Source organism: Streptococcus sp. DD12, from assembly GCF_001578885.1.
GTDB lineage: Bacteria > Bacillota > Bacilli > Lactobacillales > Streptococcaceae > Streptococcus.
Genome location: NZ_KQ969495.1, coordinates 529539 through 586825, shown reverse-complemented (window position 1 = coordinate 586825; position 57287 = coordinate 529539). Strand labels below are relative to the sequence as shown.

Here is a 57287-nt window from a genome sequence, read left to right as displayed (position 1 = left end):
AAGCTTTAAGCAAAAGGAAATCTCCTTGGTGTGACCAAGGAGATTTTTTTGATGGGAGTGCTGTCTTAATCTTTATAGGGGCTTTTGGTTTGATTGAGCCAAGCGTAAGTCAGACCGATAAAAAGGCCACCGCCAATCCAGTTTCCAATAAAGACGACAGCCCATTGTCGAAGGACATTGGTGAGGCTAAGTCCTTGAATGTTTTCCACCTGGCTGAAGGCAGCTAACATGAATGAAGCAAAGTTTGCAATCAAATGTTCATTGACCAAAAAGACAAACATGAAGATAGCCGATAAAATCAATGGGATTTTAGCGCTTTGTTCTTTGATGAAAATAAAGCAAAGAATGGCAATGTTGACAAAAATATTGGCTGTAACCCCTTCAATCAGGTTCTGCCAATCAGACTTGGCTAGCTTGGTCTGGACGGCATTGACCAAAAAACTGTGGTCGGTCAACTGGCTAAAAGAGAAGGATTGGTTAAAGAGATAGGCTAGTAGCGTGGCCCCGACAAAATTGAAAAAGGTACAATAGAGCAAAATGGTCACTGTCTTTTTCCAGGAAATGACCTTGTAGTAGCTACCGACAGTTAAAAACATCATGTTGGAAGTTGCCAGCTCGCTGTTTAAAAAGACAACGTAAAGTAGGCCGAAGGCGAAGATGAACGCAAAGATAAAACGTGACAGAGCTGGTGATAGTGGCGCAATGATATCCGCTGCAATTGCCCCGCATGCCGTACTGGCAGTCAGATAGCCCCCTGCCAGCATGGAGCGTAGGGCATAGCGTGTAAGGCTTTCGTCGAATAATTGTTCTTTTTTCTGACAAGCGGCAGTGACAGCCGTCTGGAATTGGGACATATGTTTTTCTAACTCCTTAGCTTTTTGTTTTATTTTATCATAGCTGGGTGAAATTGAAACCCTTTTCACAAGTTTTTTTTAGATTTTTCCGCTAAAGCCAATGATTTGCCCCAAAAAAGCCCCTGCTGGGTGAACGCAGGGGGAGGTAGGCGGCAAAGGCCTTTATAGGCTTACAATTTTAATTCGTAGGGGAGGATAAGTGTCTCATCGCCAGCTTCATCGACGATGAGTAGCCTGCTAGGAGCATAGGGGTCAAAGGGGTAATCGTAATCAAAAGCAATGGCAGTCTTGCGACATTGCTGTGAAATGAGGAGTGTGAGCTTGTCCTCGCGGTTTTGAAAGTCAACCCGTAGCTGGTCATCCAAAGGAAATACCCCCTTGAGGTAATTATCAAGGATATCCCAGATGGTGTCGATAATCTTTGGGTCTACGCTTGAGACAACGCCAAAACTGGCATAGCGGCCTTTGGAATGTGAAAATGCCATGTGGACCTCCTTTGAAAGGCGAAAGACAGGGATTGGTTAGTAAGGGCAAGGCTTAAAAGAAAACTGTCTGATAGGTCTTGCGGTTTTCTTTTGACCTCGGCAACTGTTTTGGTTGCGTTTGAGGCTAGCGACAGGCTCTTTTGTAGGGGAGGTTAAGCCTTGTCAGCAAACAAGAAAAAGAGCCTTAGACGGTGTCTCAGACTCTTAAGATTGCCGTGGAGACAACTTTACCGATTCTTTAGTTCAAGATAACGTTTGTACCAAATAGTGACATAGGCTTGGGAGAAAGGTCCCTTGCCTTGGTTAATCCAATCGACAAGAATTTTGACATTTTCCTTGAGAATATGGTCAATATCAGCCGAGTAATGCATGGCTTGCTTGTGGGCTTCATATTCGTCAACATCAAGCAGGCGTTTTTCCCCATCTGCAAAAACCTTGACATCCAAATCATAGTCAATGTATTTGAGCGCTTCACCATCTAGGACAAAAGGGCTAGCAAGGTTGCAGTAGTAGGAAACCCCATTGTCTCGAATCATGGCAATAATGTTGAACCAAAACTTTTTGTGAAAGTAGACAATGGCAGGCTCGCGGGTTACCCAACGCCGTCCATCATTTTCAGTCACCAAGGTATGGTCATTGACGCCGATAATGGAATTTTCAGTTGTTTTTAGTACCATAGTGTCTCGCCATGTACGGTGGAGACTCCCATCATGCTTGTAACTTTGAATTGTAATAAAGTCGCCCTCTTTTGGTAACTTCATGGGACTCCAACTTTCTACAATTAAGTTTATCACTCACTATCTTAGCATATTTGCTTAAAAAATTCAGCTAAAAAATGTCAGATATCGTATTCCCTTAGAGCCTGGTGAATGGCATCGAAAGTGAAGCCTTTACGGGCTAGGTGGTTGGTTAGTTTTTGTTTTAAGGCATAGCCTTCATTTTTTCGCGCATAGCGGTCAAAGACCTTATCGATTTCACGAAAGAGAAGGTCGGTTTCCTGGTCTGGGTCAGACGTCAGGGGGAGTTTTGCAAGGGCGGTTTGAATATCTCTTGCGGCATATCCCCTTTGGCTGAGTTGCTGGTAGAGTTTGGTCTCAAGCGCTTTTTGGGGAAGCTTTTTTTCGTACTTTTTGCAGAGTTTTTCTGCCGTTGCAAGACAAGCCTCTGTAAAATCTGTCTGGTCCAAGACCTCGGCGATTATGGCCTTTGCAATGCCTTTTTGCCCTAGTTTTTGTTTGAGATAAAAAGGTCCCTTGTCGCCACCAGTCGCCTGCTGGTGAACGATGTCTTTAGCCAACTGTCGGTCGTTGAGCCATTCTTCTTGGATTAGGCTAGCAATGACGGCTTGGCTAGTAGCTTGGTCGATGTCGTGTTGCATCAAGTAGTCTTGGACTTGTTTTTGACTTCGACGGGCGAAGGACAGGTGGTAGAGGGCCAAATTTTTACCGTAAGAAAACTGAGAAAATTGACGGATTTCAGCTAACTCACTCTCGGTCAGGCTTTTGCCTTTAGATAAAAAGAAGCGGACCAATGTGTCTTCGGTGATGTAGAGGGTCTCTGAACTGTCCAGCTCAAGGAGGTAGAGGCGCTTTTTCTTTTCGAGTTTGGTGATTTTCATACATTCATTATAGTACAAATGAGACGAAAAAACTGGTGAAAGCCGCAGTGAAAGGAGAAAGAAAAGCCTTTGTTTGCTTTCTTGCTGATGAGGGTTGAAGCTAGGATTGACAGCTGTCATTTTTCAGAAAAAGAGTCGGCGAAAGCTCTTCCTAATCCCTTATTTCATGCTATAATAAGAGGGATATATGACAAAATGATGACAAAAGAAGAGGTCGGAGAGACAAAGGTGTTAAACAGCTTACGAAAAAGTTGGCGCATGGCTTTGATTGCGCCTAAATTGGTTTGGATGATGGGGATTCTGTGGATTTACCTCTTAGGTCGCCTCTTGCCCTTACCTTTTTACTCGCCTCGCAAGGAGAGAGCGCTTTTCAAGGAAATACTGCCGTTTTAGCCAATGCCCTGGCTGTGACGGGAGCCCATATCGGGCCTTTGACACTTTTTAGCTTGGGTTTGGGGCCTTGGATGGTCAGTGTTGTTCTCTGGCGTTTTTTAACGGCTTTTGGCGCCTTTAAACAGCTCAGTCAGAGCCAAGCAGAAGCTTATCGTTTGTTTTTAAGCTTAATAGTGGCAAGCCTGCAAGCTATCGCTTCTTTACGAGGCTTAGTCTTATCTCCGACCTACAGTGTCTTTGGTTTATTCTTTATGCAGGGCCTTACGGTGGTGACCCTGGTAGCGGGTAGCTTTGTTCTGACCTGGTTGAGTAACCTCAATAGTCAAAAGGGTCTTGGTGGCATGACCGTTATCATCCTGGCCAATATGCTCTTGTCCTTGGGCGATAGCATCTGGCAGTATTTTGCCAATCAAAATTTAACCTTGTCCCAACTGGTCTTTCAGGTTGCCTTAGGCTTGCTGGGGTGTTTGTGCCTGATTTATGTCGCTGGAATTTTATATCGGGCAGAGTATCGCATACCGATTTTACGCATCGGTGTCAATACCCCTTACCATGAGGCCTCTTATCTGCCCATACGGGTGACACCGGCAGGTGCTATGCCATTTATGTATGGGATGACACTTATGCTTTTCCCACTCTTTGTCATCCAAGCCTTGGCGCAACTTTTTCCCTATAGTGGGCTATTGGATTATTTGGCCCGACACCTGTCTTTGACAGAATGGAGTGGGGTCTTGTGCTATATAGTCTTGCTCTATGTGCTGTCCTTAGGTTTTGCTTACTATAATTATGACGCCAATGATCTGGCCAAAACCTTACGTAAAAATGGGGATTACATCGCAAGTGTAGCGCCTGGCCTAGCCACGCGTCAATTTATTCAAAGCAAAGTAACCGCTCTGGCCCAATTTGGTGCCCTGGTGGTTTTAATGGTGGGTGGTGTCCCTTTACTCTATGGGGTTTTGCAGGGGAACGACCCGCAGACCATTTTGCTGAGCATTTTAATCGGTGATGTTTTTATGTTAGCGGGCTTTTTTCTTGATGTAATCGAGCAGGTGACGACCTTGCGCAATTGGCGACGTTACCATAATCCAATATAGGAGGAAACATGTATTATTTTGTGCCGGCTTGGTATGCGACAAATCGTCCTTGGTATGCAGCGTCCCAAGAATGGACCCGGGTCTATGAAGAGATTGCTTTTGATGATACGATAAATCAGGTACAACTCTTTGCAGAGGCGGGTGAAGCTGTCCGTCTGATTTTTTTGACCTACCAACCTCAATTACGTTATGAACTGCATGAAAAGGGCTTGCTTGGTCAGGTCTACTGGTCTTTTTTTGATGATATTCAAAATATTTCACGGACCCACACACGTCCGATTGATTTTACAGCCTTAGCTTGGCCCAAGGGGACAGAATTTCTCTATACGCCTTTTGCGGTTTTTGCCAAAAAAGATGGTGTCCTACTGGCGAAAATTGCTTTTGCTAGTAGTGGCAATTTGCTGGAAATCCAATGGCAAAAAGAGGGGCAACCTCAGTATACCTATCTGTTTGATGACAGAGGTTTTTTGTCTAGTATTTTGTATTATGATGGGGCTGGGCAGGCCTTGTATCAGGACTACCTCAATGAAAATGGCGTTTGGCAGGTCAGAGAACACCTTCAAGCGACAGAAGAGCCAGCGATTGAAATCAATTGGTTTTCCGACCATGTTTTCGCCAAAAAACACTATGCTGACTGGGGGGAATTGGTTCAAGAACGCCTAGCACTTTTGGCCAAACAAGTGCTCACAGATCAAGACACGCTTGTCTTAGCCAGTCATGCCCTTCACAATCAGATGTTACTAGACAGTTTTCCTCAGCAAAAACGTGTGCTGTCTTTCTTTGGCCAGCGCTATTCTTTAGAAAATAAGGAAGCTCTCGTGGAACTGGTCAAGCAGGTTGATTTGTTGGTGACAGAGTCTAAGGACCATGGCAAGCTCCTAGAGGAAGCGCTAAAGGAAGCCGGCAGTCCATCTAGGGGGCTTCTGGTCATTTCCCCTTTTGATAGCCGTTTGCGCTTAGGGCAAAGCCAGTCTATGCGTTTTCAAGATTTGTATTTTAGGGTTGATGGCCTCTCAACAAAAGAGGTCAAAGAGCATCTGATCGGCTTGTTTCCGCTTTTGGCCAAGCGAGAGGACCTGCTCTTGACCTTGGTGACTTATGAGCGTTGGAAATCCTTTGAGGATCTGAAAGCTTGGATGGAGTCCTATTTATTGGCGCATTTTGATCGTGAGGATTTCTTTATGGAAAGTTTGGCGCCAGGCGAAAACCCTGTGGATGAGCCCTCTTGGGAATTGTCACGCATGCGTTTTATCAACTTGGTTCGTACGGATCAGATTATCCAAGAATTGGATCAGGCGCGTCTGGTTATTGACTTGGCTCCTCAGCCAGACCTCTACACGCAGATTGCCAGCCTTAGTGCGGGTCTGCCACAGATTCATCAATCACCGACAGATTATGTCAGGCATAAGGAAAATGGCTGGCTGCTAAGTGAAGAGGGGACTCTGGAAGAAGCGGTTGCTTATTATGTCAATAGTCTTAGCCATTGGAATAAGGCTTTGGTGCATACGGTAGAGCGCATGGCTGAAAATAGTAGTGGGCGTTTGTTGGCGCAATGGCGCGAGCTTTTAGAAAGGAACTTGTCTTAGATGCAGATTTTACAAATTGGCAAGCTGGATTGGCGAAGTCAAGTCCAAGAGTGGCCAGACCATCTGGACTGGCAATTTGTCTTGCCTGACAAGGCTTCCATCACAGCTTACATCAGCCAAAAAGAAAAGGAATTGCTTGAAGCGACTCAAATAAGGTCAACAGAAAAAGAGGCGCTGAAACCTGAGAAACTTCACTTTGCAGCGATTATTTTAACCTCGCCTCTGGCAGAAGACCTCTTAGAACCGCTGTCAGATACGGTAGAAGCTTACGCCCTTTTGCAGGTGTCAGGCTTGGGACTAAAAGCGCAAAGCAAGACAGGCATTTTTCATCGCAAGGTCTTGACAGAATTACCGGCTTTTGCGACTCCCTCAGAGACTGTCGATTATTTATCACAGGTCATTTTTGATGGGCAATACGGGGAAACGCTTCCCATTCATCATGGGCAGGTCAATCCAGAATTAGCGGTCACGAGTAACTACCATGGCCATGTCGGTCTGGAAATTTCAGGAAAATTTTCAGACGACTACCAGCAATTGCTGACCTATACTTACAATCTGACCAATCCGGGGCACCCGATTGAACTTTGGCAACAATATGTCAAGACCAATGGTGACCTGCGGTTGCGCTTGGAAGTGACCCCTATCAATCAGATGGGGCTCTTGGAACTGGACCAGACCTTTTACTTCGATGAAGTGGCAATGCAAGCGCCTTGTTTCTTACCAAAACGCGACAAGGAGATTCTGAGTTATGCGGTATCCCTGTCCGTCAAGGGCTTTGGAACGGTCATTCTTGGGGACTTGCACTGGCGTTTTTCACACAAGGAACTTGGGACCTTGGTTTTGGGTGGCAAACGCATCCGTGACAAGCAAAGACAGGACCTCTTTTATTATTTCAACCCAGGAAATCTAAAGCCCCCTTTGTGTGTTTACTTTGCGGGTTACCGGCCTGCCGAGGGCTTTGAAGGCTTTGGGATGATGAAGGCCATGGGGCATCCCTTTTTATTGGTGGCGGACCCAAGGCTAGAAGGTGGCGCCTTTTATATTGGCAGTACGGAAATTGAGGCCAAATTGCAGGGTGTCATTCAAGAGGCTCTGGACTATTTGTCCTTTGACTACCATGATGTGATTTTGTCAGGGATTTCTATGGGGACTTATGGTGCCTTGTATTATGCGGCGCAGGTGCGTCCTTATGCCGTTGTTATCGCTAAACCCTTTACAGACTTAGGCGATACGGTGACAAATCTCAAACTCACCCGACCTGACGAGTTTGAAACCATCAGCGATGTTCTGGTCAATGTCAGTCAGGGGCGGCAGACGCTCAGTCCTGCCCAACTCAATCAGCGTTTTTGGGACAATTTTAGTCAGTCGGATTTTACTCGGACGACTTTTGCCATTGCCTACATGCAGCAAGATGACTATGACAGGCATGCGACCGAGCGTTTATTGGAACATTTGGCACAAAAACAGGTCCATATTTATACCAAGGGCTTTGAAGGGCGACACAATGACCAAAATGGCCCTATCATCCAGTGGTTTTTAAAACAATACCAAACCTTACTAGCAGATGGTTATGAAAGGAGGCAGCAATGACAGGGCAAAGAGTTATGTACATGACAGGTAAAGCGATTGCCCCTGCTATGGTCTATCTCTATGGAACGCAGTTAAAGCAAGAGGGAGACACCTTATCTTTGACAAATGCTTATATGGCCTCTGGTCGGACCTTACTCACCTTACAATCACAGACCAACTACCAAGCGCATCGGCGCGTGCCCCAGTTACCACTTTTGGTACCAGGCTATCGTTATCGATTAAAAAGAGAAATCACCAGTCAGCCGGAAGGGCGTTGCTTGGTCGGTTTAGATTTTTACAATCGTCAGGGGGATGTCATCGAGCGCTTGGTTCTCAGGCCCGACGAAGAAAGCTTTCTATGCCCAGAGGCTGCCTATACCTATGAATTGATTCTTACCAATGCGGGCTGTCATCAGCTAACCATCTCTAGCATCGAACTGATCGAAGAGAGTCAACAGACAGCCATCCCCTTGACCCTGCCTGTTGAAAAATATTATACCGAGGCGGAACGGCCGCAGGAGCTTGCTTTTGTCTCTAGCTTGCTCAAACAAGCACCAGGAGGCTCCCAGTATGGTCGTTAAATCCTCTTTTTCCCTATCTAACCGACTGGTTCTCAGGCGCTTGGGGCGCTATTTAAAAAAGATAAATGCCCTTTCTGATCAAATGGCTAGCCTATCTGACCAGGCTTTGTCTGGCTTGACCCAAGAATTTAAAGCCCGTTTAGCGCAAGGCGAGAGTCTAGACGCCCTGTTGCCAGAGGCTTTTGCGGCTATTCGTGAAGCAGATAAGCGTGTTTTAGGTAAGTTCCCTTATGATGTTCAGGTCCTGGGTGGTTTGGCCTTGCATTTTGGTTATATTGCGGAAATGAAAACCGGTGAAGGAAAAACCCTGACAGCCACACTGCCTCTTTATGTCAATGCTTTGACAGGCAAGGGGGCTATACTAGTGACGACAAACGATTATCTGGCAGAACGCGACCAAAAGGAGATGGCTCCCGTTTATGAATTTATGGGGCTGACGGTTGGTTTAGCCGTTTTTCCAGAAGCAGTGGACCCGACACCAGCCATGAAAAGAGCGACCTATGGGAGCGATATTGTTTATGGGACCAGTGCTGGTTTAGGTTTTGACTACCTGTCAGATAACTTAGCGGCAAGCAAGGATGAAAAATTTTTGCCTGATTTTCATTATGTGATCGTTGATGAAGCGGATGCTATTTTTTTGGACAATGCGCAAACGCCTCTGATTATCTCTGGGATGCCCCGTGTTCAGTCCAATCTTTATGATATTTGCCATCAGTTCGTGTTGACCTTGAAGGCTGACCAAGAATATCATTTTAATTCAGATGACAAGCTGGTTTATCTGACTGGGCTTGGCGTGGCTTACGCCCAGGATTATTTTGAGGTGGAGGATCTCTATGCCCCTGACTACTTTGAGTTAAATCGTCATATCAACCTGGCCTTGCGGGCTCAGCTTCTCTATCAGCGTGATGTGGATTATGTGGTTCAAGATGATAAGGTTGAATTGCTAGACAACCGTAGCGGTCGGGTCCTGGATGGCACGCGCCTGCAGTCAGGTATTCACCAGGCCCTAGAAACCAAGGAGGGGGTTAAAAAGACGGCAGACTCGCGCTCCATGGCTTCCGTTACCTACCAGAGCCTTTTTAATCTTTTTCCAAAATTAGCCGGGATGACAGGGACGGGGAAAATGGCAGAAGCCGAATTGCTCAAAACCTATGGTCTAGCAGTTGTCCAGATTCCCACCCATCGGCCCATCCAGCGCAAGGATTACCCTGATGCCATCTATACCACCCTGCCTGAAAAATTACAGGCCACCCTATCTTTTGTTCAGGATTGTCATGCTAAGGGGCAACCGATTTTGCTGATTTCGGGAACTGTTGAAATCGCTGAAATATATTCTCGCATGCTTTTACGGGAGGGAATCGCCCATAATGTTTTGACCGCTAAAAATGTTGCCAAAGAAGCTGAAATTATTGCGGAGGCTGGTCAATACCAAGCTGTCACGGTCGCAACCTCCATGGCTGGTCGGGGAACTGATATCAAACTCGGTCCAGGTGTTGCTGAACGAGGTGGTTTAGCGGTCATTGGGACCGAACGCATGGCCAATAGTCGGATTGATTGGCAACTGCGTGGTCGGGCTGGCCGTCAAGGCGACCCTGGCCTCAGCCAGTTTTTTGTGAGCTTGGAGGATGAACTCTTGGTCAAACATGGGGGCGCCTACCTGGCGCGTTACCTTGACAAGCATCGTGACCAGCAGAGTATAGAGGAGCCGAAGGCTTTGACGAGGCCCATCTTTCGTCGGCGCTTGGCCTTAGCACAAGTCAAAAGCGAAGACCAGGCCCGTCAGGCCAGAGAAGCGACCATTCGTTTTGACGAAAGCTTAAGGGTCCAAAGACTTAAGGTCTATCGCCTGCGTAACCAATTGATTGCGGGGACCATTGACCTTCGCCATCGCATTCCCCAGTTGGTCCAAGAAGAGGTAGAGCATTACCAAGACAAGCGGGGACCACTGACCTTGACGGCTCTGAACCGTTATATTTTGGAAAATTTTTCTTATCAACTCCGTCAATGGCCTGCCGACTTTGACCCAGAAGATGCCCGAGCAGTCCTGGCCTATCTCATGGACCTGTTTGAAGCAGAAATGAAAACCAAGGCGCGTGATTTAGGGGAAGCTAGCCGTTTGGAGGAATTTTATCGCTTGGCTGTTTTACGAGCGATTGACCACTGCTGGATTGCACAAGTCGATAGTCTGCAACAACTGAAAAACTTTGTGACCTCACGCAGTTTTGCGCAACGTGATGCGGTGATGGAATACTATCGCGAATCCTTCATGTCTTATGAAGAGATGAGTCAGGACATCCGCAGTCAGATTGTTCGCCATGTGATGCTGAGTCAAGTTGAAAAAACAGCAGAGGGAGACTTGTCCATTTACTTTGTTTAAGGGAGGCTCTATGACTAAAAAAAATGACTTGTTGGATCAAGATATTACAAAGCGCGTGGCGGAAGTGCGTTACCATAAACCCCAAAAGAAAAAGACCGCCCCTCTATTTTTTACCTGCTTTTGATAGCTATCATCACTGCTGGTGTGCTTTATTCACTTTTGCGGAGTCTTGGGTAGAAAAGTCGCAGGAGTGGCTTGAAAGCACGAAAACATAAAAGAACTCAGAAAGAGAGAGCCAGATGGACAATGGCTTGCTCTTTTGGGTTTCTTTTTTGTGTTTGAAACCTCTTGGCTGTTTCATAAGGCCTAGCTCTAGGGAAGCTAGGCACCTGTTTGGTCAATTTTCAGTCTTTTGTTTGCTGTTAGAACCTTGGATTTTTGCGACGTTACCAAGAACTTTTTCTTGGATGGGAATGTTTTCGTGACAATTGTGACAAAAATGAAAAAACCAAGTGATATAGCTAGGTAAGACGGGCTTTCTATGTTAAAATAGTAATGATTGTAAATAAACTGATACAGTGGGAGAACTATGCCAAAACGACAAGAAACCCTCCATGAAAATTCACGTCAAACGCGTGTGAAAATGCATAAATCCGGAAAACACTGGGTCCGGACATTAATGTCAAAAATAGGCTTGATTCGTTTGTGCGGTGGAGAAGTCACTGCACCGCTTGTGACGGATGATTTGGCGGACAAATCAGTGTCGACAGCGACTATTTTAAAAGGGGCTGCTGCTTTAGGGGCTTTAACAACAGGCGCCTTAGGGGCGCAAACAGTCCTTGCAGATGATGCGGTGATGGCCTCTGAACTGGCTCAGGATACTCTGGCCACGACAGATCAGGTGGACCTGACTTCAACCTGTGCCTTGCCGTCTGAGAGCCTTTTAGGTCAAGAAGTCACACAGGCGTCCGAGCAAGACAGCGTGGTTGCCTCAGAATCCCTTTTGGTTTCTGGGTCTCTTAGCCTATCGCAGTCTGAGTCCTTATCTGAGAGTTTGTCGAGCAGCCAGTCTGCATCGGCTTCTTTAGCTGTGTCTCAATCTGCTAGTGCGCAGAAAGAGAGCCAATCGGTCTCATTATCATTATCGCAGTCAAGCAGTCAAAGCAGGCAATCCGCTTCTAGTCAAGCGCCAGCATCTCCAAGGGCAGCAACGGCGGCTGACAGGGGGCAAGCTAGCAGTCAAGCCCAAGATAAGCAAGAGCTTGCAAAGTTGGACAGTTTGTCCAAGGAGATTCAATCTTATCTTGATTTGACCGCCGACCTGTCATCGGCTTTGGAAGCTCGCCAAAAAGCGCAAATAGCCCTTGAAACCATTCAGCTCTCCTTAGCGGGGCAAGGCTTAGATTTAGCTGCAGCTGTTCAAGTAGCGACTTCCGCTAGAAATTCCATCGTCAATGCCTACACACGGGCTAACTCAGGACGCCGTGATCCCTTAAATGGTCAGGCTATCTCATCAGGTAGTCGCCTCTATGCGAGCGGAACCTGGACAGGTGATGGGGGAATTGCCTATACCTTTGACTATCCCGTTAGTGAGGGGGGCACTGATGCCAAGCGGTCTTACCTGATTTCTGACAATAACAACAGTAGCATGCCAACGCTGGCCGATCAGGTCAATAGTGCAGTTAGTTATAAGGCGACACCAGTTTATGAGCATGGGACCTACGGTCGCGTGACCGCTATCCAGTGGACCATCACCTACAATAATAACGATAATGCCAAGACCAAGCGAAGCGCTAACGTTCCCCTTTGGTCACGCAATAAATACCGTGACTACGTGCAGATTCCGACCCAGCTGGATATGCCGACCAGCATCAATGGGACTGCGGCTTCCTCATGGACTAGTGGCAACACCCAAGGTTATATGACGGCTAATGGCGGTCAAAGTGGCAACCAAGGTGACCTTTTTAGGTCGCTTATGAACGGGAACAAGGACAGGTGGACCCGAGAAACCACTGCCTATGTTGAGGCGGCTTCAATCACGAACCAAACCAACCGTGTGATATATAGCACTCAACAAAACAATACCTATACCATGACCTTTACCACAGCAGTCAAAGCAGGCTTAACCAATGACGACTTGGTAGCCATGCAGGTTTTGGTAGGTATGGCCAATGCTACCCACGTTCCCGCTTTTGTGCACTATGACACCAATCCTGCCAATATCAAACTCTATCAGGCTCAAGCCAAATCCGATAATGTCTATGCCTTGCTCAATGAGAGTGGGACAGACCTTGCGACAGCGGCAAACTTTGTCGTTACAAAGACTGGCGAGGCCTTTCCGACAGGGACGACCATCAGTTTCGTGAACGGTGGCTTTGATGTGTCAAGTATTGGCAATAAAACGTTAACCATCAAAGTACAGGTGCCAGGTCAAAAAGACCAGCTGGTGACGATTTCCTATACGGTTTACTCCACTATGGAGGCTAATTCACCCGTTTATGATTTCGCAGGTCAAGCCCCAAGCAATGGGCAGACCCGTTCAGGTTATATCCATGCCAGTGGCAATCAAAATCTGCCTGAGGGCATGCATTATTATTGGTATGATGCGTCTGGCAATCTCATTGCTGAAAATTCTTCGACATCGCCAGTTCCAGCAGTCAACGTAGCTGGAAAGCATACCTACAAGATGAAGATGCAGTACCCTTATGACCGTTTTGGGGCTACTAGCAATGCCTTTTCTAAGGATATTGTCATCACGCAAGAGGTTTTTGCACCAGTCAAAACACAGGATTATGTCTACCTGCAAGGGGATAGTGGCCTTGTTTCGGCTCAGGAGGCTGTAAAAGATAGCTCAGGGCTTGGTTTCCCATCAGGTACAAGTTTTGAATGGGTGGATGGTGCACCATCGACAGCTACGGGTGGTCAATTCACCAAACAGGTTCGGATTACCTTACCGGCTGATGGCAAGGGAAATCGTCTGTCCACAACGGTTGATGTGCCTATTACTGTCTATCAGGTGGTGGCAAAGGCTTCTCAAGTCCAAACCTATGTGGGTGAGACTGCCAGTGACCTGACGGTTGCTAAAAACTTTGTCTTATTGTCTACAGGCGAGGCTCTACCGAGTGACGCAACGGCAACTTTTGTGACCGCCATTGATAATACGACCACCGGACAGCGAAATGCCATGGTTAAAGTCACTTTTGCGAATGGTCGCACGCAGACAGTCGCCATTCCATATAGTGTTGACCCTGCTATCAAAGGAAAATCCCCTATCTATGACTTCAAGGGTCAGGACTTGACCAATGGTTCAGCAACTGGTGTAGGTTTTTACAATTACATTGAAAAAATCGGAGATTCTTCCTACCCTGGCGGGATGGACTGGGTGGTCACGGCAAATGGTCAGCGAATTACTGACTATAGTCAGATTAATACCAATACTGCCGGTTATACGGACTACACGGTGACAGCCTATCTGCCAAAAGGCCGTTTTGGGCAGACGGATAGCGCCAGCCGTCTCAGTATGACCACCACTTTCAGGCATATTGTCTATGATATTGTGGCCAATGACGCCCCCGCAACTAGCCCGACGAAGACTTGGACGGTGACACAAGGGCAAAGCTTAGCCATTCACCCAGCCTCTGGGGTCAAGTACAACACAGGTTCCAATGCCATCAGTCCTGTCACAGCAGATACCTTTAGCTGGAAGGATGGCGATGCCCCATCGGCTGACAAGGCAGGGCGCTTTGTGAAAACCATTGTGGTCAAAACAGGTACCGATGGTGCCGGCCATGTGGCGACCAAGGAAGTTAATGTTGTCCTAACGGTAAATCTCCAAGCGCCAACCATCACGAGCGATTTGACTGGAAAGGCTGGTTTGAGCAATCAATCCGTCACAGTGACCGCTACACCAGGTGCGACCGTGACCTTGACGGGGCCTAGTGGCGCCACCATAGGGACTGCCGTGGCCGATAGCACAGGCCTTGCGACCGTTGTGGTCTCAGCCAGTTTACCAGGTGGTACCATTAGCGCTAGCAGTAGTCAAGTGGTGCCGACTGAGACAGGTGGAACAACGACCTTTACGTCAACAGGTAACACCAAACTGGCGACTTACCAAACGGTTACAGCGCGGGCTCAAAAAATTTATGCCTTAGCAGGGGATACTGCTAGTGACTTGGCGGTGGCAAGCAACTTTGTTCGCTTTGCTGACGGAAGTGCCTTGCCAAGTAGCGCTCAAGTGACCTTTGTGTCAAAAATCGATACGGCAAGTACTGTCAGCCAAGGCACGGCTCAAGTCAAGGTTGTTTTTGATAATGGCAACCAACAGTTGCTGGCTATTCCTTATACCATTTTGCCAAATTTGGTTACGGGTTATAGCAGTACGGCCGAGTTCAATGACTTTGTCGGAACGACATCGGTCAACGGCACAGATTTATCAGGTTATGCTCGACCATATGGTGGGGATGTTTCCGCCTTTAGTCAGGCAACTGTTCTTTGGACAAATCATACGACCAACCAAACGTCTAGTGCCTTTCCATTGTCAACGCAAGCACCAGCTGGTGGCAATTACACGGTCACAGCCATTTATCCGTATGGACGCTATGGTGAGACGACGACGGCATCTGAAAAGTTGTCCACTTCCGTAAGTTTTAACTACAATGTTTTTGAAGCGACATTCCGTCAAAATTACACCTTTGCGCAAGGTGACACTTCTGACACGACCTACACAGCTCTACAAGCCAATGCAAAAGCAGCCTTAGACAGTCTAGCTGGAGGGATACCAAATTACCAATCTAGCCTAAGCTATGCTTGGACAAAAGCCATTGATATCACTAAAGTAGGCGCCTACACGGCACAAGTCACCGTTACGGCTTATGACGAAAACAATATGACCATCATAGCCACTAAAACCTATGATGTGACTTATACGGTTAATGTCCAGACTCCTCAGATTGTCACTGATTTGACCGGTAAAGCAGGCTTACTCAATCAAACTATCGCACTGACTGGAACACCTGGTGCTCAGGTGACGCTGACAGATAAGGCAGGAAATACGGTAGGAAGTGCTACTTTCGACACTAGTGGCAAAGCTAATATTGTGCTAAGCACGGCTTTGCCGGCAGGCAATATAACAGCTGTGGCTTCGATGGAAGGACTAGATGGCTCGGGAGGTCAAAAGACCTTCACCAGCCAAAGCAGTAGCAAATTAGCCACTTATGGAACAGCTGTTACCAAGGCGCCGATGATTTATGCCATTTTTGGGACACAAACAAACTTTGGTGATTTAAGTGATCCACGTAACTTTGTGACCCTGTCAGACGGCACGGCCATACCTAGCGATGCGACAGTAGTCTGGGCTACGGCTATCAACACTCGCAATTCGGCAACGAATCCAACAGCCTCAGCCAAAATTACCTTCTCAGACGGCAGTGTTCAGACAGTAACTGTCCCTTACACTCTCTTGCCGTTTTTGGATACGAATTTCCCAGGAGGCGCCATCGCTAATGAAATTAAAGGGCAAGCCATTGTCAATGGAACAAGCTACCGGAGCTATGCAACGCCTACCGGAGGCTCTAATCCTCTGCAAGTAGCCAACACAGCTAGTGTGACCTGGACCTTACGAAACACCAACCAGACCTACACAGCTCTAACGAATGACAATGCAGGGACCAACAACTGGCTGGTCACTTTAACCTATCCACAAGGGCGTTATGGTGAAACAACTGATGCCAGCCAAAGATTGAGTACCAGTTCCGTCTTTCGACAAGATGTCTTTGATTTTAATGGAGCCGGCCCTTATAACTTCACCCAAGGAGATGTGACTGATGCCACCTATCTTAGCCTCAAAAACGCAGCTAAGAATGCCCTTCTTGACCCAACGGGTGGAATAACAGGCAATAACAGTCAGATAAGCTATGACTGGAAAAAATCAATTGATTTGAGTCAGCCAGGTGTTTATACGGCTCTTGTTACCGTTACTGTTGAAGATGTTGACTTTTTCGGTATTCCTGCTTCCAAAGATGTTTCTGTGACCTACACAGTCGGTCTAAAAGAAGCAGAAATCACAACGGATTTGACTGGAAAAGCAGGGCTCAGCAATCAGTCTGTTCAAGTGACAGCTAGCCCAGGAGCTACAGTAACTCTGACCGGACCAGATAATGCAGTCATTGGTAGAGCTGTTGCCAATGCTAGTGGGCTTGCGACAGTAGTGGTAACTGGACTAATGCCACTGGGAACCATCAAAGCTAGCACAAGTATGACGGGTCCTGATGGCAATGGCGGGCAGCAAGTCTTTACCGCTAGTGGTAATAGCAAAGAGGCTACCTATGGGCAGTTACAAGCAAAAGTACCAACGATTTACACTTATGTTGGTGAAACCGCTAGTGATTTAGAAGAAGCACGAAACTTTGTCACGATGCCAGATGGCTCTGCCTTGCCAAGTGACGCGACGGTTGTCTTTACCAGTGCTATTGATACAAGTTCTGCAGGTGATAAGACAGCAACAGTTCAAGTGACTTTGGCCAATGGCGCAGTCCAGACAGTTAGCCTTCCTTATCATGTATCTGTTGGTATCCAAGGGAAATCACCGATTTATGATTTCAAAGGACAGCCGCTAACCAACGGTTCTGGGGCAGGTGCGGGCTTGCTAAATTATGTCACTCTCCAAGGCGGTTCGCAGGCTATAGATACTGGCACAAGTTGGACCGTCACCGGCAATGGTGTGACTGCTAGCGACTTAGTCGCCCTCTCAACTGCGACTGCAGGAAGCCAGACCTACACCCTAACCGCAACCCTACCTAAGGGGCGGTACGGGGAAACAGATCTGTCTAAACGCTTGGTGCAAACAACCAGCCTAACGCATATTGTTTATGATTTGGAGTATAACCTAACTCCTTTACCGCTCAATACTTGGACTTTGACACAAGGCAGTGGAACGATTATCCAAGCAGTATCCGGTGTCAAATATACGAGTGATTCGCCAGTTATTCCTTATGTCGCCAATGAAACCTACACATGGAAAAACGGGGATGCCCCATCAACAGATAAGCCAGGTATTTTCAAAAAGACCATTGTGATTACAACGGCTATTGATGGTGCTGGTCACCGGGCGACGAAAGAGGTCGAAGCAACGGTAACAGTTGTCCTGCAAGATGCTACGATTACCAGTTCACTGACTGGAAAGGCTGGTTTGAGCAATCAATCCGTCACAGTGACCGCTACACCAGGGGCGACCGTGACCTTGACGGGGCCTAGTGGCGACACCATAGGGACTGCCGTTGCCGATAGCACAGGTCTCGCGACCGTCGTGGTCGGTGACCGCCTGCCAATCGGGAAAATCTCAGCGTCGAGCAGCATGCAGGTTCCAGACGGTAATGGGGGAACAACGACCTTTACCTCTAAAGGAAATAGTGTCGAGGCCACTCTGGGGACACTTGCTGTCAAATATACCAGTATCAATCTGATAAAAGGTGAGACTGCATCAGATTTAACGGATCCTCGGACGCTCATCACTATGGCAGATGGTTCATCTATTCCAGACGATGCCACTGTTACCTATACGACGGGATTTGATAGCTCGACAGTCGGAGAAAAGACCATCGGCATACAAGTGGTCTTTCCAGGTTCTTCGACGCCTCTGTCAGTGACTACCAGCTACCGTGTTTGGCCAGCTCTTTTGGCTAAGTCAAATGTCTTTAATGATATTAAAAATACCTCCCTATCAAATGGTCTTAATATCCATAATTACTTTACAAATGATGGGGGGACATGGGAAAATCTAGCCGCTTATCCTTCCCTTTGGACCAACCAGGAGACAGGTGTTAGCACGACAACTTTCCCATTGTCTACGACAGAACAAGGTCAACAGGTTTGGACATTGACCTACCGTATGACATTTGGACGCTTTGGTGCGACAACAGACACCAGTCAACAACTCAAAACGAGTGCTCAAATCACCCATAATGTCTATGATTTCCAAGCAAAATCAGGCTTAACCTTTGAGCAAAAGAATCCAGATGCGCTATTTAATGCATTGGTTAACCAAGCACAAAATGGTTTAGTGGATCAGACGGGTGGTGTTTCTGCTTCGACGAACACGATTCGCTACACTTGGGTAAATGGTGCCCCAAATCTGGATACCGTTGGCACATTTACAGCTGTGATTCGCATCAGTATCACAGATCCTACTACCAATCAGACGGTCACTCAGGACGTTGAAATGACCTACACTGTGACGCCAAATAGTTTAAGCGTGTCTATCAGTCAGTCTCAATCGCTGTCAGCCGTGGTTTCCCAATCCTTATCAACGAGTCTTTCTCAGAGCGAGTCAGTGTCAGTGGTTGTATCTGAGTCCCTTTCGGAATCGGTATCTGCGAGTGAAAGCTTGAGTACGTCTGTCTCCGAGTCCGAATCCCTTTCAACTTCGGTCAGTCAATCTGAGTCTACATCCGCGTCAGTATCGGCAAGTGAGAGCCTCAGCACCAGTCTCTCTACAAGTGAAAGCATGAGTACGAGTCTGTCAACGAGTGAGAGTTTGAGTTCTAGCCTTTCTACCAGCGAGAGCTTAAGTACTAGTCTTTCTACAAGCGAAAGTCTGAGCACTAGCCTTTCTATGAGTGAGAGCTTGAGTACCAGTCTTTCTACCAGCGAGAGTCTGAGCACTAGCCTTTCCACCAGCGAGAGCTTGAGCACGAGTCTTTCTACTAGTGAAAGTTTAAGTACCAGCCTTTCTACAAGTGAGAGCCTGAGCACTAGCTTGTCTACCAGCGAAAGCTTGAGTACGAGCTTGTCTACTAGCGAGAGCCTTAGCACCAGCCTGTCTACAAGTGAAAGCTTAAGCATTAGCTTGTCCACCAGCGAGAGCTTGAGTACTAGCTTGTCAACTAGCGAGAGCCTGAGTACCAGCCTTTCCACCAGCGAAAGCTTAAGTACCAGTCTTTCTACTAGCGAAAGCCTGAGCACAAGTTTCTCTACTAGTGAAAGTTTAAGTACCAGCCTTTCTACTAGTGAGAGCTTGAGTACGAGTTTCTCAACTAGTGAAAGTTTAAGCACCAGTCTGTCTACAAGTGAAAGCCTCAGTACCAGTCTTTCCACCAGCGAGAGTCTCAGCACGAGTCTCTCCATGAGCGAGAGCCTGAGCACGAGCTTGTCCACCAGTGAAAGCTTAAGTACTAGCCTTTCTATGAGCGAAAGCTTGAGCACTAGCTTATCTACCAGTGAAAGTCTCAGTACCAGCCTTTCTACCAGCGAGAGTCTGAGCACTAGTCTTTCCACTAGCGAGAGTCTGAGCACTAGCTTGTCAACTAGCGAAAGTTTGAGTACCAGCCTTTCCATGAGCGAAAGCTTAAGTACTAGTCTTTCAACTAGTGAAAGCCTGAGCAGCAGCCTATCAACCAGTGAGAGTTTGAGCACGAGCCTTTCTACTAGCGAGAGCTTAAGTACCAGTCTCTCCACCAGTGAAAGCTTAAGCACGAGCTTGTCTATGAGTGAAAGCCTGAGCAGCAGCCTATCAACCAGTGAGAGTTTGAGCACGAGCCTTTCTACTAGCGAGAGTCTGAGCACCAGTTTCTCAACTAGCGAAAGCCTCAGTACCAGCCTTTCTATGAGCGAGAGTCTCAGTACCAGTTTCTCTATGAGCGAGAGTCTCAGTACCAGTTTCTCTATGAGCGAGAGCTTAAGTACCAGTCTCTCTACTAGTGAAAGTCTGAGCACTAGCCTTTCTACTAGTGAGAGTCTAAGTACGAGTCTTTCTATGAGCGAGAGTCTGAGCACGAGCTTATCTATGAGCGAGAGTCTGAGCACAAGTTTCTCTACTAGCGAAAGCCTGAGCACTAGCTTGTCTACTAGCGAGAGTCTAAGCACCAGCCTCTCTACTAGCGAGAGCCTGAGCACGAGCTTATCTACTAGTGAAAGTTTGAGTACCAGCCTATCAACTAGCGAAAGCCTGAGCACGAGCTTGTCTATGAGCGAAAGCCTGAGCACGAGCTTATCTACAAGTGAAAGTCTAAGTACTAGCTTGTCTACTAGCGAGAGCCTGAGCACCAGTCTTTCCACGAGCGAAAGCCTCAGTACCAGTCTTTCCATGAGTGAGAGCTTGAGCACCAGCTTGTCCATGAGCGAAAGTCTCAGCACGAGCTTGTCAACCAGCGAAAGCTTAAGCACCAGCTTGTCCACAAGTGAAAGCCTGAGCACCAGCCTTTCTACAAGTGAGAGCTTGAGCACGAGTTTCTCTACGAGCGAGAGTCTGAGTACCAGCTTATCTACCAGTGAAAGCCTGAGCACCAGTCTTTCTACCAGCGAGAGTCTGAGCACTAGCTTGTCTACTAGCGAGAGTCTAAGCACCAGCCTTTCAATGAGTGAAAGTTTGAGCACGAGCCTCTCCACGAGCGAAAGCCTCAGTACTAGTCTTTCTACTAGTGAGAGCTTGAGTACCAGCTTGTCCATGAGCGAGAGCCTCAGCACCAGCTTTTCCACCAGTGAAAGCTTAAGCACTAGCTTGTCTACTAGTGAGAGTCTAAGCACCAGCCTTTCAATGAGTGAAAGTTTGAGCACCAGCCTTTCTACAAGTGAGAGCTTGAGCACGAGTTTCTCTACGAGCGAGAGTCTGAGTACAAGTCTTTCCATGAGTGAAAGCCTAAGCACTAGCCTCTCAACCAGCGAAAGCTTGAGCACGAGCTTGTCTATGAGCGAGAGTCTGAGCACTAGCTTGTCTACTAGTGAGAGTCTAAGCACCAGCCTTTCAATGAGTGAAAGTTTGAGCACCAGCCTTTCTACAAGTGAGAGCTTGAGCACGAGCCTCTCCACGAGCGAAAGCCTCAGTACTAGTCTGTCCACTAGTGAGAGTCTGAGTACCAGCCTTTCCACCAGCGAGAGTCTGAGCACTAGCTTGTCCATGAGCGAAAGTCTAAGCACTAGCCTCTCAACGAGTGAAAGCTTGAGTACGAGTCTCTCTACTAGCGAAAGTCTCAGCACCAGCTTGTCAACTAGCGAAAGCTTGAGTACAAGCTTGTCTACTAGTGAAAGTTTAAGCACGAGCTTGTCTATGAGCGAAAGTCTCAGCACTAGTCTTTCCATGAGCGAAAGCTTGAGTACCAGCTTGTCAACTAGCGAGAGTCTCAGTACCAGTCTTTCCTTGAGCGAGAGTCTGAGTACGAGTCTTTCTATGAGCGAGAGTCTGAGTACGAGTCTTTCTATGAGCGAGAGTCTGAGTACGAGTCTTTCTATGAGCGAAAGTCTGAGCACGAGCTTGTCCATGAGCGAAAGCCTGAGCACGAGCCTTTCTACTAGTGAAAGCTTGAGTACTAGCTTGTCAACCAGCGAAAGTCTAAGTACTAGTCTTTCCACTAGTGAAAGCCTGAGCACTAGCCTCTCCACTAGTGAGAGCCTGAGCACGAGCTTGTCTACTAGCGAAAGCTTAAGTACCAGTCTTTCAACGAGTGAAAGCTTGAGCACGAGTCTTTCTATGAGCGAGAGTCTAAGCACTAGCCTCTCTACCAGCGAAAGCCAGAGCACCAGCTTGTCTACTAGCGAGAGTCTGAGCACAAGTTTCTCTACTAGCGAAAGCCTAAGTACGAGCCTTTCCACTAGTGAAAGCCTGAGCACTAGCCTCTCTACCAGCGAGAGCTTAAGTACCAGCTTGTCTACAAGTGAAAGCCTCAGCACCAGTCTCTCCACCAGTGAAAGCCTGAGCACGAGCTTATCTACTAGCGAGAGTTTGAGTACCAGCCTTTCTACCAGCGAGAGCTTGAGCACGAGTCTTTCTATGAGCGAGAGTCTAAGCACTAGCCTCTCTACCAGCGAAAGCCAGAGCACCAGCTTGTCTACTAGCGAGAGTCTGAGCACAAGTTTCTCTACTAGCGAAAGCCTAAGTACGAGTCTTTCAACGAGTGAAAGCCTGAGCACTAGCTTGTCTACTAGCGAGAGTCTAAGCACCAGCCTTTCTATGAGCGAAAGCTTGAGCACAAGTTTGTCTACTAGCGAAAGCCTTAGCACCAGCCTTTCTACCAGTGAAAGTCTGAGCACTAGCCTTTCTATGAGCGAGAGTCTGAGCACCAGCCTTTCCATGAGTGAAAGTCTCAGCACCAGCCTCTCTACTAGCGAAAGTTTGAGTACTAGTCTTTCAACGAGTGAAAGCTTGAGTACTAGCTTGTCAAACAGCGAAAGTTTGAGTACCAGCCTCTCCACCAGTGAAAGCTTAAGTACTAGCCTTTCTACTAGTGAAAGTCTCAGCACCAGTCTTTCAACGAGTGAAAGTCTAAGTACTAGCTTGTCAACCAGCGAAAGCCTTAGCACCAGCTTGTCTACCAGTGAAAGTTTAAGCACGAGCTTATCTACCAGTGAAAGTCTCAGTACCAGTCTTTCCACCAGCGAGAGCTTAAGTACCAGCTTATCTATGAGCGAAAGTCTGAGCACCAGTCTTTCCACCAGTGAAAGTCTGAGCACGAGTCTTTCAACGAGTGAAAGCTTGAGTACCAGCTTGTCTACCAGCGAGAGCTTAAGTACCAGCTTGTCTACCAGTGAGAGCCTAAGCACCAGCCTTTCCATGAGCGAAAGCCTGAGCACCAGTCTTTCTATGAGCGAAAGCCTGAGTACCAGTCTGTCCACTAGTGAGAGTCTGAGTACCAGCCTTTCAACCAGCGAGAGTCTGAGCACTAGCCTTTCAACCAGCGAGAGTCTGAGCACTAGCCTTTCAACCAGCGAGAGCTTAAGTACAAGCCTTTCTACTAGCGAGAGTCTCAGCACCAGTCTATCTACCAGTGAAAGTCTCAGCACCAGCTTGTCCACCAGCGAAAGCCTCAGTACTAGCCTTTCTATGAGTGAGAGTCTGAGCACGAGCTTGTCTATGAGCGAAAGCCTAAGTACGAGCTTGTCCACCAGCGAGAGTTTTAGTACAAGCCTGTCTACCAGCGAAAGCCTAAGCACCAGCCTTTCTACCAGCGAAAGCTTGAGTACCAGCTTGTCTACTAGCGAAAGCCTGAGCACTAGCTTGTCTATGAGCGAAAGTTTGAGTACTAGTCTGTCAACGAGTGAGAGTCTGAGCACGAGCTTGTCTATGAGCGAAAGTTTGAGCACAAGTTTCTCCACCAGCGAAAGCTTAAGTACCAGCCTTTCCATGAGTGAAAGCCTGAGCACTAGCTTGTCCACCAGCGAAAGCTTAAGTACTAGCTTGTCCACCAGCGAGAGCCTGAGCACCAGCTTGTCCATGAGTGAAAGTCTGAGCACCAGCCTCTCTACTAGTGAAAGTTTAAGTACCAGCCTGTCTACAAGCGAAAGCTTAAGTACCAGTCTTTCCACTAGTGAAAGCATCAGCACTAGCTTGTCAACTAGCGAGAGCCTTAGCACCAGTCTTTCCACTAGCGAAAGTTTGAGTACGAGTCTCTCCACTAGCGAAAGCCTGAGCACCAGCCTCTCTACTAGCGAGAGTCTAAGCACTAGCCTTTCTATGAGCGAGAGTCTGAGCACCAGCTTGTCAACTAGCGAAAGCTTAAGTACTAGCCTTTCTATGAGTGAGAGTCTAAGCACTAGCCTCTCTACTAGCGAAAGCTTGAGTACAAGCTTGTCTACTAGTGAAAGTTTAAGCACGAGCTTGTCTATGAGCGAAAGTCTCAGCACTAGTCTTTCCATGAGCGAAAGCTTGAGTACCAGCTTGTCAACTAGCGAAAGCTTAAGTACTAGCCTTTCTATGAGTGAGAGTCTGAGCACAAGTTTCTCTACTAGTGAAAGCTTAAGTACTAGCCTTTCTACCAGCGAAAGTCTAAGTACGAGTCTCTCTACTAGCGAAAGTCTCAGTACCAGCTTGTCCATGAGTGAAAGCTTGAGTACCAGCCTTTCTACCAGTGAAAGCTTAAGTACGAGTCTTTCCATGAGTGAGAGCTTGAGCACGAGCTTGTCTACTAGCGAAAGTTTGAGTACCAGCCTGTCCACCAGTGAAAGCCTGAGCACCAGCCTTTCTACAAGTGAGAGCTTGAGTACAAGCCTATCTACTAGCGAAAGTTTGAGTGCGAGCCTTTCTATGAGTGAAAGTTTGAGTACGAGTCTTTCCATGAGCGAGAGTCTCAGCACCAGCCTCTCCACCAGCGAAAGCTTGAGTACGAGCTTGTCTATGAGTGAAACACTTGCTTCTTCTCAAGGGGCACCGAGTCTAGTGGGCTATTCGCCTGCATTAGGACAAGCTGCGCTGTCACAGGAAATGGGAGCGTCAGTTAGCCTCTCGCTTAGTCTGTCAGATCGCTTTTACCTGAGTACCAGTCTGCAGACCGGCTTTAGCCTGTCGCTGTCTTACACGGACAGTACTAGCATGAGTGGGGACTACGTTTATGTGGACGACATTCCAACTTATATCGTAGGTGGAGCGGTAGCAGCCACAGCCCTGGCCCTAGCTAAACGCCGTAAGACAGAAGATGACCAGTCAGAAGACTAATCTTTCTGTTCAGCTTTAAAAGAATCTCCAAAAATGGAGATTCTTTTTTTGCCTTGTCAAATGAATCTAGACAAGCTTTTGCCTTTAGACTATAATAAGAAGAAAGCGGTTTATTTTTAAAGGAGTTATCATGTCAGAACCATTATTTTTAGAGTCTCAAATGCATGAAAAAATTTGGGGGGGACGCCAGTTGCAGGAAGTCTTTGACTATCCGATCCCTAGTGACCATGTTGGGGAATACTGGGCTATTTCGGCACACCCCAATGGGGTTTCTCGGGTTAAAAATGGACGTTTTGCAGGCCAAAAACTTGATCAACTCTACGCCCAAGAACGTCAATTGTTTGGGAACCGCAAAGAGCCGGTCTTTCCTTTGTTAACCAAAATTTTAGATGCTAATGATTGGCTCAGTGTGCAGGTCCACCCAGATGATAGCTACGCCTTAGCGCATGAAGGCGAACTTGGCAAGACAGAGTGTTGGTATATTATCGATGCGAAACCTGGTGCAGAAATTATTTATGGCCACAATGCTCGCTCCAAAGAAGAACTGCGTCAGAAGATTGAGGCTAAGGACTGGGACAAGTTACTGACCAAGGTGCCTGTTAAAGCTGGGGATTTCTTTTATGTCCCTAGTGGCACCATGCACGCCATCGGAGCAGGTATCTTAGTTCTTGAAACGCAACAATCCAGTGACACGACCTATCGTGTTTATGACTTTGACCGCAAAGATAAGGAAGGGCACTTGCGTGAATTGCATTTGGACAAATCAATCGATGTGCTAACCATCGGTCAACCTGCCAATAGCCGCCCGGTTAGTTTGCAGATGGACAACTTGAAAAGTACCCTCTTGGTGGCCAACGCTTTTTTTGCCGTTTATAAATGGCAAATCTCAGGTCCAGTAACCTTTACAAAGACAGCTGATTACAGTCTGGTGAGTGTTTTGGCGGGCCAAGGCAAACTTCTTGTTGCTAATCAAGAATACCCTCTAAAAAAAGGCGACCATTTTATCTTACCAAGCGATGTCAAAGACTGGTCTTTTGATGGCGAACTCGAACTCATTGTCAGTCACCCCTAAACGAAGAATTCCCTGAGAGATAAACATTCTCAGGGATTTTTGCCGTCATGACTAGCTTTGAGCTTTTATCTCTTTATTGAAGCCGCCTGGCCAGTGAACTTGGATTTGAGTAGGAAAAGATTTTGGAAAAAGAGAGTCAGGTCGCCCAATTTCTGATATAATGGCAAAGACTATATTTAAGTGAGGACACCATGTTTATTGTCGATTTTATTTTACATATTGATGACCATATCTACAACATTGCCAATTCTGTTGGGGGTTGGACCTATCTGGTCTTGTTTCTGGTCATTTTTATTGAAACAGCAGCCGTAATTATGCCTTTCTTACCAGGGGATAGTCTCTTGTTTGCGGCAGGTGCACTAGCTGCAAATCCTGAGATGCGTTTTCATGTGGGTCTATTTATGGTCTTGTTTTTCATCGCAGCTTTTGTGGGTGATATCTGTAACTTTTTCATTGGACGAACTTTGGGTTATCGGCTGGTCCACCATCGCTTTTTCAGTAAATTTATCAAAGAGGACCATATTAGAGAAGCAGAAGTCTATTTCGAAAAACATGGGTCAGGGTCCATCATTTTGGGGCGCTACCTGCCGATAGTCCGCACCTTCGTTCCCTTTGTCGCTGGGCTTAGTCAGTTTCCTGTTCAATCTTTTGTGAAACGTGCCTTTGTCGCAGCCATTTCTTGGTCCTTGATTGCAACGGGGGCTGGTTACCTTTTTGGCAATATTCCCTTTGTGAAGGCTCATTTCTCAGCCATCATCCTAGGCGTGGTCATCGTTACCCTTTTGCCGACAGTCATTAGTGTCATTAAAAGCAGTCTTGCTAAGAAAAAGAAAGCTTAACAGCAAAGCAACAAAGAAAGCCCCCTTCACAGAAGAAGAGGGGCTTTTCTTTTGCCGAACTGCCTCGGACGGGCTTTGTGATAAGCGAGAATGCCGGTATGAATAAGGAATGGTAAATTGAAAAATATAATGCAACAAATAACCATAGCCTTTCGTTGGTGTAAGCAGTAAGTAACTATACAAACAGAAGCCGAGGAAGAACGATGAGCCACACCCACCTTACCATAACCGAACGCATAAAGATAGAAAGCTACCTGTAATTCAGTTTGATACCTTGCCAAATTGCCTGTAAATTTGGTGCCCATAAGTCTACCCTTTCAAGAGAGTTCAGACGATGCCAAACAGGTTATTCCGCAAGCTTAGGACAGGAACAGTAGGACCATAGGGTCAAGCAAAAAGGTTGGAAGTCGCGTTTGACCCCAAATCTGTAAGATGATGAGCTCACGTAACTGTTGCACTTATTTTTGCAATTATCCTATTAGAAAACATTTTTCAAAATCCCCTTGTGCAATCTCTTCCGGATTCCTCCGGGAGAGTTTTTTGTTAAGGAGAAAAGGTAGAGGGCCTTGTGAGTCTCCTTTGAAAGAGTGGCTCAGCAGGCATCATTTATGGTAAAATAGAACATATTCGTCGAGGGGAAGGAGTGAGGACTTTGTTGAAGATTTTTGTGTTAGAAGATGAATGGATCCAACAATCGCGTATCGAAGCGGTCTTGCAGGATCTCATCCGTCAAAAATCCTTGCAATGCCAAGCCCCAGAAGTGTTTGGGAAGTCAAGCCAGTTGCTGGATGCTATCACAGAAAGAGGAGCCCATCACCTATTCTTTTTAGATATCGAGATTAAAGGTGAGGAGAAAAAAGGTCTGGAGATCGCAAAAGAGATTCGTAAGAAAGACCCCCATGCGACCATTGTCTTTGTCACCACTCACTCTGAATTCATGCCCATTACCTTTCAGTACAAAGTGGCTGCCTTGGATTTTATCGATAAAACGCTGGGTGAGGAAGACTTCAGAGAGAGAATCAACTCAGCCATCGACTATACCTTGGAGCAAGTTGGGACTACAATTGCACAGGATGCCTTTACATTTGAGAGTGCGATGGCGCGTGTACAAGTTCCTTTTAATAAGATTTTGTATGTTGAAACGTCTCCAACCATTCACAAGGTCATTTTACACACCCAGGATGAGCGCCTGGAATTTTACGCTAGTATTGCCGATATCGAAAAAGCAGATCCCCGCTTGTATCGGTGCCACCGCTCCTTTGTGGTGAATCCGCAAAATATTACGAAGATTGATAAAGAAGCCAAGAAAGCTTTTTTTGGAAATGGGGACAATTGCTTGATCTCACGGACCAAGTACAGAGGCTTACTGGACGCTTTGAAAAAATAGAAGGGAGAAAGAATTGCTGTTAGATATTCTAATGTCTTACCTAAAGTTCTTCGTCAGCATGCTGATCTATCGTCATATCAGTAGACAAGAGTTCACCTTGCGCTGGCTCTTTTTGTGCCCCTTCTTCTTTGCAATTATCTTTACCCTTGTGCCACCGGTAGGCTTTTTTGGCTATTTCTTAGTATTTATTGCCTATAGTTTCTATCGAAATCGTAACATAGGACACCTTTTGAATATTTTTTACGGGCTCTACCCGGTTGTCATGGAGAGTCTCATTGGGCGCCTCCTAGCCTTTTATGTCTTTCCAATGCTAGGGATCGTACTTGTTCATGAGGCATCTGTCAGCTGGTATGATGCTCTACTTGAATTGCTGGTCTTTCCTGTTTATATAGGAATCACTAAATTGTTAAAACTAGATTTTACAGATCTAAAAGTAGGGTTTCAACGGCAGTATTTTAATCGTTTCTTACTCCCAATGGATCTTTCCATGTTTGTGTATTTGCTCAGTGTTGCAGGTCTCGGGGGGGGGGAGGACGCTATTCCTCATGCAGATGCTTTACGGGAACAGGTAAATAGTATTTATTTGATTTTGTTTTTTGCGATGCTCTTGTATTTCAATGCGGTATCCAAAGAACGATTGAAACAAGAAATTCTGGAACAAAAAGATAGGCAACTGCAGGAGTTAGCCACCTATAGCCAACACGTCGAAATGCTTTACGGGGAGATTCGTGCCTTTCGTCATGACTACCTGAATATTTTAACCAGTCTCAAATTAAGTATTGATCATGAAGATCTCAACGCGATCAGGGAAATCTATGAGAATGTTCTACGAGAGAGTGGCCAACAATTTTACGATAGCAAGTTTGATATTGCCAAACTCAGTCACATCGAAAATCCAGCTGTAAAAAGTGTTCTGTCCGCAAAATTATTGGAAGCTCAAAATAAAGGGATTGAGATCTCTGTCGAGATCGATGAACCTGTTCGTGAGCTATTCATCGAGGTTTTAGATTTCATCAGCTTTTTATCTATCCTTTGTGACAATGCTATCGAAGCAAGTCTTGAATCAGAGGACCCCCAGTTGACCCTTGCCATGCTCCAGGAGACGAACTCCCTTATTTTAGTAGTTGAAAATAGTACAAAAGCTGAAAAAATAGATCTGGCGAGAATTTTTGAAAAGGACTACTCGAGTAAAGGAGAGGGCCGCGGTCTTGGCTTGTACAAGATCCAACAATTACTGGAAAAGTATCCCAAAACGACAGTGTCTACCAAGAGTTCAAACTACCGATTTACCCAGAGTCTGACCTTTTGGAAGGAATAATAGAAGAGAGAGTGGGACAGAAATCGGTAATTCGTTAGCATTCGATTTCGTCGTCCCACCTCCGCACAGTTGAGTAGGGCCGTAAAAGCTGATGAAATCAGCCTAGTAGAGACAACTAAACCACTGCGTCTTACGCGACAATCCAAAAATAATTGAGAGGCTAGAACTTTTGTCCCAGCCTCTTTTTTGACCGTCACGACGATTTTCTGACCGTTTCTGACAGAGAGCTACAAAGCCTGCCCTTTTGAAGTATACTATACACAAGATTAAAAAGAAAAGAGGGAACGTATGTTTCAGGTCGCATCTATTACAAAATCATTTAAGGAGAATGCTGTATTAAAGGGAGTGTCTTTTTCGATAGAAGAAGGAGACAAAATTGCCTTGCTGGGAAATAATGGGGCAGGTAAAAGTACCCTGTTCAACATTATCGCTGGACAGCTCCAGGCTGATTCGGGGACGATAAAGACTGCACTTGATTTTCAAAGGGAAATTGGAATGATGCCTCAGGGGGATCTGCTCATCGAGGATCTAACTGTAGCTGAATTCGTCGAATTAAAAAGTCGGATGAATCAGTTGAAGCAGGCCGATATCAATGGACTCTTAGAAATGGTCGAATTAAGAGACTCAAGAGAGCAGATGGTGGGAAGTCTTTCTGGGGGTCAAAAGAGACGCTTGTCCTTTTTATTAACCATTTTGAATCATCCAAAGTTGATTTTTTTAGATGAGCCAACGACTGGCATGGACTTGGAAGCAGTGGATAACTTTTGGAAGCTACTGGAAAAGGAAGAGTTTACATCTGTTGTGGTGACCCATGATTTCAACCAAATTGATGCCTTTTTTACAAAAGTCCTGATTTTAAAAGAGGGTCGCATTGCTGCTACAAAGGCTGTTGAGGATATTCACCAGGCTGGTCGAACCATTGAGCAGTATTTCCGAGAAGAGATGAATAAAGGCGGGGAACAAGCATGAGAAAGATTCAATTAAAACAAGTTTTACGAAATAAGCGCTTTGTATTATTTACCATTATTTTACCCATAGGCTGGTATATCTTCTTTTATCAGCTTCAAAAAGGGGTTTCGCCAAGTATTTTATTAGGCATTGCCGTCTTTATCGGGGTCATTGGCAATAGTCTTGCAACTTTTAGTAAGCGTATCGCCTCAGATATCGGGTTTTATTCTTTTGAATCCCACTTTACAAGCTATAGTGTCAAGAACTATTTATGGGATCAAAGCATCGTGCAACTGATTCTGAACAGCTTGATCTTTTTAGCAGTACTAGTAGTTGCTGTTCTAGGTTTTCACTTTCCAGTGACGACTAGCCTGTTGGTACAATTTTTCCTCTTATCCTTGATGGGAATCTACTTTAGCGTGATTGGCTTTGTACTTGGGGTTAGGGTAGATGCTAAGACGATTGATACTATTGGCTTTCCTATCATTATTTTGGCTGCTATGACCATTATTCCCTTTGATACACTTGGCGCAAGTGGAGGATTTATGGACTTAGTTGGCAAGCTACAACGGGCTTTCCCAGGCTATTATTATACAAAGCTGATCCAAGATTTGACTGAGAAACAAACGATCGATCCTACCCAATTAGCGCTCTTTGTTGCCGTATTTGGATTGAATCTGCTATTTTTCTATTTGCTAGTACCCAAAAGGAAAATAGGGAACTAAGAGCAGTTAAAAAGAGAGTGGGACAGAAATCGGTAATTCGTTAGAATTCGATTTCGTCGTCCCACCTCCGCACAGTTGAGTAGGGCTGTAAAAGCTGATGAAATCAGCCTAGTAGAGCCCACTCAACTACTGCGTCTTGCTCGACAATCCAAAAATAATTGAGAGGCTAGGACTTTTGTCCCAGCCTCTTTTTGTGCATAATGCCCCTACATGGTTTTAATGACTAATTGTTTCAGATAAAGCTTGTTAAAAGCAAATTTTCCATATTAAAGAAAACCATCTACAAATAAAGCCCCCTTCACAGAAGAAGAGGGGCATTTCGTTTGCCGTACTGCCTGAGCTTGGCTTTGTGATAAGCGAGAAAGTCAGTCCTAATACGTATAAAAAAACACTAGCGATTGCTAGTGTTTTGGGTTTAGACATTGAGGACTTGGTTGAGAAATTCCTGCAGGCGTGGGTGCTTGGGATGGTCAAAAATTTCATCAGGGGCACCATCTTCAAGGAATTCTCCATCAGCTGTAAAGATGACACGGTTAGCCACTTGACGCGCAAAGCCCATTTCGTGGGTGACGATTAACATGGTCATTCCTTGGTGGGCCAAGTCTTTCATAACATTAAGCACATCACCAACCATCTCAGGGTCAAGAGCAGAAGTCGGTTCATCAAAGAGCATGATATCTGGGTTCATGGCCAGACTACGTGCGATGGCTACCCGTTGTTTTTGCCCACCAGACAGACTGCTTGGTTTGGCATCTGCCTTGTCAGCTAGACCAACTTTTTCCAAAAGTTCCATGGCCACCTTTTTGGCTTCCTTCTTGCTCATTTTATTGAGTTCGATGGGTGCGTATGTGATATTATCAATAACGCTCATGTGTGGGAAAAGGTTGAAATGTTGGAAAACCATACCGATATTTTCACGGGCTTTATCGATATCTGTTTTTTTGTTACTGAGTTCGTAACCGTCAACGATAACCTGCCCAGTCGTAATATCTTCTAGAAGATTAAGAGTCCGTAGAAAAGTTGATTTTCCTGATCCTGAAGGCCCGATGATACAAACAACATCCCCTTCAAAGAATTGGGTTGTAATCCCTTTGAGGACTTCATTAGAGCCATAGGATTTGTGCAAATCTTGCACGTCAATTTTAAGTTCACGTTCTTTTGTCATAGATTATTTAAACCTCTTTTCCAAGAGTTTCGCCAATCGCGTCAAAAGTGTAATCATGACCAAATAAACAATGGCTAAAATGGCATAAATTTTGAAGGATTGGTAATTGCGGGCAATGATGATTTTACCAGTTTGGAAGAGTTCAACCAGACCGATTGCTGCGATGATAGTAGTATCTTTAAGCGTAATGACGAACTGGTTGATAAAGTTTGGTAACATCAAGCGGAGGGCCTGAGGAACAATGATGCGACGCATGGTAGTCACATAGGAAATCCCTAAACTACGGCTGGCTTCCATTTGCCCTTTAGGCACGGCTTCAATCCCTCCACGGACGATTTCGGCAATATAAGCACCAGAGTTTAGACTAAGGGCGATAACCCCAGCGACAAACTCATTAATCGTCACTTGGCTACCAGTCATTTGTTGGAGAACATTTGGAATGCCCCAGAAGATGAAGGCTGCGACAATCATTAAAGGAATACCCCGAACCACATCGACAAAGACGCTAGCAATGATACGTAAGGATTTAAATGGGCTGACGCTCATCATACCGATTAAAATACCGATAATCAAAGCGATGGCAAAGGATAGGAGGGCCAGTTGGATGGTAATCCAGAGACCGCTTAAGAGTTGTTTGTAGTTGTTTTGAATCAAACCAACAAAGGTTGATTCATCAACCGTATTGTCAGAGCTTGTTTCATTGGCGCTCGTGTACTTGGCGATAATTTTATCGTACTCACCATTAGCTTTCAGGGCAGCTAGACCATTGTTAAACATTTCGATGAGTTCGGAGTTGCTTCCCTTACGAACGGCAAAACCAAGATTTCCCGTATCGATACCAGCAATCGGTGTTTCAAAACTACGGCCTTCTTTGATGGCATAGTCCAAAACAGCTTTGTCATCCATGATGGCCTGAACAGAATTGGAATTCAAACTATCATAGAGGGAAGAAGCATCGTCATAAGTTTTAAGGGTGTAACCGTATTGGTCTGCGTGGTCCTTTAGCCAGAGGTAGGAAGACGTTCCAGTTTTGGCACCGACTTTTTTACCTTTTAGGTCCTCGTAAGATGTAATCTTGCTGCCTTTTTTCACAGCGAGTTCAATCTGAGACGTGTAATAAGGCTCAGAGAAGTCAAACGTTTGTTTTCGTTCATCCGTGATGGTCATTCCAGCAATGGCGCCATCAGCTTGCCCTGTCTGAACCGCATTGAGCGCAGCGTCAAAACCTGGGTGGCTGAGTTTGATGGTGAAACCTTGTTGTTTGGCAATGGCCTTGATCAATTCAATATCAATTCCAACGTAGTTGCCCTGATCGTTTTGGTATTCAAATGGGGCAAAACTAGAGTCCGTCACGATGGTATAGGAACTCTTTTTGGGTGTTGCTTTCGCAGTTGTCGCTTCAGCAGTTGAAGCACTTGTTGCTGTCGTTGTTGCACTGGCTTGTTTTTCACCAGTCCATTTTTCGATGATAGCAGACAGGCTGCCGTCAGCCTTCATTTTAGCCAAAGCATCATTAAACTGCGTTACGAGATATTCATACTTGCTGCCTTTTTTGACACCAAAAGCGAAACTCCCGATACTTTCACCCTTCATTGAAAGGTTCAAGTCTTGGCCTTGATTGATAGCGTATTGGATAACGGCTTTGTCATCCATAACCGCATAAACAGAGCCAGCAGCTAGGCTGTTATACATGTCATCACCTGTATCGTAGGTTTTTACGGTATAGCCATACTCTTTTTTGTGGTTGTCCAGCCAAGTGGAGGCTGCAGTCCCGTTTTTAACACCGACTGTTTTGCCTTTTAATTGGCTGTATTTGCTGACTTTGTTAGATTTGGTGGTCGCAATGACGATAGAAGTATCATAGTAGGTATCACTCATGGTGAAGACTTTCTTACGTGCTTCTGTAACTGTCATTCCAGCCATAATCGCATCGGCTTGGCCAGACTGCACGGCATTTACCGCAGCGTCAAAACCAACGTAAGAGACATTATAGTCCCAACCTTCGATTTCAGCGACTTTTTTGAGAATATCTACATCAATGCCCTTATAGGTCTGATCAGAATCTTTAAATTCGAAAGGGGCATAAGTTTGGTCGGCGACGACAGAGATTTTGTCGTCCGCCTTGGCCTGCCCAGAAAAGAACAGTGCGCAAAACACTGTCAAGAGCAGTGCAAAGACTTTATTTTTCATTAAGTCTCTCCTTTTTATAAATTTACCTTAAAGATTATACCAAAAGATTGGCTCTTGGGCAAATTCAAAGCCAATTGATGTCACAAAATATAACATACTCAGGAAGGTGTTTTTATCTGAGAACGGCCTAAAAAGCCAGTTTTTGTGCTAAAATAGAAGCAAGACACGCTGAAAGGAAAGCACATGGCCAAAAAAACACAACTCGCTACCATTTGCTACATTGATAATGGGCAAGAATTGCTACTCTTGCATCGGAATAAAAAAGCCAATGATGTTCATGAAGGCAAATGGATTTCTGTTGGCGGTAAAATCGAGGCTGGTGAAACCCCTCAAGCCTGTGCCATTCGTGAGATTTATGAGGAAACTGGTCTGACTGTTGAGGACATGCGTTTTGCTGGGCTAGTGACCTTTCCAGACTTTACGCCAGATACTGATTGGTACACCTATGTTTTTAAGATTACAGCCTTTAGTGGGACCTTGATTGACTGCAATGAAGGAACCTTGGCTTGGGTGCCTTATGAGGAGGTCATGAAAAAGCCGACCTGGGCTGGGGATTACCAATTGTTTGATTGGATTTTACGAGATGTGCCTTTCTTCTCCGCCCGATTCGTCTACGATGATAAGCAGACCTTACAAGAACAAGACGTCGATTTTTATCCGCAAGCATAGAAAAGGAGACCATATGTCTTATAGTCAAGAGGCTTTGGAGGCTCTCGAAGCGCAAGATATGGCGCGATTCGAGCAACTTTTTAATCAAGCGCAAGAAAATGACAGCGCCCAAACGCTGTTGGCCTTGGCCGATTATTTAGAAGCCATCGGCTTTTACCCTCAAGCCAAGGTCTTATATGAAAAATTACTCCCACACTACCCGGATTTAGCCATCAATCTAGCCCAAATCGCTGGTGAAGATGGGGATATAGAGCAAGCATTTGCCTATCTAGAAGCCATTCCCCAAACGAGTGACGCCTACCTATCCGCCTTGTTGACCAAGGCTGATTTGTACCAACTAGAAGGGCTAACCGAGGTGGCAAGGGATAAAATGGCAGAAGCTCAGGCGCTATCAGAGGATCCTATTGTAACCTTTGGCTTAGCTGAAATGGAATTTGAATTAGGAAATTTTTCACAAGCCATTAAGGCCTATGCTCAATTGGATCAGCGCTCTATCTTTCAGGCGACGGGTGTTTCTACCTACCAGCGCATTGGTTTTGCCTACGCTAATCTTGGTAAGTTTGAAGCTGCCATTGAATTTTTAGAAAAAGCGGTAGAGCTTGACTTTGAGGAACAGACCCTCATGGCCTTAGCGAGTCTATTGTATGAAGCTGGTGAAAGCCAAAAGGCAAACCTTTACTTTAAACAACTAGACACACTCAACCCTGATTTTCCAGGCTATGAGTACCTTTATGCACAGTCCTTACATGCCGAACATGAAACCACCAAGGCCTTGCAGATTGTGCAACAAGGCCTAGCCAAAAATAGTTTTGATAGCCAGCTTTTGCTCTTAGCTTCGCAATTAGCCTATGAATTGCACGATAAGAAAGCCAGTGAAGCCTATCTGAGGCAAGCCCTTGACATCAGTGAAGACCGTGAAGCAGTTGTATTACCCTTGAGCAATCTCTTGCTGGAAGCCGGGCGCTATGATGAGATTCCTCAAGTGGTGACAGATGATACCGTGTCTGTTTTGCCCAGATGGAATCTGGCTAAGGCATACCGCCAGTTAGAAGAGGATGCGAAGGCACAATCGGTTTATGCCGACATCGTGGATGATTTAAAGACAAATCCTGAGTTTTTGCTGGATTATGCCTTGTATTTACGTGAACTGGGGGAAAAAGAAAAAGCCAGCCACTACCTCAAAGCCTATCTCAAAGAGGTTCCCGATGATGGTCAGGCAGTTGCTTGGTTAGCTGATTGGCAAGCAGAGGCCCCTTTTTAAAAAGTTTGCAAAAAATTCACAAAATCCTAGACTAGAAAAAAGGAGAAATACCTAGTCTATGATATAATGGATAAGAATTCATTTCATTATTCGGAGGGGTTAGAATGTCTGAAACGCAAAAAACATACGGTGCAGATTTAGTCGTCGATAGCTTGATTAACCATGATGTCAAATATATTTTTGGTATACCTGGAGCAAAGATTGACCGAGTTTTTGATACCTTAGAGGATAAGGGGCCTGAGTTAATCGTGGCGCGCCATGAACAAAATGCAGCCTTTATGGCTCAAGGTATTGGGCGTATCACGGGAGAACCAGGTGTTGTCCTCACAACTAGTGGGCCTGGGGTTTCTAATCTTGCTACTGGTCTGGTTACGGCTACGGATGAAGGGGACCCTGTGTTGGCTATCAGCGGACAAGTCAAGCGCAGTGACCTTTTAAAACGTGCTCACCAATCCATGAACAATGTTGGTATGATGCAACCGATTACCAAATACTCGGCTGAAATTCACGAGACTGATACCTTGTCAGAAATCATTGCGAATGCCTATCGTTACGCTAAAGAAGGTAAACCGGGAGCGAGCTTTATTTCTATCCCTCAAGATATCGTAGACAGCCCAGCTAGTGTCAAAGCCATAAAACCCTTGACAGACCCTAAATTAGGTTCTGCGTCCGTTGACGATATTAATTACCTGGCGCAAGCGATTAAAAATGCCAAGTTACCTGTGTTGCTTTTGGGAAATGGTGCCTCTACGGCTCAGGTGACCAAGAGTATCCGTCAAATCTTAAATGCGGTTAAACTGCCTGTTGTGGAAACCTTCCAAGGGGCTGGTATTGTTTCGCGTGACTTAGAAGAAGATACCTTCTTTGGGCGGGTTGGTCTCTTTAGAAACCAACCAGGTGATATGTTGCTCAAGCGGTCTGACCTGATCATTGCGATTGGCTATGACCCAATCGAGTACGAGGCACGAAACTGGAATGCTGAAATTTCTGCCCGCATCATTGTTATCGACGTGGAACCAGCAGAGATTGACACTTATTTCCAACCAGAAAGGGAATTGATTGGGGATATCGCAGAAAGCTTGGACTTGCTTTTGCCAGCTATTGCAGGTTATCGCCTGGATGACGATGCCCGTGAATACCTATCTGGTCTCAAACACAAGGCCAATGATTTAAAATACGACCGGACACCTCAAGAAGGCATTCTCCATCCCTTAGACGTTATCGAAGTCTTGCAAGGGCAAGTCTCTGATGACACCACAGTAACCGTGGATGTCGGTAGCCACTACATTTGGATGGCGCGTTACTTTAAGAGCTATGAAGCGCGTCATCTGCTCTTTTCAAATGGGATGCAAACGCTGGGTGTTGCCCTACCTTGGGCGATTTCAGCGGCCTTAGTTCGGCCAAATACCCAAGTGGTTTCTATTTCAGGTGATGGTGGTTTCCTCTTTTCAGGTCAAGAACTGGAAACCGCGGTTCGTCTTAAGTTGCCGATTGTTCACCTGATTTGGAATGATGGAAAATATAATATGGTGGAATTCCAGGCAGAAAAGAAATACGGTCGGGCAGCAGGTGTGTCATTTGGACCGGTTGACTTTGTGACCTATGCAGAAAGTTTCGGGGCCAAGGGTTACCGGGTGCACACCAAGGATGAATTTGAAACCGTTTTGGCCAAAGCCATGGCAGAGTCTCAAACGTCAGGTCCCGTCTTGATTGATATTCCTATTGATTACAAGGATAACCTTTCTCTTGGAGAAACCATTTTGCCAGATAAATTTTATTAAGGGAGACGCAAACGCATTATGGCAGAAGCGATTAAATTATTTCAGTACAATACGCTCAGCGCCCTCATGGCGGGCTTGTATGGCGGTAGTCTAACAATCGGAGAGTTGCTCGAACATGGTGACCTTGGCATTGGAACCTTAGATTCGATTGATGGAGAGCTCATTGTTTTGGATGGCAAGGCCTACCAAGCGATTGGAACTGAGGGGCAAGACCCTCGAATTGTTGAAGTTGGCGATGATGTCAAAGTGCCTTATGCCGCTGTTGTACCGCATCAGGCCGAAGTTGTCTTTCGTCAACGCTTTCAGATGACGGATAAGGAACTCGAAGAACGTATCGAATCCTATTATGACGGCGTCAACCTTTTTCGCTCGATTAAAATTCATGGCGATTTTTCTACCATGCATGTCCGCATGATTCCCAAGTCAAATATGGATCAAAAATTTGCGGAAGTGGCGGTTCACCAACCAGAATACACCCGTAAAAATGTTTCAGGGACTATTGTCGGTTTTTGGACGCCAGAAATGTTTCACGGCGTTAGCGTAGCTGGCTATCACCTGCATTTTATCTCAGATGACCACACCTTTGGTGGACATGTGATGGACTTTGTGATTGAAAACGGGATTGTCGAGGTTGGCCCTGTGGATCAGTTGGACCAGCGCTTCCCAGTTCAAGACCGCAAATACCTTTTTGCCAAGTTTGACATGGACGAACTCAAGGAAGATATTGACAAGGTTGAATAAGTGGCCCAATGTTTGGAAATTTCCCTCATCAACCGGCTAACTTACTCCTAAGCTGATAGCCTTCTTAAGCCTGATAAAAGCTGTACTTTTGTCAGGCTTTTTTTGTTGGCTGAGTGGCTTTTTTTTAGCGGTTAAGAAAAGGTGCGATTAACAGGTTTAAGGTCTTTTTAAGAAAACATAATGACATAATATGAAATCAAGAGCTTTTCCTAGGGGATAGGGTTTGTAAGCGTTACTATTTGTGTTAAAATGACCGTGATAAACAAAAGGAGGTCGCAACCATGGAAAAGAAGGTTCGTTTTCGCTTACATAAAGTGAAAAAACATTGGGTAACGCTAACTGTGTCGACATTGGCACTGGCTCTGACGCTAGCAGGGGGCAACAGCGTCCAAGCAGAAGAAATTTCTGTAACTGATAGTGCCCCGCAAGTAGTATCAGTAGACAGCACAAAAAGCAGTGGAGACATCTCCCAATCGCAAGAGGAGAGCCAAGGAGAAGAAGCTAGCGCAGCTGAATCGGTAGCTGGTCAAGAGCAGAGTGCGATAAGCACGGCAAGTGTATCAGAAGGCATTACCGCTGACGCAAAGGAAGGACAAACGCCTTTAAGTGAAGACTCAGAAATTCAGACAAGTGGTCTGAATAAGCAGGAGGAGCTCACACCTGCGAGCACAGGCGCAAGGGCGTCCGAAAATGTTAATAGTTCAACAGTAGCAGAAGCTGCTGAGGGTTCAGACCAATCCAGAGCTAGCGATGTGGCTGAGACACCCCGCCGTCAGTTCCTTTCTGATGAAGCTGGTAACTGGTATTATTACGATGCTGATGGCCAAAAGGTCACCGGTCCGCAAACTATTGATAGCTTCCATCTTTATTTCTACCAAGATGGTGTTCAGGCCAAGAATGCGCTGGTTGAACGAGAAGGCAAAAAGTACTACTATGACGCAGATGACGGTCGGCTAGTGACCAACCTGGTTTTCGACTATCAGGGTAAGTCTTATACCGCAGATGCTAGTGGCGTTCTGACAGAGAACCCGCAATACCGTAAACAATTTGTCTCTGACGATCAGGGAAACTGGTATTATTATGATGCCAATGGCCAAAAACTGACTGGTTTTCAGACGGTTGATGGGGTCAAGCTTTATTTCAAAGAAGACGGTAAGCAAGCCAAGGGAGAATTAGTTACGGTTGATGGTTATTCCTACTACCTTGACAAGGATAGTGGGGCTTTGGCAGCCAATCAGGAGATTGATTTTGGGCTCTATGGCCGCAATAAGGTTTATAAGGCCTATCGGTATTTTGATGCCGATGGTAAGATGGTAACAGGCTGGTTGGACCGTGATGGACAGCGGTATTACTATGACAAAAACGGCGTGAAAGTCCTTGATGTCGCTAACTATAACCATAATGTTGCGGATCGCGATTTTATACCAGGTTTGTTTGGTACAACGGTGGACTATCAGTTTGATGCGCAAACAGGTGCGATGTACCGCAATGCCTTTGCGGAAGTCTATGGTTTTAGTCCTGAAGACCCCGCAGGGACGCGTTATCCTAGCCGACATTTGGCATACTTTGGCGAGGATGGGAAGGCTGTTTCAGGTTGGCAGGAAATTAATGGTCAAACCTATTATTTCTACCCAGAATCTAAATTCCGTATGGGATTTGGTCTCAGATCCATTGATGGCAAACTTTACTATTTCCAACCAGGGACTAACGCCCTTTTACGTCAAGCTGATTTTGAACTGAATGGCAAGTTCTACACTGCAGATGACGCAGGTGTGGTGACAGAGAAGCCACAATACCGAAAACAATTTGTCTCTGACGATCAGGGAAACTGGTATTATTATGATGCCAATGGCCAAAAACTAACGGGTTTTCAGACGGTTGATGGGGTTTCACTCTACTTCGATAAGGATGGCCGTCAGGCTAAAGGAAAACTCGTGAACATCGAGGGAGAAAGCTATTATTTTGATCCCGATAGTGGGGAAATGTTTAGGGATGGTTCCAAAGAGATTAATGGCCAAACCTACTATTTTGCAACTGACGGCTCTATGCTACACGACCAATTTTACACGGTTCGTATGCCAGGACGTAACAATGACTACACCCTCTATTTGACTAATCGGGGGGAAGTTTACAAGCAGGGGGTTGTTACCTTAAGTGATGATACCTATTATTTCTTTCCTGACTCAGGACACATGGCCAAAGGTAGAACCTTAATTGGTGAAGAGGCTTACTATTTTGACCCCGTGACTGGAAAATTACTAAAAAATCAATTGATTGCTTCAACAGTCACCAGCGTAGGTCCTATGTACGCTATCTATTACTATTTAGCGGACAGCGAAGGCCGTCTTCAAACAGGCTGGCAGACGGTTGACGGGGAAACTTATTATTTTATGCCACCAACGGCTGCAGATAATCAGTTAGAACACTACCGTGCGGCTAGTATTGTGAAAGAAATTGACGGGAAATACTATTTATTCGATGGTCAAGGGCGCTTAAAACGCAATTATACCGGAAAGGTCAGCTATTCAGGTCGGGATGCCTTTGATAAGGTCGTTTATTCTTCTGATTATAAAACCGATGCTGAAGGGGTGCTTCAAAAAGGGCTTTTTGAAGTGAATGGTAACATCTATTACTTCAATTATGCAGGCTACACTCTTGGAAGCCCAAGTGGAAAGACTAAGGACCCTTGGCAAGTCATCGATGGCCAGCTCTACCACTTTAAGTATGAGGCACCAGGCTACAACATGGCCCCCTTGTCTCGCAATGTTAATGTCGTAAAAGACGGCAAAATCTATCACCTAGATGAAAATGGGCATCCAACCCTCTTAGATATTCGGAACCAATTCATCTCAGATGAGGATCATAAGTGGTATTATTTTGATGCTGATGGCACTATGCTAACGGGCTTTCAGACCATCAATGGCCAGCACTTGTATTTTTATGAGGACGGAAAACAAGCGAAAGGACGCTTTGTAAACATTGATGGCAAGTCTTATTATTTCGACCCCGACAGCGGTGAAAAATGGGTAAATCGTAAACTGGTTACTGAACCTGCTCATTATGTCTATGTCTTTGACGCAGATGGTGTAGCTACCCAAGTTAGCCCATAAGTTATTAGCAATCCCTCGATTTTGTCATCGGGGGATTTTTATTGCTGACAAAGTCGCTTTTAAGGATTGATTAAGATAGGAAAGTGACATAATATGAAAACCATAATATTTCTTATATTATTGTTTGAAAGCGTTTTAAAATGGTGCTAAAATGTCGGTGAAATCTAAAAAAGGAGGACAGAACCATGGAAAAGAAGGTTCGATTTCACTTACATAAAGTGAAGAAGCGTTGGGTTACGGTAATGGTGTCGACTGCGGCACTAGGTCTTCTCTTGCTAGGTGCAGGGTCTGTGCAGGCAGATGAGCTTGCCAGCAATGACCCAGCTTCGCCACCTGTCGAAGTGGTCACAAGCGATGGGCTTTCTGACGCATCTGACAGTCTCAGTGAAGCGCCCCTTGCCGATCAAGCAGTGCCTACCAGTGACGGTGACCTGTCTAGCCAAGCCTTGACAGCGGAAACTTCGACGGAGCAAGTTGCAGACCAAGCGTCAATAGACGATTCTGGGACAGCAAACGCGTCACCTGCAGAACCTAGCCAAACACCACCAGAGGCAGACGAAACGGCCCCATCAAGCGGTGATCAGACTAAGCCTTCTGTCGACACACCGCGCAGTCAATTTGTCTCAGATGACCAGGGCAACTGGTATTATTACGATGCCAATGGACAAAAACTGACTGGTTTTCAAACAGTGGACTACCTTCAGCTCTATTTCCATGCCGATGGCCGTCAGGCCAAGGGCGAAGTGGTCACGGTTGACGGCAGTAGCTATTATTTTGACAAGGATTCTGGTGAAATCTACCGGAACGGCTTTGCCTCAGATGCCGCAGGCAACTGGTACTATCTGGGTGAGGATGGCAAGGCGGTGACCGGCCTGCAAATTATAGACAGCTTCCCGCTCTATTTCTACCCTGACGGCGTTCAAGCCAAGGATGCTTTTATCGTCTTTGACGGCAGTAGCCATTACTTCAAGGCAGGAAGTGGTCAATTGGCTACGGATGGTTTCTTCTCAGATGCTGAGGGCAATTGGTACTATGCTGATCCGACTGGTCAGCTTGTGACTGGTGAGCAGACCATTGATAGCTTCCATCTTTATTTCTACGCAGATGGTGTTCAAGCCAAGGATGCTTTGGTGGAACGTGACGGTAAAAGCTATTACTATGATGCCGATAATGGACGTCTGGTGACGGACCAAACCTTCGTTCTTGATGGCAAGACCTACACCGCAGATACAACTGGTGTCGTGACCCAAGTGCCACAACACCGCAATCAATTCGTCTCAGATGACCAGGGTAACTGGTATTATTACGATGCCAATGGGCAAAAATTGACAGGTTTTCAAACCGTAGATAACGTTCGTCTTTATTTCCACTCGGCTGGTCGCCAAGCCAAGGGCGAACTGGTGACAATTGATGGCAAGCGGTATTATTTCGATAAAGCTTCCGGTGAACTTTATCGTCGTGTTTATCCGATAACCATCGATGGGGTAGCTTACACCGCAGATAGCCAGGGTGTTCTGACAGAAGTTCCCAAATACCGCAATCAGTTTGTTTCTGAAGACCAGGTCAACTGGTACTATGCAGATGATGCCGGTCACTGGTTGACTGGTCCCCAAATCATTGACACGTTTAATTTGTATTTCTACGAAGATGGCCTTCAAGCCAAAGATGCCCTTGTTGTGCGTGATGGCAAAACCTATTACTATGATGCCGACAATGGCCGTCTGGTGACTAACCGACCTTTTGTCTTTGACGGAAAAACCTACACGGCAGATGCAACTGGTGTCGTGACGGAGGGGGCGTCCTATCGCAACCAATTCGTCTCTGACGACCAAGGCAACTGGTATTATTTTGATGGGGATGGCCAGCTGGTTACAGGTTTCCAAGTGATTAATGGTCAACAGCTCTATTTTGCTAAGGATGGTCGCCAAGTCAAGTCAGGATTGACCAAAATTGATGGGGCTACCTATTATTTTGATCCAGATAGTGGGGAGATGGCTGTCAATCAAGAAAGGGAATTTTGGCAAAAAATTAGTTATGGGGAAAAACTGATTCCGGTTTATCGTTACTTTAATGCAGATGGTAAGATGGCCGTTGGCTTCCAAGATAGGGACGGACAAACCTACTACTATGATGAAGATGGCATAGCTGTCCGAAGTGTTCACCTGTATAATGCTAATGTTCATAGCGATCTCTACTCAGCGGGGGTCTTTGGATTACGCCCAGATTATCTCTTTGATGAAAAGACAGGCGCTATGAAGCGTAATACCTTCGTTTATACGACTGCTCTGAGACTGCATGAACCACATATTGGTAGACTTCCTGTCCCTTGTTGGGTTTACTGTGGTTCAGATGGTTTGGCAGTGACAGGCTGGCAGGTAATCAATGGCAAAACCTATTATTTCTATCCAGAATCTAAATTCCGTGCGGAGTCTGGGTTGGAGACGATTGATGGCAAGGATTACTTCTTCGATTCGGATTCTGTGCTTGTGCAAGACCTTACCTTTACACTGGATCAGAAGTTCTATCGGGCCGATGAGAAAGGGGTTTTGACCAAACTCGAAAGTGTTGCTGACCAGTTTGTCTATGATCTTAACTGGAAAAGGGTTTCCTATACTGAGGCGAATGGTGAAGTCCGACACGGCGTGATGATTAAACGCGATTTTGTCCTCTACTTTAAGGCAGACGGTAGTCAAGCCAAGGGGGAATTCCTGACCATTCATGGGGCTACTTACTATTTCGATGAAGATAGTGGTGAGATGTATCGCAATCGCTTGGCCACAGATACCAATGGCGACCAGTACTATCTAGGAGGGGATGGCAAAGCCCTGACGGATACAGTATTTGAACACGATGGCAAAAGCTATCAAGCGGATAGCAAGGGCATTGTGACCGAAAAAGACTAATGTGACCGATAAAAGAGTCCCTGTTTCTCCTGACCAGGGGCTTTTTGGTGCTTGAAATGAGGCCTAGATGCCTCAGCAGGCTCTATGCATCCAGCTGTTTTTAAAGAGCAGGGGCTGACGTCCTCGATTTATCCTCAAGGAAGAGCAAGCGGGTAATTTTTTTAGAAAAAAATTGTGAAAAAGCGAGCATATTTCTTGAAAGCGTTTTTAAGCCTTGCTATAATCTAAAGGAATGAAAGATTATGGAGGCTATTATGAGCAAAGTTGTTGTTGTTGGCGCTAACCATGCGGGTACCTTTTCGATTACCACCCTCTTGGATAACTATGGCGCTGAAAATGAGGTAGTGGTATTTGACCAAAACTCAAACATTTCTTTCCTTGGCTGTGGTATGGCCCTTTGGATTGGTAAGCAAATTTCAGGTTCAGATGGGCTTTTCTACGCCAATAAAGAAATCTTGGAAGAAAAGGGCGCAAAGGTTTACATGAATAGCCCTGTGACAGCCATTGATTATGATAAAAAGGTTGTGACTGCCCTGGTTGATGGGAAAGAACATCACGAAAGTTATGACAAGTTGATTTTGGCAACAGGTTCACAACCTATTTTGCCACCGATTAAAGGAGCTGAAATCAAAGAAGGCAGTCGTACCTTTGAAGCAACCTTGGAAAACTTGCAGTTTGTCAAACTGTTCCAAAACGCTCAAGAAGTGATTGATAAATTGCAAGACAAGTCTGAGCACATTAACCGTGTGGCTGTTGTCGGAGCAGGCTACATTGGTGTTGAGCTGGCTGAAGCCTTTAAACGCTTAGGCAAAGAAGTTGTTCTAGTAGACGTGGTGGATACTTGTTTGGCCGGCTATTATGACCATGATTTGACTGACTTGATGCGTGCCAACCTAGAAGAAAATGGTATTGAGCTAGCCTTTGGCGAAACAGTTCAAGCTATTGAGGGAGATGGCAAAGTTGAGCGTATTGTCACTGACAAGCAAAGCCGTGATGTGGATATGGTTGTTTTGGCCGTCGGTTTTCGTCCAAATACAGCCCTCGGTGCTGGTAAGATTGAAATCTTCCGCAATGGCGCTTATCTGGTCAATAAAAAACAAGAAACCAGCCTTCCAGACGTGTATGCTATCGGAGACTGTGCGACCGTTTATGACAATGCCTTAGAAGATACCAACTACATTGCCCTAGCGTCAAATGCTGTCCGGTCGGGTATGGTGGCCGCTCATAATGTTGCTGGTCATGACTTTGAGTCCTTGGGCGTTCAAGGGTCAAACGGTATTTCCATTTTTGGGCTTAACATGGTTTCGACTGGTTTAACCGCTGAAAAAGCCGAACGTTTTGGATTTGACCCAGTGGTTACAGAGGTAGAAGACCTCCAAAAGGCTGCCTTTATGGAACACGGCAACTATGAAGTAACCTTGAAGATTGTTTACGATAGAAAAACACGTCGTGTGCTAGGTGCGCAAATGGCCTCTAGAGGCGACATTTCTATGGGTATTCACCTCTTCTCATTGGCTATTCAAGAGCAAGTGACCATTGACCGATTGGCACTTTTAGATCTCTTCTTCTTGCCACACTTTAATCAACCGCTCAGCTACATCGCAAAAGCTGCCTTAAAAGCAGAAGACTAATCAAAAAACACCAGACGCCTGTCTGGTGTTTTTCTTAGGTAAAAAAATTTCCAATCCGTCAAGAGTAGCAGTCGGGTATCGCAAGCGACCATCAAACCTAAAAAAAAACCGTTTGTCAGTTGACAAACGGTTTTTGTGGTGAAGCTCTTAGTTACGAGAAGCTTCTTGGAATTCTGGGTTTTGCCACGCTTCGTCGATGATAGCTTTCAATTCGTCAGCAGAAGCTTGCATTTTTTGTGTTTCAGCGTCGTTCAATGGGATGTTCACTGGACGAACGATACCGTGTGCCCCAACGATAGCTGGTTGACCGATGAAGACATCGTTGATACCATATTGACCGTCTTGGAAGACTGACAATGGCAATACAGCATTTTCATCATCCAAGATAGCTTTTGTGATACGAGCCAAGGCAACAGCGATACCATAGAAAGTAGCACCTTTTTTGTTGATGATGGTGTAGGCTGCATCACGAACACCTTCGAACAATTCAACCAATTCAGCATCGTTGAAGTTGTCAACATCTTTAAGGTAGTCTTCTAAGTTAACACCTGCGATGTTTGCATGAGACCAAACAGCGAATTCTGAGTCACCGTGTTCACCCATGATGTAGGCGTGAACGGAACGTGCATCCACATCCAATTTTTCAGCCAAAGCTTGACGGAAACGTGCAGAGTCAAGGGAAGTACCTGAACCGATAACACGTTCTTTAGGGAAGCCTGAGAATTTCCAAGTAGAGTATGTCAATACGTCAACTGGGTTTGCTGCAACGAGGAAGATTCCCTTGAATCCTGATTCAACAACTTGAGTAACGATTGATTTGTTGATGGCAAGGTTTTTACCAACCAAGTCCAAACGTGTTTCACCTGGTTTTTGAGGGGCACCAGCTGTGATAACAACCAAGTCAGCATCTGCACAGTCTTCGTATTTTGCTGCGTAGATTTTCTTAGGTGAAGTGAAAGCCAAGGCGTGGCTCAAGTCGAGAGCGTCACCAACCGCTTTTTCGAACAATTGAGGGATTTCGATAATTCCCAATTCTTGAGCAATTCCTTGGTTGACCAAGGCAAAAGCGTATGAAGATCCAACGGCACCGTCACCGACAAGGATAACTTTTTGTGTTGTTTAGTTGCAGTCATGCTAAACATCTCCTTAATTTTTTTTGAGTTCAAGACCCATTCACATGTATTCTATCACGTTATGGGCTTTCTGTCACGGTTTTATTGGAATTTCTCCCTCAAGCCAAAGACTTTTGAGAAAATATGCAGAAAACTTTCAACATAATTGGAGAAAGAGCTTGGCTTTGCAAGGCAAGTCACGTGTTTTCATGGTCAAATAACTGAAAAAATGCTATAATAAAGCGTATTTACATAGAATGGGAGTAGAGTGCATGCAAGATAAAAATTTGGTCGATGTCAATCTGACCAGCGAGATGAAAACAAGCTTCATTGACTATGCCATGAGCGTTATCGTCTCGCGTGCGCTTCCAGATGTACGGGATGGTCTAAAACCCGTGCAACGTCGTATTTTATACGGCATGAATGAATTAGGGGTAACACCGGACAAACCCCATAAAAAATCAGCTCGGATTACAGGGGACGTCATGGGGAAATACCATCCACATGGGGACTCGTCTATCTATGAAGCCATGGTTCGGATGGCACAATGGTGGTCTTACCGCTACATGCTAGTGGATGGTCACGGTAACTTTGGTTCTATGGATGGGGATGGACCAGCGGCGCAGCGGTATACCGAAGCCCGCATGAGTAAGATTGCTCTAGAAATGTTGCGCGACATCAATAAAAACACGGTTGACTATCAGGACAACTATGATGGTTCTGAAAGAGAACCTGTGGTCTTGCCAGCACGTTTTCCAAATCTTCTCGTGAATGGCGCAACAGGTATCGCTGTTGGGATGGCGACTAATATCCCGACCCACAACCTTGGTGAAACGATTGACGCTGTTCACCTGATGTTGAAAAACCCAGATGTGACCACTCGAGAACTTATGGAAGTCCTGCCAGGGCCAGATTTTCCGACGGGTGCTTTGGTCATGGGACGCTCAGGTATCCATAAGGCTTATGAAACAGGTAAGGGCTCAATCGTCTTACGGGCTCGGACAGAAATCGAAGAAACGAAGTCAGGTCGTGAACGCATTGTCGTCACTGAGTTTCCTTACATGGTCAATAAAACCAAGGTACACGAACATATTGTTCGTCTGGCTCAGGAAAAACGGATTGAGGGCATCACGGCAGTGCGGGATGAGTCCAACCGTGAGGGTGTCCGTATGGTGATTGAAGTGCGACGGGATGCTTCGGCGCATGTAATTCTCAATAACCTCTTTAAGTTGACGAGTCTTCAAACCAACTTTAGTTTTAATATGCTGGCCATTGAAAAAGGCGTTCCTAAAATTCTGTCTTTGCGTCAAATTTTGGCCAACTATATTGCCCACCAAAAGGATGTTATCGTTCGTCGGACTGCCTTTGACAAGGCGAAAGCGGAAAGCAGAGCGCATATTTTAGAAGGCTTATTGATTGCTCTAGACCATCTCGACGAGGTTATCCGTATTATCCGTAACAGTGAAACGGACACCATCGCTCAACAAGAATTGATGAGTCGTTTTGCCTTGTCAGAACGTCAGAGCCAAGCTATCCTAGATATGCGTCTGCGTCGTCTGACCGGTTTGGAAAGAGACAAGATTCAGTCGGAGTATGATGACCTCTTGGTTCTTATTGCAGACTTAGCCGATATTTTAGCCAAGCCTGAGCGCGTGATTGCCATCATCGGTGACGAGTTGGAAGAAATTAAGCGTAAATTTGCGGATGAGCGTCGAACAGAGCTCATGGTGGGTGAAGTCTTGTCACTTGAAGACGAAGACCTCATCGAAGAAGAAGATGTCTTGATTACCTTGTCAAACAAGGGCTATATCAAGCGTTTGGCCCAGGATGAGTTTCGGGCGCAAAACCGTGGTGGCCGTGGGGTTCAGGGAACTGGTGTCAACGATGACGATTTTGTCAGTCAGTTATTGTCATTGAGCACCCACGACCCGATTTATTTCATGACCAATCTGGGGCGGGTTTATCGGCTAAAAGGCTATGAAGTGCCTGAATATGGCCGTACAGCTAAAGGGCTTCCGATTGTTAACCTCCTGAAACTGGATGAGGGTGAAAAAATCCAAACCATCATCGGTGGTGCAAGAGAAGAGGCAGATGCCTACCTCTTCTTTGTGACCAAGTACGGTGTGGTCAAACGAACCGCCCTTGAGGAATTCAAAAACATTCGCCAAAATGGCTTGAAAGCCTTGAATCTAAAAGATGGCGATGAGCTAATCAATGTCTTTGTAACGAGTGGTCAAGATGACGTGATTATCGGAACCAAGACGGGTTACACGGTCCGTTTTGCAGAAGACAAGGTGCGCGCCATGAGTCGGTCGGCGACGGGTGTCAAGGGGATTACCCTACGCGATACAGATGAAGTGGTTGGGGCATGCGTTGTTTCAGATGAGCAAGAAATTCTAATTGTGACCGAAAAAGGTTTCGGTAAGCGAACTTCCGCCCAAGAGTACCCACAAAAAGGTCGCGGTGGGAAAGGGATTAAAACCGCAAACATTACAAGCAAGAACGGCCCATTGGCAGGCCTCGTAACGGTTTCCGGAGATGAGGACATTATGCTAATCACTGATACAGGTGTCATGATTCGCACACACGTAGCTAGCATCTCGCAAACTGGTCGTGCAGCTATGGGGGTTAAGGTGATGCGTTTGGACCAAGATGCCAAAATTGTTAACTTTACGCTAGTGGCAGCCGAAGCCTCAAGTGAGACTAAAGAAAACCAGGAGGCGGCAGATGGTCAAGAAGTCTAAGCAGCCAAGGTCTTTCAAAGGTAGACTCGCTTCGGTCTTGCGTTGGCTAGTCATCATCCTCTTATTCACGGTCGGTTTGGCTTTGGTTTTCCAACGCTCCTTGAGAAATAGTATGATTGCCTGGAACTCCAATCGTTACCAAGTCTCTCATGTGTCCAAGAAAACGCTAGAAAGTAACCAAAAGAAAAAGGCCACCTACGATTTTAATGCTGTCAAATCACTGAGTGCAGAATCAGTTTTGTCTGCTCAAATGAGCGCACAAGACCTACCGGTGATTGGTGGTATCGCAATACCTGACGTTGGTATCAACCTACCAATCTTTAAAGGGCTTGGGAATACCGAGCTTTCTTATGGGGCTGGCACCATGAAAGAAGACCAAGTGATGGGACAAGGCAATTACGCCTTGGCCAGTCACCATGTTTTTGCCATGGCGGGTGCTTCTGAGATGCTCTTTTCTCCCTTGGACCGTTCTAAGGCAGGTCAAAAGATTTATCTAACCGATAAAGAAAAGGTTTATACCTATACAATCACCAGTGTATCGATTGTTGACCCGACAGATGTCGCTGTCATTGATGATACGCCTGGAAAGACTCAGGTCACTCTGGTGACTTGTACAGATGCTGAAGCGACACAAAGAACCATTGTCGTGGGTGAACTCACTAAGACCAGCTCCTGGGATAAGGCGCCTCGGTCAGTGAAGAAAGCTTTTAGCAAGTCTTATAACCAAATCAATCTCTAAAAGAAGTGTCGGTCAGGGCTTACCTGAATGCCGACCTTTTTTTGCTTTTGCGGTATAATGGCAATATGAAAGAATCTGTTCGTCTCTTGCATCTGAATGATTTTCATTCACATGCTGAAAATTACCCCAAACTTCGTCGCTTTTTTCGGGAACACGGTCAGGGCTTTGATGGTCAGGTTTTGCGCTTGGACATTGGAGACAATGTGGATAAGAGTCATCCCCTGACGGATGCGACATCAGGCCAGTGGAATGTCCAGTTGATGAATGCTCTGGGAATTGACTTTGCAACAATTGGAAACAATGAAGGGATTGGTCTATCTAAACAAGAAATGACAAGCCTCTATGATGCCGCGGACTTTTCTGTTGTTTTGGGAAATCTGAGACATCCGGATGGGACACGACCAACTTGGGCAGAGCCTTATGCCATTTTTGAAACCTCTCAGGGGCATCGTCTGGCCTTTTTAGGCTACACTTTCCCCTATACCTTGACGTATGAACCCAATGGTTGGCAGGTGTTGGACATGTATGCTTGTCTGGAGAAAGATTTGGCTCTTCCTCAGCTGACTTCAGCGGATGCCGTTATTGTCCTAAGTCATTTAGGTCTGGGTGTCGATCAAGAGATGGCTAAACGCTTCCCACAGATTGACCTCATCATCGGAGCGCATACCCATCACCTTTTAGAGGAAGGCACGCAGGTCAATGGTGTTTATCTAGCTGCGGCTGGTCGTTATGGCGAACATGTGGGAGAAATTGACCTTGTCATAGGAGATGATGGGTTAGAGGATTGTGTCATCAAAACCTTTGCGACGTCAGAATTACCCAGTCGCACAGAAGATAAGGCTTGGGTGTCTGCGATGGCTGCTGACGGGCATCGCTTGTTAGCGCAGGTGGCTTTGGAGGATTTTGACCGGGCTCCTGACCTCGAAGAAAGTGTGGCTTTGACCATGCAGGCCATGCGTAGTGCGACAGAAGCTGACCTGTGCTTACTCAACACAGGTATTGTAGTCACCCCCTTTGCGCAAAACTGCACGCTGGATAGCTTGCACCAAAGTCTCCCTCACCAAATGCGCTTAATCAGCTTAGAGGTGACTAGTCAAGAACTCAAAGACATTTGCCAAGATATTTACTATCAGGCAGAATTGCTGAAACACCAGGCTATTCGTGGGATGGGCTTTCGTGGAAAAATTTTTGGGGAGATGCGGTCACAGGGATTTACTTACAAAAATGGAGAAATAGTGTATAATAGAAAGGTTGATAAGACGAAAGAGCGGCACCGCCTCGTTTTGGTAGACCAATATTATTTTGCACCTTACTTTGAAAGCCTTAAACAGCAGAAGGTGCACTTGCATTTTCCAGACCTCTTGCGCCAAACGGTGGCTCGCTACATGAAAGGAAGACATGAAAAAGGATATCTCACCTGATTTGTATAATTACAATCGTTTTCCAGGACCAATATTTCAATATGAAGCCCCGTTTGTTCAGGCAGAAGGTCGTCAGTTTGAGCTTGTCTATAATTCCCAGGAGGGCTTTGACACCGAAAGTTTCACACAACGCTATAGTGATTGGCTGTGTCAATATGATTTCATTGTGGGGGACTGGGGCAATGACCAATTGCGCCTAAAGGGGTTTTATGAGACCTCTAAAAAAGGGGAAAATACCATTTCCCGTTTGGAAGATTATCTGCAGGAATATTGTAATTTTGGTTGTGATTACTTTGTCTTAAAAAACACCCAGCCGCAAAAGGTGACTTATCAAGAGGAAAAAGACTACCGACGCAAAGACCGGCGGTCACGAAAGAAATCGTCACAAGGCGCGCATTTTCAGACTAAGCGACGCAGTCAAGAGACTCGTCCAGCCCAAAAGCCATCGAAAAAGCGAGAGAGCAACCAACATTTTACCATCCGCAAGAAAGGTTAACGCATGAAACCATCAATTTACACACTGACCCAAGATGAACTAATCGCCTGGAGTCTAGAACATGGCCAAAAGAAATTCCGTGCCACACAGATTTGGGACTGGCTTTACCGCAAACGTGTGCAATCTTTTGAAGAAATGACTAATATTTCAAAAGATTTTATTGCCCTTTTGAATGAAAACTTTTGCGTCAATCCTTTAAAACAACGGATTGTTCAAGAATCTGCAGATGGCACGATTAAGTACCTGTTTGAACTGCCAGATGGCATGCTCATCGAAACCGTTTTGATGCGTCAGCACTACGGTCTTTCTGTTTGTGTCACCACTCAAGTCGGCTGTAATATCGGCTGTACTTTTTGTGCCTCTGGTTTGATTAAAAAACAACGCGACCTCAACAATGGAGAAATTACAGCTCAGATTATGCTGGTCCAAAAATACTTGGATGAAAGGGGCCGTGATGAGCGTGTGAGCCATGTCGTTGTGATGGGGATTGGGGAACCGTTTGACAATTACACCAACGTCTTAAAATTCTTACGAACCATCAATGATGACAAGGGATTGGCTATTGGAGCACGTCACATCACTGTTTCCACGTCTGGTTTGGCCCATAAGATTCGCGAATTTGCAGATGAAAACATTCAAGTGAACTTGGCGGTTTCCCTTCATGCGCCAAATAATGACCTCCGTTCGAGCATCATGCGGATTAACCGCTCTTTCCCATTGGAAAAATTGTTTGATGCGATTGAATACTATATTGCTAAGACCAACCGTCGGGTGACCTTTGAGTATATTATGTTAAATGAGGTCAACGATAAGCCTGAAAATGCGCAGGAATTGGCGGATTTAACCCAAAAAATTCGAAAATTGTCCTATGTCAATTTGATTCCTTATAACCCTGTTTCAGAGCATGACCAATATAGCCGTAGTCCTAAAGAGCGTGTGGATACTTTCTATGATGTCTTAAAGAAAAACGGCGTTAACTGTGTTGTCCGTCAAGAACATGGAACAGATATCGATGCTGCCTGCGGTCAGTTGCGGTCTAATACGATGAAAAAAGATAAGGCAAAAGCCCAAGCCAAGGCAAAAGCCTAATAGCAAAGAAAGTTCCAAACATTTTTGGGGCTTTTTTTTGCTGTAACGGTTGCCGTTTGATTTGTCATAGCGGGGATAACTTAGCAGCCTCCTAAAATCACTTGACAAATAGAGAGAGACTTCCTATAATAGCCTAAGATATCCTTTAATTCAGTCCAGAGAGGCTGCAAAGGCACCAAGTGATAAAAAAAGCAGGCCTATAGCCCCTGCTGGATTTTGTGTGACCTTGCCCTCTTGGGTGAGGTCTTTTTTGGTGAAAGGTTGCTATGGCGTTACAAGAAAAACTAAGGCTAGTGAGTCAAAAAGAAATTGCCCCTGATATCTTTGAAATGGTATTAAGGGGAGAAATGGTTGCGGACATCAAAGCAGGTCAATTTTTGCATATTCGTGTCCCTGACCCTAGTAAACTGTTGCGGCGCCCCATCAGTGTATCTCGTGTGGATAAAGTCGCTAAGGCAGTGACCATTATTTACCGGGTGGCTGGAGATGGCACCCGTTTGCTCAGTCAAATGACTGCTGGGGAGTCACTTGATGTCATGGGACCACAGGGCAACGGCTTTGATTTGTCTTTGGTTTCAAAGGGGCAAAAGGCGCTTGTTATCGGCGGTGGGATTGGCGTACCGCCAATGGTTGAGGTAGCCAAAGAATTGCATGAAAACGGAGTGGCAGTTACAGCTGTGCTAGGTTTTGCTAGCAAGAACGCCGTGATTTTGGAAAAGCAAATGGCGCAATACGGACAAGTTATCGTAACGACCGACGATGGTTCTTATGGGATTAAGGGTTACGTCTCAACGGTTATCGACCAATTTGAGGAGACCTATGACGCTGTCTACGCCTGCGGCGCACCGGGCATGTTAGCTTATGTGGACCAAACTTTTCAAGACCACCCTCAGGCCTTTATCTCGCTAGAAGAACGCATGGCTTGTGGGATGGGCGCTTGTTATGCGTGTGTTGTTCATCTCAAAGATGGAACAGATGCCAGCAATGAACGTGTCTGTCATGAGGGCCCTGTTTTTCCAACAGGCCATGTGGTCTTATAGGAGGTGCCGATGATAGAAAATCCATTAGCAGTCCATCTGCCAGGTTTAGACTTGAAAAATCCTATCATTCCAGCCTCAGGTTGCTTTGGCTTTGGGCAAGAATACGCCAATTACTACGACCTTAATCGGCTGGGGGCCATTATGATTAAGGCCACCACACGAGAGCCGCGTTTTGGGAATCCGACCCCTCGTGTTGCCGAAAGCCCATCGGGCATGTTGAACGCCATCGGTTTGCAAAATCCTGGTGTAGACAAAGTCTTGGCTGAAAAGTTACCTTGGCTTCAAGACCATTTCCCAGACCTTCCCATTATTGCAAATGTGGCAGGCTTTTCTGTGGAAGAATATGCTTATGTTTCGCAGCGTATCTCGCAAGCAGCAAACGTGACAGCCATTGAACTGAATATTTCCTGCCCTAATGTTGACCATGGCAATCACGGCCTCTTAATCGGGCAGGACCCAGACTTGACCTATCAAGTGGTCAAGGCAGCAGTTGCTCATGCAGATGTCCCTGTTTACGTCAAGTTAACCCCTAGCGTAGCGGATATTACGGTTACAGCACAGGCAGCTGAAGCGGCTGGGGCCACTGGTTTTACCATGATTAACACCCTAGTAGGCATGCGACTGGACTTAAAGACAGGAAAGCCCATCATTGCCAATGGGACAGGTGGTCTGAGTGGCCCAGCTCTCTTACCCATTGCTGTCAAACTCATTCGCCAGGTGGCTGAACAATCCGACCTCCCTATTATCGGTATGGGTGGGGTTGACTCAGCTGAAAGTGCCTTAGAATTGCTTTTAGCAGGTGCCAAGGCAATCGGTGTTGGTACGGCCAACTTTACCGACCCTTACGCCTGTCCAAATATTATCGACAATTTACCCCGGGTGATGGCCAAGTATGGCATCGCGTCACTCGAAGCATTGCACCAACGTGTTACAAAGGAGATTAGACATGCGAGAAGAACGTCCTGTTATTGCACTTGATTTTCCGAGTTTTGAAGAAGTCAAAGCCTTTTTAGCCAAATTTCCAACAGACGAATCGCTTTATGTTAAAATTGGAATGGAACTTTACTATGCTCAAGGTCCAGAAATTGTAAAATATGTCAAATCACTTGGGCACAGTGTCTTTTTGGATTTGAAATTGCATGACATTCCCAATACGGTATACTCAGCCATGAAAGTTTTGGCAGACCTAGGCGTGGATATGACCAATGTGCATGCTGCAGGTGGTGTCGAAATGATGCAGGCGGCACGTCAAGGCCTTGGCCCTGGGCCAAAACTGATTGCCGTCACCCAACTGACATCAACGTCGGAAGAACAAATGCAAGAAGACCAAAATATCCAAACATCCCTGCAGGCTTCGGTTTTGCATTATGCTAAAAAAACGCAAGAGGCCGGTTTGGATGGTGTGGTTTGTTCCGCCAAGGAGGCTCAGGCTATCCACGAAGCTACTTCTGAGGCCTTTATTTGCCTGACACCAGGTATCCGCCCAGCGGGTGCAGCTGTAGGCGACCAAAAGCGCGTAGTAACTCCTGGCCAAGCCCGACACATTGGATCCAGTTATATTGTCGTTGGGCGCCCTATCACACAAGCACCTGACCCCTATCAGGCTTACCTCGCCATCAAAGAGGAGTGGAATCGTTAAACATTTACAGCTATGCCATGTCTTTTGAGACAGCATCTAGGGAACAAGAAAAGAGGAAAAATATGACCTTAGCAGCACAAATTGCATCAGATTTATTGGACATCAAAGCGGTTTACTTAAAACCAAACGAGCCTTTCACTTGGGCATCAGGGATTCAATCACCAATTTATACCGATAACCGGATTACCCTTTCTTACCCTGAGACCCGCACCTTGATTGAAAATGGTTTTGCGGAAAAAATCAAGGAAGCCTTCCCTCAGGTGGAAGTTATTGCCGGAACAGCAACTGCAGGCATCCCTCATGGAGCTATTGTTGCAGACAAGATGAACTTGCCTTTTGCCTACATTCGGAGTA

The 57287-nt window shown here is 45.8% G+C and carries 34 protein-coding genes and 2 pseudogenes; 29 read left to right on the top strand and 7 right to left on the bottom strand.

All coding sequences use genetic code 11. The features are described from left to right. Positions 1–65: 65 nt before the first annotated feature. From STRDD12_RS02740 to recX, 4 genes are all read right to left on the bottom strand, one after another. Entirely contained in the window at positions 66–854 is a 789-nt protein-coding gene (locus STRDD12_RS02740) for a formate/nitrite transporter family protein (RefSeq protein WP_066914937.1), read from the bottom strand. Between the two features lie 170 nt (positions 855–1024). Then, on the bottom strand, positions 1025–1339 hold the full coding sequence (locus STRDD12_RS02735; protein ID WP_066914935.1) for a DUF960 domain-containing protein: 315 nt from the start codon (positions 1337–1339) through the stop codon (positions 1025–1027). Positions 1340–1566: 227 nt separating this feature from the next. After that, positions 1567–2100, bottom strand: coding sequence for a nucleoside tri-diphosphate phosphatase (gene ntdP / locus STRDD12_RS02730; protein WP_066914933.1), 534 nt, complete (start codon positions 2098–2100; stop codon positions 1567–1569). A 77-nt stretch (positions 2101–2177) separates the two neighbouring features. Next, the gene (gene recX, locus STRDD12_RS02725; RefSeq protein ID WP_066914930.1) at positions 2178–2957 is read right to left on the bottom strand and encodes a recombination regulator RecX; all 780 of its coding nucleotides are present in this window, start codon (positions 2955–2957) and stop codon (positions 2178–2180) included. A 302-nt stretch (positions 2958–3259) separates the two neighbouring features. Here recX and STRDD12_RS02715 point away from each other — a divergent pair, with 302 nt between their 5' ends. The 13 genes and pseudogenes from STRDD12_RS02715 to STRDD12_RS02655 all read left to right on the top strand — a co-directional run bounded on the left by STRDD12_RS02715 (position 3260) and on the right by STRDD12_RS02655 (position 31202). Then, positions 3260–4444 carry an accessory Sec system protein translocase subunit SecY2 gene (locus STRDD12_RS02715; RefSeq protein ID WP_156471435.1) on the top strand — a complete coding sequence of 395 codons (1185 nt, stop codon included), beginning with the start codon at positions 3260–3262 and terminating at the stop codon, positions 4442–4444. Positions 4445–4452: 8 nt separating this feature from the next. Further along, entirely contained in the window at positions 4453–6030 is a 1578-nt protein-coding gene (gene asp1, locus STRDD12_RS02710; RefSeq protein WP_066914926.1) for an accessory Sec system protein Asp1, read from the top strand. Further along, positions 6031–7620 carry an accessory Sec system protein Asp2 gene (gene asp2, locus STRDD12_RS02705; RefSeq protein WP_066914924.1) on the top strand — a complete coding sequence of 530 codons (1590 nt, stop codon included), beginning with the start codon at positions 6031–6033 and terminating at the stop codon, positions 7618–7620. Beyond that, complete coding sequence (gene asp3, locus STRDD12_RS02700) at positions 7617–8180, top strand: accessory Sec system protein Asp3 (RefSeq protein WP_066914922.1); 564 nt, start codon at positions 7617–7619, stop codon at positions 8178–8180. The genes asp2 and asp3 overlap by 4 nt, the downstream gene beginning before the upstream one ends. Continuing rightward, on the top strand, positions 8170–10557 hold the full coding sequence (gene secA2, locus STRDD12_RS02695) for an accessory Sec system translocase SecA2 (protein WP_066914920.1): 2388 nt from the start codon (positions 8170–8172) through the stop codon (positions 10555–10557). Before asp3 ends, secA2 begins: the two co-directional genes overlap by 11 nt. A 529-nt stretch (positions 10558–11086) precedes the next feature. Then, positions 11087–24913: a Rib/alpha-like domain-containing protein gene (locus STRDD12_RS08405; protein ID WP_066914918.1), complete on the top strand. Its 13827-nt coding sequence runs from the start codon at positions 11087–11089 to the stop codon at positions 24911–24913. A gap of 130 nt (positions 24914–25043) precedes the next feature. Then, positions 25044–25985, top strand: coding sequence for a mannose-6-phosphate isomerase, class I (gene manA / locus STRDD12_RS02685; RefSeq protein ID WP_066914916.1), 942 nt, complete (start codon positions 25044–25046; stop codon positions 25983–25985). 191 nt (positions 25986–26176) lie between these two features. Continuing rightward, on the top strand, positions 26177–26824 hold the full coding sequence (locus tag STRDD12_RS02680; protein WP_066914914.1) for a VTT domain-containing protein: 648 nt from the start codon (positions 26177–26179) through the stop codon (positions 26822–26824). A 203-nt stretch (positions 26825–27027) separates the two neighbouring features. Beyond that, a pseudogene (locus STRDD12_RS08560) lies at positions 27028–27198 on the top strand (IS30 family transposase); the annotation flags it as partial. Between the two features lie 278 nt (positions 27199–27476). Next, a complete protein-coding gene (locus tag STRDD12_RS02670) occupies positions 27477–28211 on the top strand; it encodes a response regulator transcription factor (RefSeq protein ID WP_066914910.1) in 735 nt (244 codons plus the stop codon). A 229-nt stretch (positions 28212–28440) separates the two neighbouring features. Further along, positions 28441–29529 (top strand): sensor histidine kinase, encoded by a 1089-nt coding sequence (locus tag STRDD12_RS02665; protein ID WP_231853438.1) that lies wholly within the window; start codon positions 28441–28443, stop codon positions 29527–29529. 288 nt (positions 29530–29817) lie between these two features. Further along, positions 29818–30498, top strand: a complete 681-nt coding sequence (locus STRDD12_RS02660) for an ABC transporter ATP-binding protein (RefSeq protein ID WP_066914908.1) — start codon at positions 29818–29820, stop codon at positions 30496–30498. Then, complete coding sequence (locus STRDD12_RS02655; RefSeq protein WP_066914906.1) at positions 30495–31202, top strand: ABC transporter; 708 nt, start codon at positions 30495–30497, stop codon at positions 31200–31202. The genes STRDD12_RS02660 and STRDD12_RS02655 overlap by 4 nt, the downstream gene beginning before the upstream one ends. 415 nt (positions 31203–31617) lie before the next feature. Here STRDD12_RS02655 and STRDD12_RS02650 read toward each other — a convergent pair whose 3' ends face one another. Together STRDD12_RS02650 and STRDD12_RS02645 are read right to left on the bottom strand one after the other, a co-directional pair. Next, complete coding sequence (locus STRDD12_RS02650) at positions 31618–32367, bottom strand: amino acid ABC transporter ATP-binding protein (RefSeq protein WP_066914904.1); 750 nt, start codon at positions 32365–32367, stop codon at positions 31618–31620. A 3-nt stretch (positions 32368–32370) separates the two neighbouring features. After that, entirely contained in the window at positions 32371–34557 is a 2187-nt protein-coding gene (locus STRDD12_RS02645; RefSeq protein WP_066914902.1) for an ABC transporter substrate-binding protein/permease, read from the bottom strand. 183 nt (positions 34558–34740) lie between these two features. On the opposite strand from STRDD12_RS02645, the gene STRDD12_RS02640 reads away from it, so the two are divergent. The 7 genes from STRDD12_RS02640 to nox all read left to right on the top strand — a co-directional run bounded on the left by STRDD12_RS02640 (position 34741) and on the right by nox (position 46653). Further along, the gene (locus tag STRDD12_RS02640) at positions 34741–35226 is read left to right on the top strand and encodes an NUDIX hydrolase (RefSeq protein WP_066914900.1); all 486 of its coding nucleotides are present in this window, start codon (positions 34741–34743) and stop codon (positions 35224–35226) included. Between the two features lie 13 nt (positions 35227–35239). After that, positions 35240–36487, top strand: coding sequence for a tetratricopeptide repeat protein (locus tag STRDD12_RS02635; protein WP_066914898.1), 1248 nt, complete (start codon positions 35240–35242; stop codon positions 36485–36487). 104 nt (positions 36488–36591) lie between these two features. Next, the gene (alsS, locus tag STRDD12_RS02630) at positions 36592–38268 is read left to right on the top strand and encodes an acetolactate synthase AlsS (RefSeq protein ID WP_066914896.1); all 1677 of its coding nucleotides are present in this window, start codon (positions 36592–36594) and stop codon (positions 38266–38268) included. 18 nt (positions 38269–38286) lie between these two features. Beyond that, positions 38287–39009, top strand: coding sequence for an acetolactate decarboxylase (budA, locus tag STRDD12_RS02625; RefSeq protein WP_066914894.1), 723 nt, complete (start codon positions 38287–38289; stop codon positions 39007–39009). 281 nt (positions 39010–39290) lie between these two features. Beyond that, entirely contained in the window at positions 39291–42119 is a 2829-nt protein-coding gene (locus STRDD12_RS02620) for a KxYKxGKxW signal peptide domain-containing protein (protein ID WP_066914892.1), read from the top strand. A 185-nt stretch (positions 42120–42304) separates the two neighbouring features. Beyond that, positions 42305–45022, top strand: a complete 2718-nt coding sequence (locus tag STRDD12_RS02615; RefSeq protein ID WP_066914890.1) for a KxYKxGKxW signal peptide domain-containing protein — start codon at positions 42305–42307, stop codon at positions 45020–45022. Positions 45023–45276: 254 nt separating this feature from the next. Continuing rightward, positions 45277–46653: a H2O-forming NADH oxidase gene (nox, locus tag STRDD12_RS02610; RefSeq protein ID WP_066916192.1), complete on the top strand. Its 1377-nt coding sequence runs from the start codon at positions 45277–45279 to the stop codon at positions 46651–46653. Between the two features lie 147 nt (positions 46654–46800). On the opposite strand, the pseudogene STRDD12_RS02605 reads toward nox, so the two are convergent. Further along, a pseudogene (locus STRDD12_RS02605) lies at positions 46801–47786 on the bottom strand (L-lactate dehydrogenase). A 251-nt stretch (positions 47787–48037) separates the two neighbouring features. On the opposite strand from STRDD12_RS02605, the gene gyrA reads away from it, so the two are divergent. The 9 genes from gyrA to STRDD12_RS02560 form a co-directional block, all read left to right on the top strand. Further along, positions 48038–50509, top strand: a complete 2472-nt coding sequence (gene gyrA / locus STRDD12_RS02600) for a DNA gyrase subunit A (RefSeq protein ID WP_066914888.1) — start codon at positions 48038–48040, stop codon at positions 50507–50509. Further along, positions 50493–51248, top strand: a complete 756-nt coding sequence (locus STRDD12_RS02595) for a class A sortase (RefSeq protein WP_066914886.1) — start codon at positions 50493–50495, stop codon at positions 51246–51248. Before gyrA ends, STRDD12_RS02595 begins: the two co-directional genes overlap by 17 nt. 65 nt (positions 51249–51313) lie before the next feature. Beyond that, positions 51314–52669: a bifunctional metallophosphatase/5'-nucleotidase gene (locus STRDD12_RS02590; protein WP_066916190.1), complete on the top strand. Its 1356-nt coding sequence runs from the start codon at positions 51314–51316 to the stop codon at positions 52667–52669. Continuing rightward, positions 52647–53165 (top strand): YutD family protein, encoded by a 519-nt coding sequence (locus STRDD12_RS02585; RefSeq protein WP_066914884.1) that lies wholly within the window; start codon positions 52647–52649, stop codon positions 53163–53165. Before STRDD12_RS02590 ends, STRDD12_RS02585 begins: the two co-directional genes overlap by 23 nt. Before the next feature lie 3 nt (positions 53166–53168). Continuing rightward, positions 53169–54254, top strand: coding sequence for a dual-specificity RNA methyltransferase RlmN (rlmN, locus tag STRDD12_RS02580; RefSeq protein WP_066914881.1), 1086 nt, complete (start codon positions 53169–53171; stop codon positions 54252–54254). 266 nt (positions 54255–54520) lie between these two features. Continuing rightward, positions 54521–55294 carry a dihydroorotate dehydrogenase electron transfer subunit gene (locus STRDD12_RS02575; RefSeq protein WP_066914879.1) on the top strand — a complete coding sequence of 258 codons (774 nt, stop codon included), beginning with the start codon at positions 54521–54523 and terminating at the stop codon, positions 55292–55294. 12 nt (positions 55295–55306) lie between these two features. Further along, the gene (locus STRDD12_RS02570) at positions 55307–56272 is read left to right on the top strand and encodes a dihydroorotate dehydrogenase (RefSeq protein ID WP_066916188.1); all 966 of its coding nucleotides are present in this window, start codon (positions 55307–55309) and stop codon (positions 56270–56272) included. Next, positions 56241–56933, top strand: a complete 693-nt coding sequence (gene pyrF, locus STRDD12_RS02565; protein WP_066914877.1) for an orotidine-5'-phosphate decarboxylase — start codon at positions 56241–56243, stop codon at positions 56931–56933. Before STRDD12_RS02570 ends, pyrF begins: the two co-directional genes overlap by 32 nt. A 62-nt stretch (positions 56934–56995) precedes the next feature. Next, positions 56996–57287, top strand: a 292-nt coding sequence (locus tag STRDD12_RS02560) for an orotate phosphoribosyltransferase (RefSeq protein ID WP_443031052.1), incomplete at its 3' end; no start/stop codon positions are given.

What these genes read in the sequence shown, in the direction of transcription:
- nox (WP_066916192.1), top strand. Translation starts at nt 45,277, where the DNA reads ATGAGCAAAGTTGTTGTTGTTGGCGCTAACCATGCGGGTACCTTTTCG.
- STRDD12_RS02655 (WP_066914906.1), top strand. Translation starts at nt 30,495, where the DNA reads ATGAGAAAGATTCAATTAAAACAAGTTTTACGAAATAAGCGCTTTGTA.
- STRDD12_RS08405 (WP_066914918.1), top strand. Translation starts at nt 11,087, where the DNA reads ATGCCAAAACGACAAGAAACCCTCCATGAAAATTCACGTCAAACGCGT.
- STRDD12_RS02615 (WP_066914890.1), top strand. Translation starts at nt 42,305, where the DNA reads ATGGAAAAGAAGGTTCGATTTCACTTACATAAAGTGAAGAAGCGTTGG.
- STRDD12_RS02740 (WP_066914937.1), bottom strand. Translation starts at nt 854, where the DNA reads ATGTCCCAATTCCAGACGGCTGTCACTGCCGCTTGTCAGAAAAAAGAA.
- STRDD12_RS02680 (WP_066914914.1), top strand. Translation starts at nt 26,177, where the DNA reads ATGTTTATTGTCGATTTTATTTTACATATTGATGACCATATCTACAAC.
- gyrA (WP_066914888.1), top strand. Translation starts at nt 48,038, where the DNA reads ATGCAAGATAAAAATTTGGTCGATGTCAATCTGACCAGCGAGATGAAA.
- pyrF (WP_066914877.1), top strand. Translation starts at nt 56,241, where the DNA reads ATGCGAGAAGAACGTCCTGTTATTGCACTTGATTTTCCGAGTTTTGAA.
- STRDD12_RS02620 (WP_066914892.1), top strand. Translation starts at nt 39,291, where the DNA reads ATGGAAAAGAAGGTTCGTTTTCGCTTACATAAAGTGAAAAAACATTGG.
- rlmN (WP_066914881.1), top strand. Translation starts at nt 53,169, where the DNA reads ATGAAACCATCAATTTACACACTGACCCAAGATGAACTAATCGCCTGG.
- STRDD12_RS02635 (WP_066914898.1), top strand. Translation starts at nt 35,240, where the DNA reads ATGTCTTATAGTCAAGAGGCTTTGGAGGCTCTCGAAGCGCAAGATATG.
- STRDD12_RS02650 (WP_066914904.1), bottom strand. Translation starts at nt 32,367, where the DNA reads ATGACAAAAGAACGTGAACTTAAAATTGACGTGCAAGATTTGCACAAA.
- secA2 (WP_066914920.1), top strand. Translation starts at nt 8,170, where the DNA reads ATGGTCGTTAAATCCTCTTTTTCCCTATCTAACCGACTGGTTCTCAGG.
- STRDD12_RS02585 (WP_066914884.1), top strand. Translation starts at nt 52,647, where the DNA reads ATGAAAAAGGATATCTCACCTGATTTGTATAATTACAATCGTTTTCCA.
- STRDD12_RS02595 (WP_066914886.1), top strand. Translation starts at nt 50,493, where the DNA reads ATGGTCAAGAAGTCTAAGCAGCCAAGGTCTTTCAAAGGTAGACTCGCT.
- STRDD12_RS02660 (WP_066914908.1), top strand. Translation starts at nt 29,818, where the DNA reads ATGTTTCAGGTCGCATCTATTACAAAATCATTTAAGGAGAATGCTGTA.
- STRDD12_RS02735 (WP_066914935.1), bottom strand. Translation starts at nt 1,339, where the DNA reads ATGGCATTTTCACATTCCAAAGGCCGCTATGCCAGTTTTGGCGTTGTC.
- budA (WP_066914894.1), top strand. Translation starts at nt 38,287, where the DNA reads ATGGCAGAAGCGATTAAATTATTTCAGTACAATACGCTCAGCGCCCTC.
- STRDD12_RS02640 (WP_066914900.1), top strand. Translation starts at nt 34,741, where the DNA reads ATGGCCAAAAAAACACAACTCGCTACCATTTGCTACATTGATAATGGG.
- asp1 (WP_066914926.1), top strand. Translation starts at nt 4,453, where the DNA reads ATGTATTATTTTGTGCCGGCTTGGTATGCGACAAATCGTCCTTGGTAT.
- STRDD12_RS02645 (WP_066914902.1), bottom strand. Translation starts at nt 34,557, where the DNA reads ATGAAAAATAAAGTCTTTGCACTGCTCTTGACAGTGTTTTGCGCACTG.
- STRDD12_RS02590 (WP_066916190.1), top strand. Translation starts at nt 51,314, where the DNA reads ATGAAAGAATCTGTTCGTCTCTTGCATCTGAATGATTTTCATTCACAT.
- recX (WP_066914930.1), bottom strand. Translation starts at nt 2,957, where the DNA reads ATGAAAATCACCAAACTCGAAAAGAAAAAGCGCCTCTACCTCCTTGAG.
- alsS (WP_066914896.1), top strand. Translation starts at nt 36,592, where the DNA reads ATGTCTGAAACGCAAAAAACATACGGTGCAGATTTAGTCGTCGATAGC.
- asp2 (WP_066914924.1), top strand. Translation starts at nt 6,031, where the DNA reads ATGCAGATTTTACAAATTGGCAAGCTGGATTGGCGAAGTCAAGTCCAA.
- asp3 (WP_066914922.1), top strand. Translation starts at nt 7,617, where the DNA reads ATGACAGGGCAAAGAGTTATGTACATGACAGGTAAAGCGATTGCCCCT.
- ntdP (WP_066914933.1), bottom strand. Translation starts at nt 2,100, where the DNA reads ATGAAGTTACCAAAAGAGGGCGACTTTATTACAATTCAAAGTTACAAG.
- manA (WP_066914916.1), top strand. Translation starts at nt 25,044, where the DNA reads ATGTCAGAACCATTATTTTTAGAGTCTCAAATGCATGAAAAAATTTGG.
- STRDD12_RS02575 (WP_066914879.1), top strand. Translation starts at nt 54,521, where the DNA reads ATGGCGTTACAAGAAAAACTAAGGCTAGTGAGTCAAAAAGAAATTGCC.